The sequence below is a fragment of the Noviherbaspirillum agri genome, assembly GCF_054780595.1.
This window is the reverse complement of sequence record NZ_BAAGWA010000004.1, coordinates 114,519-172,189: the sequence shown is the minus strand read 5'-3', so window position 1 is coordinate 172,189 and position 57,671 is coordinate 114,519. Positions and strand designations below refer to the sequence as shown.

The following is a 57,671-nucleotide window of genomic DNA, read 5'->3' as shown; positions in this document are numbered from 1 at the left end:
GCGCGAAGCAGATGCAGAACTCGTCAACACCTCGGAAGCGCAACTGGCGGGCGTGATCGGCGCCGCATCGGCACGCGTGATGATTGCTTCCGTAATCGAGAAGGAACCGCTGCGCGACAGCCTTACCGGGCTGCCGAACCGTGCCGCCATGCTGGATCAGCTGGAAGAGTCGCTGGACCACGCGCGCCTGAAGAATGATTACAGTTTCGCCTTGCTGCTGCTGACGCTTGACCGCTTCCGCGTGATCACCGACAGCCTCGGCCGCCATGTGGGCGACCAGTTGCTGCTGGCTGTTTCGCAGCGGCTCTCGGATAGCCTCAGGCTCGGTGAAACCGTCGCACATCTCGGCGGCGACGAATTTGCAATCCTGCTCAACGATGTCCGGGACGCGAGCGAAGCAAAGCGCTTTGCCGATCAGTTGCAGTCAGCGCTGATCACCGCGTACAAGCTGGAAAGCTACGAGGTGTATACGACGGCCAGCATCGGCATCGTGCTGAGCAAGCCCTCTTACACGGAGCCTGCCGACATTCTGCGCGATGCCGAAACCGCGAACCATCGTGCCATCCTGCGCGGCGGCGCGTGTAGCGAAATATTTGAATCAAACCTGCGCGAGCGCGCGGTCGCCCTGCTCGACATGGAAACGCGCCTGCGGCAGGCTGTGGTGAAGGGCCAGGCCTTCGAAGTGCACTACCAGCCGATCATCGATCTCGGCAGCGGCCGCCTGTCCGGATTCGAAGCCCTGATCCGGATGCGCCGCAGCGATGGCACATTGATGCCCCCGAGCGAATTCATCCCTCTCACGGAAGAAACCGGCCTGATCGTCGATATTGGCCGCTGGGTGCTTACCGAGGCATGCCGCCAGATGCGCACCTGGCAAATCATGTTTCCGGACCGCCCGCCAATGCAGATGAGCGTGAACCTGGCCGGGCGTCAGTTCGTGCAACCGGACCTGATGCAGCAAATCGAGCAGGTCCTCGCGCAGACCGGATTGTCAACCGAAAGCCTGAAGCTGGAGGTGACGGAAACCGTGATCATGGAACACGCGGAAGAGGCCGCAGCCATACTGGTCAAGCTTCGCGGCAAGGGGATCAAGCTGCTGCTCGATGACTTCGGCACCGGCTACTCGTCGCTTTCATACCTGCATCGCTTCCCGGTGAATACGCTCAAGATCGATTCCTCCTTCGTCCGAAGGATGGGCTCCGGGAGCAAGGATGCCGACATCATCCAAACCATTGTGACTCTCGCGCATACCCTCGGCATGGATACCATTGCCGAAGGCGTCGAAACCCAAAGCCAACTGGAGCAATTGCGCAGCCTGAAGGTGGAGTATGCACAGGGCTTTCACCTGTCCAGGCCCTTGGACGCGCGTGCGGCAGAAGCACTGATTGCCAGCTGGCCCCAGTGGTAAGGCGCGATCACAAACAAAAAACCAAAAAAAACGCCCCGGCAAGCGGGGCGTTTTAATCAACCTGAAAATCCGATTATTTTGCGGACATCAGTGCAACGGTGGTATCCAGCATACGGTTGGAGAAACCCCACTCGTTGTCATACCAGGACGAGACCTTCACCAGACGGCCGGAAACCTTGGTCAGGGTGGCGTCGAAGTTGCTCGATGCCGGGTTGTGGTTGAAGTCGACGGACACCAGCGGATCGGTGTTGTAGGTCAGGATGCCGTTCGAAGCAGCGGCAGCTTCCTTCATGATCGCGTTGACTTCATCCACCGTCGTGTCGCGTGCAGCGATGAACGACAGGTCGACGATCGACACGTTGATCGTCGGGACACGGATCGCGTAGCCGTCAAGCTTGCCGTTCAGTTCCGGCAGCACCAGGCCGACCGCTGCAGCAGCGCCGGTCTTGGTCGGGATCATCGACTGGGTTGCGGAACGTGCGCGGCGCAGGTCTTCATGCATCACGTCAGTCAGCACCTGGTCGTTGGTGTAAGCGTGCACGGTGGTCATCAGGCCGTTCAGCAGGCCGATCTTGTCGTGCAGCGGCTTGACCAGCGGTGCCAGGCAGTTGGTGGTGCAGGAGGCGTTGGAGATGACGGTGTCGGAAGCCTTCAGCACGTTCTGGTTTACGCCGAACACGACCGTTGCGTCCACATCCTTGCCGCCCGGAGCGGAAATGATGACCTTCTTTGCGCCACCCTTCAGGTGTGCCGATGCCTTTTCCTTCGAAGTGAAGAAGCCGGTGCACTCGAGCACGACGTCGACGTTCAGCTCGCCCCACGGAATCTGTGCCGGATCGCGCTGCGCGAACACCTTGATCTTGTCGCCGTTGACGATCATGAATTCGCCGTCGACTTCAACGGTGCCCGGGAACTTGCCATGCGCGGTGTCATAGCGGGTCAGGTGGGCGTTCGATTGCGCATTGCCGAGGTCGTTGATGGCAACGATCTGGATGTCATTCTTCTTGCCGCCTTCGTAGTGTGCGCGAAGGATGTTGCGGCCGATGCGGCCGTAGCCGTTGATGGCGACGCGAATAGTCATGGTTTTCTCCTGAACGTAGTAATTAAGCTAAAACCGATTTCACGGCAGCCACGACGTTCTCCGTCGTGAAGCCGAAATGCTTGAAGAGCACGCCTGCCGGCGCGGATTCGCCGAAGGTGTCGATGCCGACAACCTTGCCTTCGAGGCCGACGTACTTGTACCAGAAGTCGGTGACACCGGCTTCGATCGCCACGCGCGGCAGGCCTTTCGGCAGCACGCTCGCCTTGTAGGCTGCATCCTGGCGGTCGAACAGGTCGGTACACGGCATGGACACCACGCGCACCGCGATACCCTGCTTGGCCAATTCGTCAGCGGACTTGACTGCAAGTTCCACTTCCGAGCCGGTGGCGATCAGCACTGCCTTTGCATCGGCCGCCCCTCCAGCCGGATCACGTAGCACGTAGCCGCCGCGGTTGATGTGCAGGATCTGCTCGGCATTGCGCTCCATGAACGGCAGGTTCTGGCGCGAGAAGATCAGCGTGGTCGGGCCGTGGCGGCGTGCCACTGCGTGCTTCCATGCAATCGCGGATTCCACCGTGTCGCATGGACGCCAGTTGTCGAGGTTCGGAATCAGGCGCAGGCTCGACACATGCTCGACCGACTGGTGCGTCGGGCCATCTTCACCGAGGCCGATGGAGTCGTGCGTGAACACGAAGATCGAACGGATCTTCATCAGCGCAGCCATGCGCAGCGCATTGCGGCTGTAGTCCGAGAAGGTCAGGAAGGTACCGCCGAACGGGATGTAGCCGCCATGCAGGGCGATGCCGTTCATGACCGCCGCCATGCCGAATTCGCGCACACCGTAGTTGATGTGGTTGCCGGCCTGGTCGGCGCGCACGGCGACGCACTCTTTCCAGTTGGTCAGGTTGGAGCCAGTCAGGTCAGCCGAACCGCCGAGGAATTCTGGCAATACCGGTGCCAGCGCCTGGATCGCATTCTGGCTGGCCTTGCGGGTCGCGATGGTTTCTTTCTTTTCCACGCAGGCAGCGATGTAGGCATCGATTGCGTCGTTCAGCTTGCCCGGCAGTTCGCCCTTCATGCGACGCAGCAGTTCGCCAGCTTCCTGCGGATAGCGCTCGCCGTAGGCTTTCAGCAGGGAATCCCACTGTTGCTCACGCTCCTGGCCTTGCTTCTTCGCATCCCATGCGCCATAGACGTCAGCCGGGATCTCGAACGGTGCATGGTTCCAGCCGAGTGCTTCGCGGGTGGCAGCGATTTCCTTGTCGCCCAGCGCCGCGCCGTGTACATCATGCGTGCCGGCCTTATTCGGGCTGCCCTTGCCGATGACGGTCTTGCAGCAGATCAGGGTCGGCTTGTCGGATTTCTTCGCGGCAGCAATCGCGGCGTCAACCGCAGCGACATCGTGGCCGTCGACATTGCGGATCACATTCCAGTTATAGGCTTCGAAACGCTTCGGCGTGTCGTCAATGAACCAGCCTTCCACGTGGCCGTCGATGGAAATGCCGTTGTCGTCATACAGCGCGATCAGCTTGTTCAGGCGCAGTGCACCGGCCAGCGAGCACGCTTCATGCGAAATGCCTTCCATCAGGCAGCCGTCGCCGAGGAGAACGTAGGTGTGGTGGTCGACCACGTCAAAGCCCGGCTTGTTGAATTCAGCGGCGAGCAGACGCTCTGCCAACGCCATGCCGACGGCATTGGTCAGGCCTTGTCCGAGCGGACCGGTGGTGGTCTCGACGCCCGGGGTGATATGCACTTCCGGATGGCCGGCGGTCTTGGAATGCAACTGGCGGAAATTCTTGATCTCCTCCATCGGCAGGTCGTAGCCAGTCAGGTGCAGCAGCGCGTAGTGCAGCATCGAACCATGGCCGTTGGACACGATGAAACGGTCGCGATTGATCCAGTGCGGGTTCGCCGGATTGTGGCGATAGTGCTTCGACCACAGCGCGACGGCAATTTCTGCCATGCCCATCGGCATGCCGGGGTGGCCGGAATTTGCCTTTTGTACTGCGTCCATCGCCAAAGCGCGGATTGCGTTGGCCATCTTGTCGGTCGGAAGAGAGGAAGTCATGTCAAATCAAGAAATGTGGCGGGTCTCTGAGCGACCTCCCGACCGCTGTTGGCGGGAGAATCAAAGCCGGGTATTTTACCAGACGACGGCGTACGGATTTAAAATCGAGCCATTGACTCATGCCAAGGCGACGCCCTGTACCAAGTACGAACCCGCCTTCCGGAAAATCCGGACTCGACGACGGAAAGTACTTTGCGTTGCCTATGAAACAGCCTTGGCGTCCTTGCAACCAGAGACGCTTTCCATAAAACAAACAATCCAGCATGCCTCGCTTTTACTGCCCTTTGCCGCTGTCTGTCGGCGCCACGCTCACGGCACCCGAGAACATCTCGCACCATATCCATGTGCTGCGGCTCGGCGCCGGCGAAACAATCACCCTGTTTAACGGCGAGGGCGGCGAGTACACGGCCACCTTGTCGCATCCGGACAGGAAGCGAGCCTTGGTGGAAATCAAGGCATTTTCACCGCGCGAGGTGGAACTTCCCTATTCCGTGACGCTGGCGCAAGCTTTGCCTGAAGGCTCGAAAATGGACTGGATCATCGAAAAGGCGGTCGAACTTGGCGCTGCAGCGATCCAGCCCATCGCGGCCCAACGTTGCGTGACGCGGCTTGCACCGGATCGTGCCGCAAAGAAGATGGAGCATTGGCGAGGCATTGCTGCTTCCGCCGCGGAGCAAAGCGGACGCAACCGGCTCACCCATTTGTCAGACCCAACGCATCTTCGCGACTGGGTCGGCCGACAGAACCTGCATCGCCGCATACTGCTTTCCCCGCGCGCCAATCAATCCCTGTCGGACTGGGCGCGACACCATCCGCCACAGTGTGTCGCACTCCTGATCGGACCGGAAGGAGGCTTCACCAACGAGGAGGAAGACATCGCGATCCAGCACGGCCTGCTGCCGCTGTCCATGGGTTCGCGCGTGCTGCGAACCGAAACCGCGGGCCTCGCCGCACTCGCGGCGCTGAATGCGGTCTGGGGAGAGCTCTGACAGGCTGTAGAAAGGCGTAACGGGCGGGCCGGGAAGCACACGCGTACGAGTGGTACGCAGAGCACTGCGGGCCGCGGGATCGGCGCGCGCAGTCGTCGTCAACGGTCCGCCAAAGGCAATGCGCTTCCCCGTTTCGAGTGTACTTTCAATCAGGATCAAACCTCGGGTGGATTTCTGACCTTTCGGCATGTGTTTCTCCTATGGTGGCTGTTTTCCCACCCATTCTTTTCCTATCCATTCAGGAGACACACCATGGGACTTCTTGACAGGGCGCTGGATATGTTGGGCAGCAACAATCCTCTGCCAATGATGGATACAAGGACCAAACTGCTGCAGGCCGCCCTTTCCTTAATTGCCAATAATGGCCGTGCAGGAGGCCTTCCGGGCTTGGTCGACCGTTTCCAGCAAGCCGGCCTGGGAAACGTGATCGTCTCATGGATCGGCACTGGTACGAATGTTCCCATTACCGGCCCGCAGGTGCGCCAGGCGCTCGGCGACGAAGAGATCCGACATATTTCGGAGGAGACCGGCCTCCCGCAGGACGAAGCAGCCGACCAGCTAGGCAGCATGCTGCCGGATCTCGTGGACCGGCTCACACCCGCCGGGAACATTCCGCAGGGCGGCCTGGGCAACATGAGTGCGCTGCTCGATCATTTCATGGGCAGGCACTATTAAGACTTCAATGTCGTGAAGTTGTCGCAGCATCATGATTTCCGCGACAATGACCGACATGCGATGGCTTAAACAACTTCTCGGACGCGACAAACCGCAGATTCCGGCACCGCTCTGGGCCGACTGTGTCGCGCACCTGCCCTTCCTGCAACGGTTAAACCAGCAGGACCGGGGGCGACTGAAGGACCTCTGCGAGGAATTGCTGCTCAGGAAAACATTTACCGGCGCAGCAGGCTTCGAACTGACAGATGAGGTTGCCGTGTCAATCGCGGCACAAGCTTGCCTCCCGGTCCTGAACCTGACGCTGGACCTCTATGACGACATGGCCGGCATCATTGTTTATCCGTCGGCATTCGTGATCCCGCAAAGCGAAATGGACGAAGCCGGCGTCATGCATGAATGGCATGAACCGGCCTCCGGGGAAGCGGTCCATGCGGGCGGCGCAGTCGTCATTTCCTGGGAAGATGCACAGGAGTACGATGCTCCGGGCTACAACGTCGTCATCCATGAATTCGCGCACAAGATCGATATGGGCAATGGTTCGGCCAATGGCTGTCCGCCGTTCCTCGCCGCCTATCATCAGGGCATTGATCCCGCGGTGTGGCAAAGAACCTTCTCCGACGCCTACCACGAGTTCTTGCGCGCCGTCGATGAACTTGAGGCGCAGCTTCCCGAAGATTTCGACGAGCAAAACGAGGTGCATGCCGAGCTGTATGACAGGATGTTTGGCACGCTTCCGCTCGATCCATACGCGGCGCGGCATCCTGCCGAGTTCTTCGCGGTCGCTTCCGAGGCGTTTTTCGTCCTGCCGGAGCCGCTCACGGACGCTTTTCCGGAAATCTACCGCCTGCTGGCTCGGTATTACCGGCAAGATCCGCTGAAAGCCGACTGACGATGCCCGTCGGGCGCGCAGACCCCCTGCTTGCAAGAAGGAAAACAGTCCGAAAGCATTTATAATCATCCGTTTCGCATTACAACCCCATTCCAACTGCATGAAGGTATTTCGCGGACTTCCCAATGCCGCGTCGCGTGCGCCTTGTGCACTGACGGTCGGCAATTTCGACGGCGTACATCGCGGCCACCAGGCACTGCTGGCGCGCGTGCGCGAAGCTGCGACCCGCCTCGGAGTCGAAGCTGCCGTCATGACCTTCGAACCCCATCCGCGGGAGTTTTTTGCCCAGCTGTCCGGCGATCCGTCGCGAGCCCCGGCCCGCATTGCCAACCTGCGCGACAAACTGCAGGCCCTCTCGAACGCCGGCATCGACCGCGTCATCGTCGAGCACTTCAATGCGCATTTCGCGGCGATGTCGCCACAGGATTTCGTCGAGAAGGTGCTGGTGCAAGGCCTGCATGTGAAATGGCTGATGGTCGGCGAGGACTTCTGCTACGGGGCCAAGCGCGCCGGCAATGTCGCAATGCTGATCGAAGCCGGCAAGAAGTTGGGCTTCCATGTCGAGGCAATGCCGACGGTGACGAACGATGGCGAACGCGTCTCTTCCTCCGCCGTGCGAGCGGCACTGGCACGCAGCGATTTTCCGCTCGTCGCGCAATTGCTTGGCCACCCTTACGCGATTTCCGGTCATGTCATGCATGGCAAGAAGCTCGGCCGCACCATCGGCTTCCCAACGATGAACCTGCGCATTGCGCACAAGCACCCGGCGCTATCCGGCATTTTCGTGGTACAGGTGCACGGGCTTGCTGACCGGCCGCTTCCCGGCGTCGCCAGCCTCGGCGTGCGCCCGACCGTGGAGGACAGCGGCCGCGTACTGCTGGAGACGTACATCTTTGACTACAACGAGCAATGCTACGGCAAGGTCGTGCGCGTGGAATTCCTGAAGAAGCTGCGCGACGAGGAAAAGTACATCGACCTGCCGACGCTGACCGCAGCGATTGAGCGCGACGCGCAGCAGGCGCGCGCATTCTTCAAGGAGCGTGAAGCACTGACCGTCTCTGCCACTGACCGAATTTGAGGATCAAGCCGACCTTTACCCAGTTTGATCCACTGAATTTTTTCCGACTGAAACCACCATGTCCGACCAGAAAAACAAGTATCCCGTCAATCTGACCGAAACCGCTTTCCCGATGCGCGGCGACCTCGCCAAGCGCGAGCCGAAATGGGTGAAGGAATGGCAGGACAAGAAGATCTACGAGCGCATCCGCAAGGCATCGAAGGGCCGCCCGAAATTCATCCTGCATGACGGCCCGCCCTATGCGAACGGCGACATCCACATCGGCCACGCGGTCAACAAGATCCTGAAGGACATGATCGTCAAGGCGCGCAACATGGCGGGCTTCGACGCGCAGTATGTGCCGGGCTGGGACTGCCACGGCATGCCAATCGAAATCCAGATCGAAAAGCAGTACGGCAAGAACCTGCCGACCGCCGAGGTGCAGGCAAAGTCCCGCGCCTATGCGGCGGAACAGATCGAGCGCCAGAAGAAGGACTTCATCCGCTTGGGCGTGCTGGGCGAATGGGACAACCCGTACCTGACGATGAACTACCGCAACGAGGCGGACGAGCTGCGTGCGCTCGGCAAGATCCTTGAAAAAGGCTTCGTCTACCGCGGTCTGAAACCGGTCAACTGGTGCTTCGATTGCGGCTCCGCACTCGCGGAAGCGGAAGTCGAATACCAGGACAAGCGCGACCCGGCGATCGACGTCGGCTTTCCGATTTCGGATGAGGACCGCAGCAAGCTGGCCAAGGCATTTGGTGTCGAGTCGCTGCCCGACGATCCGATCTACGCGGTGATCTGGACCACGACGCCGTGGACGATTCCGTCCAACCAGGCGCTGAACATGCATCCGGAAGCCGAATACGGCATCGGACAGATCACGAAGGACGGCCAGCGTCGCCTGGTCCTGCTGGCGGTCGACCGCTTCGCGGATTTTGTGGAACGCATCAAGCCGGAAGAGCACGGCCTGCTGATGACCAACCGCCAGTTCACCGTTGCGGCCAATGCCGAGCACCATGTCGGCGTGGTGCGCGCAAAAGGCCTGAGCCTGGGCGGCATCCGCTTCAAGCATCCGCTGCATAAGACCGATCCGTTCTATAACCGTTTCTCGCCGGTCTACCTGGCGGAGTATGTGACGCTCGACACCGGTACCGGCATCGTGCACTCCGCACCGGCCTACGGCGTGGACGACTTCATCTCCTGCAAGACGCACGGTATGAAGGATGAGGAAATCCTGAACCCGGTGATGGGTGACGGCAAGTACGCGTCATGGCTGCCCTTCTTCGGCGGCATGACGATCTGGGAAGCCTCCAAGCCGATCTGCGCGAAGCTGGAAGAAGTCGGCGCGCTGTTCAAGCTCGTCATGTTCGACCACAGCTACATGCACTGCTGGCGCCACAAGACGCCGGTCGTGTATCGCGCGACATCGCAATGGTTTGCCGGCATGGACATCATGCCGAGGAGTGGCGGCGCCAACCTGCGCGAAATCGCGCTGGCCGGCATCGAGGCGACCGCGTTCTTCCCGAGCTGGGGCAAGGCGCGCCTGCATGGCATGATCGCCAACCGTCCCGACTGGACGCTTTCCCGCCAGCGCCAGTGGGGTGTGCCGATGGCCTTCTTCGTGCACAAGGAAACGGGCGAACTGCATCCGCGTACGCCGGAATTGCTGGAAGAAGTCGCCAAGCGCGTCGAGAAAAACGGCATCGAAGCCTGGCAGGCGCTTGATTCGAAGGAGTTGCTCGGCGCCGATGCTGACTTGTACATCAAGAACAAGGACACCCTGGACGTGTGGTTCGATTCGGGCACCACGCACCAGACCGTGCTGCGCGGCTCGCATGCCGAGCAGTCGCACTTCCCGGCAGACCTCTATCTTGAAGGTTCGGACCAGCATCGCGGCTGGTTCCATTCTTCGCTCCTGACCTCGGCGATGATCAATGGCTGCGCACCGTACAAGGCGCTGCTGACGCACGGCTTCGTGGTCGATGGCGAAGGCAAGAAGATGTCCAAATCCAAGGGTAACGTCGTGGCGCCGCAAAAGGTGTCGGACTCGCTCGGCGCGGAAATCCTGCGCCTGTGGGTCGCGTCCACCGACTATTCGGGCGAGCTGTCGATCTCCGACGAGATCCTGAAGCGCGTGGTTGAAGCCTATCGCCGCATCCGCAACACGCTGCGCTTCCTGCTGTCGAACACTTCCGACTTTGATCCGAAGGAGGATGCGCTGCCGGCGGACGAGCTGTTCGAAATCGACCGCTACGCGATTGCCCGTATGGCGGAACTGCAGGCAGAAATCCTGAAGCACTACGAGGTGTACGAGTTCCACCCGGTCGTTGCCAAGCTGCAGATGTACTGCTCGGAAGACCTCGGCGGCTTTTACCTCGACATCCTGAAGGACCGCCTGTACACCTGCGGCACGACGTCGAAGGCGCGCCGCTCGGCGCAGACCGCGATCTGGCACATCACCCACGCGCTGCTGCGCGTGATGGCGCCGATGCTGTCGTTCACTGCCGAAGAGGCGTGGGCCGTGTTCGCCGGCAAGGAGGCCTACGCTGAAAGCGATGAGACAATCTTCACGCAGGTGTATTACGCACTGCCCGAAGTTTCCGGCGCCGCCGACCTGCTGGCCAAGTTTGCAGCCCTACGCGAACTGCGGACCAACGTGACCAAGCAACTGGAAGAGGTGCGTGTCGCAGGCGGTATCGGCTCCTCGCTGCAGGCGGAAGTCGAGATCAAGGCCAGCGGTGACAAGTATGCGTTGCTCACCAGTCTCGGCGAAGACCTGAAGTTCGTGTTCATTACCTCGCAGGCGAAGGTGACGCAGGTCGCCAGTGAAGCCGACGAAGGCGTTACCGTCACGCCATCCTCTCACCAGAAATGCGACCGTTGCTGGCATTACCGGGCCGACGTCGGCGCGCATGCCGACCATCCGGGCATTTGCGGGCGCTGCGTGAGCAACCTGTTTGGCGAAGGTGAAGCGCGCAAGTTCGCCTGACCTCTGCCGGACCCCATCGTCCTTCCCGCGCAGGCGGGAAGGAGCATTAATTACCGTCACTATGGCCTCAAGACAAAAAAGTTTCAAAAGCCTCTCCGCCAATCCGCGCACGAGCTTGATGCCGTGGCTTGGCATTGCAACCATCATCGTTCTGATCGACCAGATCACCAAGGTCACCATCACCCGCCTCTTTACCTACGGCGAGTCGATGCCCATCACGTCATTCTTCAATCTGGTACTGGCTCACAACAAAGGTGCGGCATTCAGCTTTCTTGCGACACAGGGCGGCTGGCAGCGCTATTTCTTCACTGCCATTGCGGTTGCCGCGGTTATCTTCATCATTTACCTGCTGAAGAAGCATGCGGGACAGCGGCTGTTCTGCTGGGCGCTTGCCCTGATTCTCGGCGGCGCCATCGGCAACCTCATCGACCGCGTGCTGTACGGCTATGTGATCGACTTCCTGGATTTTTATGTCGGCCAATGGCATTGGCCGGCGTTCAATGTCGCCGATATGGCGATCGTCGGGGGTGCCGGCTTGTTCATCATCGATGAACTGCGGCGTGTCGGAAAATAATTACAACGACAAGAGTTAAGGGAGCGGTATGGCTTTGGATCTCGCTGGCAAGAAAATCCTTCTCGGCATGAGCGGTGGCATTGCCTGCTACAAGGTCGCGGAGTTTACGCGCGGCTTGACCAAGGCTGGCGCCAGCGTGCAGGTCGTCATGACCGGTGCGGCAACGCAGTTCATTACGCCAGTCACTATGCAGGCGCTGTCGGGCAATACTGTCTACACCGACCAGTGGGATCCGCGCATTGCCAACAACATGCCGCATATCGACCTGAGTCGTGATGTCGATGCGATCGTGATTGCGCCCTGCTCCGCCGATTTCATGTTCAAGCTGGCGCATGGCGCTTGCGACGATTTGCTGTCCACCTTGTGCATCGCGCGCCCGGTGACGCTACCGCTGATGATTGCACCGGCGATGAATGTGGAGATGTGGCAGAACCCGGCAACCCAGCGCAACGCCGCGCAGATCAAGGCCGACGGCATCGCCATCCTCGGCCCGGACGCCGGCGACCAGGCATGCGGCGAAACCGGCATGGGACGCATGCTGGAACCGGAGCAACTGCTGGAAGAAGTGATCGCGTCTTTCCAGCGCAAGGTCCTCGCAGGCAAGCGCGTGCTCGTGACGGCCGGCCCAACCTTCGAGCCGATCGATCCGGTGCGCGGCATTACCAATCTTTCGTCGGGCAAGATGGGTTACGCCATTGCCCGCGCCGCGCGCGAAACGGGTGCGGAAGTCATGCTGGTGTCGGGTCCGACCGACCTGGAGACGCCTTACGGTGTACACCGCATCAACGTACAGACCGCACAGCAAATGCATGATGTCGTCATGTCGCATGTGAGCGGCCAGGACGTCTTCATTGCCGTTGCAGCCGTCGCCGACTGGCGCGTGGTAAACGCGAGCGAACAGAAAATCAAGAAAACCGAGGCAGGCGACATTCCCCAGCTTCAGTTCGTGCAGAATCCGGACATCCTGGCGGAGGTAGCGGCGCTGCCGAACCGTCCCTATTGCGTCGGTTTTGCCGCTGAATCGGAAAACCTGCTGCGCCATGGCGAGGAAAAGCGCAAGAAGAAAAGCATTCCGCTCCTGGCCGGCAACATCGGCCACCAGACCTTCGGCAAGGACGAGAACGAGCTTGTGCTGTTTGACGAACAGGGTCACAAGCGACTTCCACGCGCCGACAAACAGCACCTGGCGCGGCAACTGATTGCCGAAATCGCAACCCGGATCTGAACCGAGCTGTATCTCGGGCTGTATCTCGGGCTGTATCTATTTGTAAGCCCCGTCCAGCCGGACGGGCGACTCACTTTATTCTTATCGCACATGAAAACCATTGACGTCAAAATCCTCGATCCACGCATGAAAGAACAGTTGCCGGCCTACGCGACCTCCGGCAGCGCTGGTCTGGACCTGCGCGCCTGCATCGATGCACCGCTCACCATCAAACCGGGCGAGACGCATCTGATTCCGACCGGCCTTGCGATCCATATTGCGGACCCGGGGTATGCGGCGATGATCCTGCCGCGCAGCGGCATGGGCCACAAGCATGGCATTGTTCTTGGGAACCTGGTCGGGCTGATCGACTCCGATTACCAGGGCCAGTTGATGGTGTCCACCTGGAACCGCGGACAGCAGGAATTCACTTTGAATCCGATGGAGCGCCTGGCACAGCTGGTGATCGTCCCGGTATTGCAGGTCGGTTTCAATATCGTTGAAGACTTCGACAGCAGCGAACGCGGTGCCGGCGGTTTCGGCAGCACGGGAAAACACTGATCGGAATGGAGAGATTGATGCCGCGCATTTTCGAACCTGTGCTGTTCAGCCAGATGCGGCGCGCAGTAGAGAAGGTTTCCTGCAAGCGGTGGCTCCCGCTCGCCGCAATCGTACTGTTGACCGCCTGCGCAACCACTGTCTCACCTCCTCCCGGTACGACCCCGAGTCCGCCCGGGACGCCGGCGACAGCAGCCCCGGTCAGCGCAGCCGAAGAACGCGGGCTGCGGGAACTCGTTGCTTATCAGGACCGCCTGTACCGCGTTGCCGCGCCGCTGTTGGTGAAGAATCCGGAACTGTGCAAAAACAATGCACGCAATCTCCTCGGTTTTACCGCGAAGAACAAGTTCTCCTATTCGGCGGAGTTCGTGAAAGCGGCGCATCTGTCCCTTGGCCTGAATGAGCGGCTGCAAGTGATGGGGGTGCTGACCGACAGCGGCGCAGCGCGCGCCGGCGTGAGCCGCGGAGACATCCTGCTCAAGGTGGAAGACAAGACTCTGCCCGACGGCGAAAATGCCGAACGCCAGGCGGCAGCCATTCTCGCGCCGCTGGTAACGGAGCGCTCCCGGGTCAGATTGAGCGTCTTGCGCGGCGATGCCACCGTTTCGCTCGATGTGCCGCTCACCTACGCGTGCGCATTTGGCATCGAGCTCGGCAATACGGATAACGTCACTGCCTACGCGGATGGCCATCGCGTGCTGATCACGCGAGGCATGCTGAACTTTGTCCGCTCCGATGAGGAGCTTGCCTATGTCATGGCCAAGGAAATGGCGCACAACGCGCTCGCCCATGCAGCCCGCCTGCGCATGAGCGCAACCATCGGCGGCATCATCGATAACCTGACGCGCATGCATCCGGACATGAGCACCATGGTCGGCCTCGCGGGCGTGAAGCCGATGCCGCAGAACCTAGATGCGATGGCTGACAAGCTGGCGCTCTACATGCTGGCGCGGGCAGGTTATGGCATCGACAATGCCGTCGCCTTCTGGAGGCGCCTTGCAAGCCAGTATCCGGCCACGGTATTGAACGGCTATGTCGCCATGCATCCGTCGACCGCCTATAGGACAGCGGCCATGGAAAAGACCGTCAAAGACATAAAGGCCAAGCAGGCCAAGAATCGCCCGCTGCTGCCATAAGCGTGTTCCCCGGGCGCAGCCGGCAGACCGGTAAGCGCGCCCCGCTTTCTGCCTCCACGCTGAGGGCTTCGCCGCCCTCAGCCCTTTCCTTTCTTTCCCCACCTTTCTGAACGCGCACTTGCCGCTAGCTTGCCGGTGTGCAGCCGATCGTCTGCGCAGGCATGTATCGCGTCAACACTTTCACGCTCCAAGAACGCAAATGATAACCATTCGTGTTTACAAAGATATATAAAAAATATATGATTCTCGGCAATACTCCACAACAATGAGGAACTGCAATGCCGCTACCCGCTTCCTTTCCCGTTTTTACCAAACGCGCCCTCGTCGCATTAACTTGCGCCGCATCGCTCAACGTCTTCGCCGCTGAGTATCCGATCGGGGCGCCGCAGCAGCGCTTCGGTATGGAAATTGCCGCTGTTTATCTTCAGCCGGTCGTGATGGAACCAGTTGGGATGATGAAAAAGGTGGAAGAGTCAGACATTCATATCGAAGCGGATATCCGTGCACTCGCCGCCAATCCGAATGGCTTCGAGGCAGGCGCATGGATCCCGTACCTGATCGTGAAGTACGAAGTGAACAAGATCGGCACGACGCAGACGGTCAGCGGCGAGTTCATGCCGATGGTGGCCAATGACGGACCGCATTACGGAGACAACATCAAGCTGTTCGGCCCTGGCAAATACCGCGTCAAATACACGATCCTGCCGCCCTCCGACAACCAGCATGCCCATTTCGGCCGCCATACCGACCGCTTGACGGGCGTACGCCCATGGTTCAAGCCCTTCGAAGTCGAATACGACTTCACCTATGCGGGCATTGGCAAGAAGGGCGGGTACTGATTCATGCATCCCGCCCTTCCCCTGAAGCCGCTGGCACTCGCCGCCGCCCTGTTCTGCGTGGGCAGTAATGCAATTGCGGCACCGTCGCAGGCGGAGCTGATCAAGATACTGGAGAAACTCAATCAGCGCGTCGAACGTCTGGAGCAGCGCAATGCCGAGCTGGAACGCGAACTGAGCGCAAGCAGCCCGCAACAGCGCCAGGCCGGAACGCCTGAAAGCGACGTCGAAAGACGCGTCCAGGCTCTGGAGAAACAGCAGGAAAACCTTGCCCGCAGCCTGGAAAGCGACAACATCAGTGAAAACGAGCCCGAGCTGGCGATGCGCCTGAAGGCCGTGGAATCCCAAGCGCAGAGTGTGCTGTCAGCTGCGCGCAAGATCAATGCGCTCGACGGCGTGAGTGCCGGATTGAGCCTGTCCACGGTTGCGCAGCGCAGCTCGGCCACCGGCAGCCAGCTCAGCTACCGCGGTGATGCGTATGTCAGCCTGCCGCTCAAACCGGTCGGCGACATCCAGCAAAAGGTCTTTGCCCAGTTGCGCCTTGGCCAAGGTGCAGGCCTGAACGACCAGCTTGCCTCCTACTCCGTTCCGAACGCGACTGCGTTCCAGCTCGGCAGCCTGCCGAATGACGACTCCGTCGCGGTGCTGGCGCAAGCCTGGTACCAGGCAGACATCCCGTTGCCGCTCGGCGGTTTTGCGCCACGCTCGAAGCAGATGCTCGAATTCAATTTCGGCAAGATGGATCCGTTCGTGTTCTTCGACCAGAATGCGGCGGCCGGCGACGAGACGCGGCAATTCATGAATGCGGTCTTTGTACACAATCCGCTGCTGGACGCCGGCGGCGACATCGGCGTCGATACCAACGGCTTTACGCCCGGCTTCCGCCTGTCGTACTACAACATGACCAGCAAACCGCAGAACTGGCGCGTTTCACTGGGTGTCTTCGGCGCCGGCGAACGGGGCTCGAACTATCAACGCAGCCTGGCACAACCGCTGGTCATGCTGCAGGCGGAAACCGAACAGCGCTTCCTCGGCGGCCTTCCCGGCAATTACCGAATCTACGCATGGCGCAATCCGCAAGCCGAACATTTTGATGACGGTATCGACGCGCCCGAGCGGCATACCGGCTGGGGAGTCTCGGCAGATCAGCGCATTGGCGACGGCGTAACCCTGTTCGGCCGTTACGGCCATCAGATGAAGGGAAATGTGCGTTTTGACCGCGCCCTGACATTGGGTGCGGAAATCAATGGTTCCTACTGGAGCCGTGGTGGCGATAGTGTCGGCCTGGCTGCCGGTCTGCTCAAGAGCAGCCGCGGATACCGCGATTTCGCTGCAGCCGGCAATGCGGAAAAGGTTGCGGAGCTGTACTACCGCTATCGCGTCAGCAGCCAGTTCGACCTGTCGCCGAGCTTGCAGTACATCGGTGATCCGGGCGGCGACAGCTCTGTCGATTCGGTGAAGATCCTCGGGCTGCGTGCGCAGCTCACGTATTGATCGAGGCACATCATGTCCATGGTCCTGCGTTTTCCGTTGCGCCGTTCTGCCGTAATTCTCGTGGCACTGGGCGTTCTTGCAGGGGAAGTTCCCCTGCATGCCGAGGAGCTTCCCTCCTTCACACTGGTGATGCGTGCTGGCCGCTTCATCCCTGAAACCATCGAAGTTCCGGCAAACACCAAGTTCCGCCTGAGACTGAAGAACGAAGGACCTGGCGCCGAAGAGTTCGAAAGCATTGAACTGCGAAAGGAGAAAGTGCTGGCGCCGGGCGCTTCGAGCTTCCTGATCTTTCAGCCGCTCAAGCCCGGCACGTACAAGTTCTTTGGCGAGTTTCATCCGGAAACGGCACAAGGCCGCTTCGTGGCGAAGTAAGGAGTCGGCATGCTGAATTCCTTCTTTATCGTCTGGCGCGAAAGCGTTGAAGCCATGCTGGTAGTCGGCGTCCTCTATGCATGGCTGAAGCATGATGAACGCAGTCCCGGAACGAGACCGTTATGGAGCGGAGTCGTCGCAGGTATTGCCCTGGCCCTCGCATTAGGCTGGGCCATCATGTCGGTGCAGGATGACCTGGCGGGTGAAGCACTGGAATGGTTCCAGATTTCGATGCTGTTCATAGCCGCCGGCCTGATCGTGCAAATGGTGCTCTGGATGCAGAAGCATGGCCGCAACATGAAGCACGGACTGCAGCGCGATGTCGCACGCGCTGCAGAGCGCTCGGGGGCATTCGGCGTTACGGTCATTGCCGCACTTGCCATTGCGCGCGAAGGTGCGGAAACGGTCATTTTTCTTTACGGCATGCAGCTCGAAGCACAGAGCACCGCCAGTGTGGCCTTGGGCGCTGCTGCCGGTATGCTGCTGGCGGCACTGACTGCCTGGGCCGTCAACCGGGGCTTGCGCTTCCTCGATTACCGCAGATTCTTCCAGGTCAGCGGTTTTTTGCTCCTGCTGTTTGCGGTCGCGTTGCTGGCTGCGGGGATAGACCGCCTGATTGGCATGGGAGTGCTGCCCGCAATCATCGATCCGGTATGGGATACATCAATGCTGATAGATGACGGCAGCTCCTCCGGTGCACTGCTATCTGCCTTCACCGGTTACCGTGCACGGCCATCACTCACGCTGGTTGCGGTCTATCTTGCATACTGGATTGCTGTAATCGCGATGCGCAGGAGGTTACGCCGACATGCATGAGATGCGCGCAACGGCCAGCTGCTCCACCGGCGCTCCAGCCAGGCGCGGTGTGCTTGCGCACCTGGGCACGGCGATGGCCCGCCATCGGCGGGTCATCCTCGGCATGCAGTGGATTGTCGTCCTGTTCTATCTGGTATTGCTGGTCGTTCCTGCCTTCATGCCAGTCCCACCTGAAGATGCGCACATCTACTCCAACTTGCGGCTGTTTGCGCAGTTCATGTTCTGGGGAATCTGGTGGCCGTTCGTGATGCTCTCCACCATGCTGCTCGGACGCGTCTGGTGCGGCGTCTTCTGTCCTGAGGGGGCGCTGACCGAGATGGTCAGCCGGCACGGCCTCGGCCTTGCGATACCGCGCTGGATACGCTGGAGCGGCTGGCCGTTCGTCGCCTTCGTCTGCACGACGGTGTACGGTCAGCTGGTCAGTGTCTACGAGTATCCCGAAGCAGCATTGCTGGTTCTTGGCGGCTCTACCGTCGCTGCCGTGGGAATCGGATTCTTTTATGGCAAAGGCAAGCGCGTATGGTGTCGCTATCTCTGCCCTGCCAACGGCGTGTTCGGCCTCCTCGCGAAAGTCGCTCCGCTGCATTTCCGCGTTGATGAAGAAGCCTGGAAACGTGATACATCACGCGCACCGATGGTCAACTGCGCGCCACTGATCGATATCCGCCACATGAAAAGCGCATCGGCATGCCATGCCTGCGGCCGATGCAGCGATTACCGCGGTGCCGTCCAGCTTGCGGCCCGCAATCCAGCCAGCGAAATCCTGAACACCAATAACAAGAGCACCAGCACGGAAGAAGCGTTGACGCTCGTCTTCGGCGTGATCGGCATAGCGACCGCCGCCTTCCAATGGTCGTCCAGTCCCTGGTTCGTGCGAATGAAAACCGCGGCAGCGACCTGGTTGATCGATCACGACTCTTTCTGGCTCTTGCAGGACAACGCGCCGTGGTGGCTGCTGACGCATTACCCGGCGGCCGGCGATGTCTTCACCTGGCTGGATGGCTTGTGCATCCTCGCATTCATCCTCGGCGGCGGTTTGGCGCTCGGCACTGCGGTATTTGCGCCGGTATGGGGCGCGGCTCGCCTGCTCAAGGCGCCACAGCTTTCCTGGCAACGGCTTTCCCTGGCACTGGTACCGCTTGCCGGAACCAGCGTATTCCTCGGCTTATCCATGCTGACGCTGGGGCACCTGAAGGCCGAAGGAATGGCGCTGAGCTGGGTTCCGCCAACGAGGATTTCCCTGCTGATCGCCGGGAGCAGCTTCTCGGCCTGGTTGGGCTGGCGGCTTATTGGACAAACCGGTAAGGCACGCCGCCTCCCGTCGTTTATGACCTACCTCTGGGCGCCTGCGATCATTGTCGTCACGTGGTGCAGCGTTTTCTTTGTCTGAATTGCCAATGAACTGATGGCTGCGGAGCGTATTACTGTTGCCGCCGGTTTTTGCTTGAATCAGTTTGCGCCTCACACCCCGCCAACGTAATTACATTGTTAGAACGCGGGAATTGCCGCCGAAGATCGTCGCAACGTGCGGCAAACATCATTTGTCAGACGCGCTTAATTCCACCTGCCACCGGCGCCGCCGACGCTGTAACGCCCGGCGCCCAGCAAGGCGACCGTCAGCGCCGACACCAGAAGCAGCCCCTGCAACTCCAGCGCCCAGCCGCCGTTCTTGGTCAGTGCGAAGAGCTCGCCGGCATGTACGAGCAGGATCGCCACCAGCATGTTGATTGCAACGACCAGTGCAGCCGGTCTCGTCCAGATTCCCAAAAGCATGAGCAGTGGCGCGACGACCTCACCGACATAGACCAGATAACCGAAGGCAGCGGGAAAGCCAGCCTTGGCCACCAGGCCAGTAATGAATCCGACGCCGCCAAAGATCTTTGCCACGCCGTGGAAAAGTATCAGGATCGCAAGCGTTGCGCGGAGCAAAAGTTTTGCAAAATCTTCTGAAACGCCGCCAGACTGATATTTGTATGCGTTGTACATGCCACCTCCATTTTTATTGTTGCCGACCCAATTGGGCCAGCGGTGTTTTTCATTGCCGCGTTATTTTAGATGCAACAACGAGGTGGATGGTTCTTCAAGTTCGCCACCGCACCTGGATTATTGCGAAGGTCCAACAGTTCCTGTGGCGACAGTTTGAATTAGCTTGTGTGGGAAGCGGGAGATTAGCCCACAAGCAGAGGCAGGACGATCAGTCCCCAAGTGAGCGCTGCGAGCACGCATGCAAGAAATACGGCGGCGCTGCCAAAGTCCTTGGCATTCTTCGACAACGGATGATGCTCGAACGAGATGCGGTCTACCACCGCTTCGATGGCGGAATTGATCAGTTCAACGATCAGTACAAAGATCAGTACCCCGATCAGTGCCAGTTTTTCCAGTGCCGAGAACGGGAGCATCAACGCAAGCACGACCGCCGGCAGAACCAGCATGAGCTCCTGCCGGAACGCATGTTCCGTCCGCCAGGCTGTCCTGAGTCCCTGCATGGAATAGAAAAAAGCGGCGTAAATTCGCTTTACGCCGCTTTTGCTTTTGAATTCACTGACTTGTGACTGGTGCTGATTCATCGTCGCTCTTTATACATCTCGCGGAACGTCTTGCCCGAGGGCGCAGGCATGTCGCGGTAGTCGGTCCAACCGCCGGCACCAGGCAATTTCGAAATCGTCTTCTTGCCGCCAGCCATCATGCGCAGGAAGCGTACACCGATTTTCGTTGCCAGTCGATACAAGGCTGGCCGCTTGGCAAAGAACGCCCACACCGTCAGGCCGATTCTTTCGGCCGCCGGGCGCAAATCCATGTCCACCTGCTTCTCGCGCAGCTTGCGCAGCAAATCAGGCAACGGAATCTTGACCGGACACACCACATGGCATTCGCCGCACAGGGTGGATGCCTGGGGCAAGTCGAGTGCATTTTCAATCCCCGCATACGAGGGCGTGAGCACGCTGCCCATCGGGCCAGGATATACCCAGCCATAGCTGTGGCCGCCGATCTTCTGGTACACGGGGCAATGGTTCATGCAGGCGCCGCAACGGATGCAACGCAGCATTTCCTGGAACTCCGAACCGATCAGGCCGGTACGCCCGCCGTCAACCAGCACGAAATACATGTGCTCGGGACCGTCAGCATCTCCTTCCCTTTTGGGGCCGGTCAGCAGCGATACATAGTTGGAGATCGACTGGCCGGTCGCTGAACGCGGCAGCAAGCGCATCACGGTGGCGAAATCCTCCAGTGTCGGCAGCACCTTTTCGATACCGGTCACCACCACATGGACCTTGGGCGGCAGGATGGTGCACATGCCCTCGTTGCCCTCGTTCGTGACAATGGCAACCGATCCCGTTTCGGCGATGATGAAATTGCCACCGGTGATGCCCATGTCCGCCGACAGGAACTGCGGCCGGAGCATCTCGCGCGCCTCGCGCGTCATCTGCGGAATATCCGTCAGGCGCGGCCGCTGGTGCACGCGCGCGAACAGGTCCGAAATCTCTTCCTTATCCTTGTGCACCACAGGCGCAATGATGTGCGACGGCGCCTCGTTGTTATTGATCTGCAGGATGTATTCGCCGAGATCGGTTTCGATCGGCTGCACGCCAGCGGCTTCGAGCGCGCGGTTGAGCGCCATTTCCTCCGACACCATCGACTTCGATTTCGTCGCTTTCTTCACGCCGTGCTTCTTGGCGATTTCGACCACCAGCCGCGACGCTTCTTCCGCGCTTTCCGCAAACAGAACGGTCGCGCCCTGGCTGGTCGCCTTCTTCTCGAAGGTTTCGAGCCAGACGTCGAGGTTCTCAATGGCGCGCATACGGCGCTCGATGGCCGCATCGCGCGTGCCCTCGAAGTCGTCAAGTTCCGTGATCGCGGAGGCGCGGCCGCTGACAAACTTCGTCGAGAGCTTTTTCAGGTTCTGCTGCAGGCGCTGGTCCGCCAGCTTCTGGCCGGCACGCGCCTTGAAGTGCATCGACTGGACTTGCATCAGATATCTCCCGCCAGTACTTGTGCGACATGCAGCACGCGCGTCTTGTCGTCGCCGGTGCGGCGCAGTCGCCCTTCGATGTTCAACATGCAGCCGAGGTCGCCAAGCACCACCGCATCAGCGCCGGAATCGTGGATGTTGGCGCATTTCTCATCGACGATGGCCGACGAAATGTCGCCGTACTTGAGCGAGAAGGATCCGCCGAAGCCGCAGCACTGGCGGCTGTCCTTCATTTCGGTGACCTCGACCCCGGCCTTGTCCAGCAGTTCGCGCGGTTGCTTCTGTACGCCAAGCTCGCGCAGGCCGCAGCAGGAATCGTGATACGTCACCTTGCCGACCGCAGCACCCTTGCCTTCGCCCGGCAGCTTGTCGAGCTTCGCCACGTTCTGCAGGAAGTCGGTCAGTTCATACACACGGGGCGCAAGCCGCTGCATGCGCGCGAGCCAAGCGGGGTGGTCCGAGAACAGGTCGACATAGTGGGTCTTTACATTGCCGCCGCATGAGCCAGACGGGATCACGACGTAATCAAAATCCTCGAATTCCTCGACAAATTTTTCAGCGAGTGCACGTGCGGCCTTGCGGTCACCGGAGCTGTATGCAGGCTGGCCGCAGCAGGTTTGCTGCTCCGGTACGATTACTTCACAGCCAGCTGCTTCCAGCAACTTCAGGGTGGAAAAACCGATTTCCGGCCTCATTGTGTCAATCAGGCAGGTTACTAATAATCCGACACGCATGGTGCTGTCTCCTCAATCCAGATGCTCGCCATTATGCGGTTCGCGCTCTGGAAAAATGCGTCGCCCTCGGATGAAATAATTTAGAGTCTTCGCCCAAATTTTTTCCGCACGCCTTTTTCATTTTTTCACAATGTGATATAACGTGCATATTGCAACGCACCAATCACCCCATGAAAACTGAACAACCCTCCTCGAACAGCCAGATTTCGATTCAGGTCATTGAGCGCATGATTTCCCTGTTGGACGCGCTCGCCCAGTATCCCGATCCCGTGAGTTTGAAGGAGTTGTCCACAGTCACCGGCCTGCATCCCTCGACGGCCCATCGGATCCTCAATGACATGGTGGCGAAACGCTTCGTGGACCGTGCCGATGCCGGCTCTTACCGACTTGGCATGCGACTGCTGGAGTTGGGCAATATCGTCAAGAGCCGCCTGAATGTCCGCGAAGCCGCACTCGATTTCATGCGTGCCCTGCATCGCAAAACGCAGCAAACGATCAACTTGTCTGTTAGACAAGGAGACGAGATCGTCTACATCGATCGCTCATTTTCGGAAAGATCCGGCATGCAGGTTGTGCGCGCTATCGGCGGACGTGCTCCGCTGCATCTGACCTCTACCGGCAAACTGTTCCTGTCGGTCGACGATCCAAAGCAGGTGCGCGCCTATGCGACGCGCACGGGACTCGCCGGACACAACAAGAATTCCATTACTGATCTCGCAAAGCTGGAGCGTGAACTCAGCCTCGTCCGCGCGCGCGGTTATGCGCGTGACAATGAAGAGCTGGAACTGGGAGTGCGGTGCATGGCCGCGGGAATCCACGACGATTCCGGCAAACTGATCGCAGGACTGTCGATCTCTGCGCCAGCAGACCGCTTGCAGGAGGAATGGGTCGACGATCTCGTTAGCACCGCCAACCAGATCTCGGCCGTGCTGGGCTATGTCCCGGAAAGTGCGGCTGCCTGACACTGTAGAGTTGCAGGAACAGGTACGCCCGATGGACAGTTAAACAGGGGCGTTTGCCCCTGTTCTTATTTGCACTCTTGTTCGCACCAGATCACTGGTGCAACCACACACGCATCAGCGACAGCAGCTTCGCCACGTCCACCGGCTTGGTAATGTAGTCGGAAGCGCCGGCTGCAAGGCACTTGTCACGGTCGCCCTTCATCGCCTTTGCGGTCAGCGTGATGATCGGCAGTGACTTGAACTTCGGAATTTGCCGAATCGCGCGCATCGTGTCGTAGCCGTCCATCTCCGGCATCATGATGTCCATCAGGACGATTTCGATGGTGGGATCTTTCTCCAGCACCTCGATCCCATCCTTGCCATTTTCGGCAAACAGCACCTTCATCTGCTGCCGTTCAAGCACCGAACTCAACGCAAAGATATTGCGCAGGTCGTCATCGACGATCAGGACTTTGCGGCCGGCCAGGCAACTATCCATTGCCTGCAGGTCCGCGAGCATGCGTCGCTGCAGCTCCGGCAGTCCGGTCGGTGACCGATGCAGGAACAAGGCGGTAGCGTCGAGCAGCCTTTCCGGCGAGCGGGCGTCCTTGAGCACGATCGTCTTTGCAATGCGCTTCAAGCGCGTCACTTCCTTCCGGCTCAGGTCGCGAGCGGTGTATACCACCACAGGCACGTCGCGCAGCATTGCGTCGTCGCCGATACGGTCGAGCAGCTCGAAGCCGCAGGTATCCGGCAGGCTCAGGTCGAGTACCACGCAATCGAAATGGTTTTCCTGGAGCGCATTCCATGCCTCGGTTCCGGTGCCGACGGCCACGATCTGCACGTCCGCCGCGCCGATCAGGTCCACGATCGCCGTACGCTGCGTCGGGTCATCGTCCACGACCAACAGGCTGCGCTTGCCACGCAACAGGAACTGCTGCATGCGCGCGAACTCTTCATGCAGGCGCTCCCGGTCCACCGGCTTGTGCAGGTACGAAATCGCCCCCTGACGCAGCGCGCGCTCCCGCTCCTTCACACTGGTCATCACATGTACCGGAATATGCCGCGTGGCCGGGTCGCGCTTGAGACGATCAAGCACGGTAAAACCGTCGATATCCGGCAGATCAATGTCAACCAGAATGGCCACCGGCAGGTAGTCACGCGCCAAGGTCAGGGCTGAGCTACCCTGATGCGTGACAATCCCTTTGAAGTTCTTCTCGCGCGCATATTCCAGCAGCACGTTTGCCAGTTCCGCATCGTCTTCCACGATCAGTACTGCGGGATCGCCGGGGGCCACGAGCTCCCGGTCGTCAGACGGAGATTCATACGGCGTAATACTGGATTCCACACGCAAGTGCGAGAGGCGTGCAGTCTCCACGACACGCGCATCCGGATAAGGCGCCTGCGCTGTCATGACGACACTTGGCGACGGAAGTGGTGGCGCTTCATCGCGAGCCAGTCCCGCCCGGTTATACGGCAGGTACAGCGTAAAGGTGCTGCCGACACCGACCGCACTTTCGACGCGGATTTCGCCACTCAACAGGCGCGCCAGTTCGCGGCTGATCGACAGGCCCAGCCCGGTGCCGCCGTACTTGCGCGCGGTGCTGCCGTCGGCCTGCTGGAACGCCTCGAAGATCAGTTGCAGCTTGTCGGCAGGAATGCCCACGCCGGTATCGGTCACCGAGAATGCCAGCACCGCATCGGCGCCGGCCAGGCTCGGATGATCCGGCGTCCAGCCGCTCTGGGCGATGCCGATCTTCATCGACACCGTGCCATGGTTGGTGAACTTGAACGCGTTCGACAGCAGGTTCTTCAGGATCTGCTGCAAGCGTGTGGTGTCGGTGCGCAATGACGGCGGCAGGCTGCGGTCGAGCTCGATCGAGAAGTCGATTCTCTTCGCCTCGGCCATGTGCCTGAACGTGCGCTCCACATAGGCGCGCAGCGTCTCGAAGCGGTATTCGCTCACTTCCAGCGTCACCGTGCCGGACTCGATCTTCGACAGGTCGAGAATGTCGTTAATCAAGGTCAACAGATCGCTGCCGGAACCGTAGATCGTTTTCGCAAATTCGACCTGCGTATCGGTCAGGTTGCCTTCCGGGTTGTCACTCAGTTGCTGTGCGAGGATCAACAAGCTGTTCAACGGCGTGCGCAATTCATGCGACATGTTTGCCAGGAACTCGGACTTGTACTTCGACGACAAGGTCAGCTGCGTCGCCTTTTCTTCCAGCGCGCGTTTCGCCTGTTCCACTTCGCGGTTCTTGCGTTCCACCTCGATGTTCTGGTCGGAAAGCAATCTTGCCTTGTCCGCCAGTTCCTGGTTGGTCTGCTGCAACTCCTGCGCGAGCGACTGCGACTGCGTCAGCAGGCTTTCGGTGCGGCTGTTCGCTTCGATCGTGTTCAGCACCACGCCGATCGATTCCATCAGCTGGTCGAGGAACGACAAATGCGTCTCTGTGAAGCGGTCCAGCGACGCGATCTCGATCACTGCCTTCACCTGCTGTTCGAACAGGATCGGCAGCACGACGATGTTGGTCGGCGGCGCGGCGCCCAGCCCGGACGACACCTTGATGTAGTCGCGCGGCACGTTGGTGAGCCAGATCCGCTGTTTTTCCAGTGCGCACTGGCCGACCAGCCCTTCGCCGGGCGCAAACGCGTTCGGCACCTTGTTGCTGGTGCGGTAACCATAGGACGCGATCATGCGCAGCCGCGCTTCCGGCTCTGCTGCATCCATCATGTAGAACACGCCATGGTGCGCCGACACCAAGGGTGCCAGTTCCGACAGGATCAGGGTGGTCACCGCCGACAGGTCGCGCTGCCCCTGCAGCAGGCGCGTGAAGCGCGCGAGGTTGGTCTTGAGCCAGTCCTGCTGCGCATTCTTTTGCGTGGTTTCCTTCAGGTTGCGGATCATCTCGTTGATGTTGTCCTTCAGGTCCGCCACCTCGCCGCGCGCTTCCACCTGGATCGAGCGTGACAGGTCGCCGCGCGTCACCGCCGTCGCCACTTCGGCAATCGCGCGCACCTGCGTGGTCAGGTTCGCCGCCAGCTGGTTCACGTTCTCGGTCAAATCCTTCCAGGTACCAGCCGCGCCTGGCACCGATGCCTGGCCGCCCAGTTTGCCTTCCACGCCCACTTCGCGCGCGACCGTGATCGCCTGTTCCGCGAACACCGCCAGCGTGTCGGTCATTTCGTTGATGGTGTTGGCCAGCGCCGCGATCTCGCCGCGCGCGGCCACCGTCAGCTTCTTCTTCAGGTCACCGTTCGCGACCGCGGTCACCACGCCGGCAATGCCGCGCACCTGCGCGGTCAGGTTCGCCGCCATGAAGTTCACGTTGTCGGTCAGGTCCTTCCAGGTGCCGGCGGCACCCTCGACCTGCGCCTGGCCGCCGAGCTTGCCTTCGGTGCCCACTTCGCGCGCCACGCGCGTCACCTCCGACGCAAACGACGACAGCTGGTCCACCATCACGTTGATCGTGTCCTTCAGCTCCAGAATCTCGCCCTTGACGTCCACGGTGATCTTCTTCGACAGGTCACCGCGCGCCACCGCCGTGGTGACCTCCGCGATGTTACGCACCTGCGCAGTAAGGTTCGACGCCATGAAGTTCACGTTGTCGGTGAGGTCCTTCCATGTACCACCCACGCCGGGCACGTTTGCCTGCCCGCCAAGGCGACCTTCGGTACCCACCTCGCGCGCGACGCGCGTCACCTCCGATGCAAACGAACGCAGCTGGTCCACCATGGTGTTGATCGTGTCTTTCAGCTGCAGGATCTCGCCGCGCACGTCCACCGTGATCTTCTTGGACAGGTCGCCGTTCGCCACCGCGGTGGTCACTTCCGCGATGTTGCGCACTTGGCCCGTGAGGTTCGATGCCATGAAGTTCACGTTGTCGGTCAGGTCTTTCCAGGTGCCGCCGACGCCCTTCACTTCGGCCTGTCCGCCGAGTTTACCTTCCGTACCTACCTCGCGCGCCACGCGCGTTACTTCGGAGGCAAAGGAGTTCAACTGGTCCACCATCACGTTGATGGTGTCCTTCAGTTCCAGGATCTCGCCCTTCACGTCCACCGTGATCTTCTTCGACAGGTCGCCGTTTGCCACCGCGGTTGTCACCTCCGCGATGTTGCGCACCTGCGCAGTCAGGTTCGACGCCATGAAGTTCACGTTGTCGGTCAAGTCTTTCCAGGTTCCGCCGACGCCCGGCACGTAAGCTTGACCACCGAGCTTGCCTTCGGTACCCACTTCGCGCGCCACGCGCGTCACTTCGGACGCGAAGGAGCGCAGCTGGTCCACCATCGTGTTAATCGTGTCCTTCAGCTGCAGGATCTCGCCGCGCACGTCCACCGTGATCTTCTTCGACAGGTCGCCGTTCGCTACGGCGGTGGTCACGTCCGCGATGTTGCGCACCTGTGAAGTCAGGTTGCCCGCCATCGAGTTCACCGAATCAGTCAGATCCTTCCAAGTGCCGGCAACGCCCGGCACGTACGCCTGGCCGCCGAGCTTGCCTTCGGTGCCCACTTCACGCGCCACGCGCGTCACTTCCGATGCAAACGAGGAGAGCTGGTCCACCATGGTGTTGGCCGTCGATGCAGCTCGGAGGAATTGCCCCTTCAGGGGGCGGCCATCCACGTCCAGCGCCATGGTCTGCGAAAGGTCGCCTTTGGCCACGGCACCGATCACGCGTGCCATTTCTGTCGTCGGCCGCACGAGATCGTCGATCAATGTATTGACCGACTTGACGATTGTCGCCCAGCCGCCGGTTACGCTGGTCACTGTCGCACGTTGCGTAAGGTGCCCTTCCCGCCCGACGACCTGACTGACTTCCGTGATCTCGCTCGTCAGCTGTTCGCTGGCCTCCATGATGTCATTCAGCGTGTCGGCGATCTTGCCGGCCAGCCCTGTCCAGTCAGATGGCAATCTGGAAGAGAAATCGCCTTTCTTCAAGGCCGTCAGCACGCCGAGCAGCAGCTTGGCGTCCAGCTCGTCCTCCATCCTTGTCCTGGTATCCATCGCGGTTATCCCTCCTGCTATCTTTTAAGTATTCTTTACAGCCTGTTTAAGAGCCTGCTGCGTGCCCACTGTCACCTTCCGACGGCCGTTGCACCTTACGTACGGTAGGCATTCGTTAAAGATTTGTTATTCAACTGATTGCGACAATCTGGAATGCTCGTTCTCGCGCGGGCGCGCAAGATCGGAAAAGCGGCTGTACTCCGTGCAGATTCGAATCGTTTTATCCGGTCGAGAAAAGGCGCGAAGCACGACTGCAGCAGCCGGGCTCTCCAGAGGTGCTTATATTTCCTTCAAGAAAAGGAACAGCGTATTGTGGTCTAAACGGTGATTCGGAACAATCCGAAAATATTGCCGCTCAGCAGCTCCAGACCTGACTATTGAGATTTATCAAACGATGGCGACATCAGCGATCGGGGATTAATTCAATTCCTGCTTAGCCCAGTTCGTTGACCTTGTCGGTGCGCAGCTCTTTTCGGCGCTTGGCGGGAGGCGGCCGCTTTAAAGACGGCTTCCCGGTGCCGGAGGCATTTTTCGTAATGACATTCACCGGTGAAGACGCTGCAGAAGCGGTTTCCCGGTCAATGTTGGCGGAAGCCGGTGTGAGGTTGAGGGGAATGGATACCGTCAGCGTAGTCCCTGTCTCAGGCGACGTCTCGATAGCCATTTCACCACCCAAGGTGCTGATACGCTCCTTGATCCCGACCAGCCCGAAGGAATTGGCCTTCCTGCGGCACCCCGGGAAGATGCCGATGCCGTTATCGGCAACCCGCATGAAAAGGCGGTCGCCCCTGTCGTAGAGTTCGATTTTTGCCTTCGTCGCGCGCGCATGCCTGAACACATTGTTCAGGGACTCCTGCAGGATACGGAACAGCGCCGTGGCACGGCCATCGTCCATCGCAAGTTCACGGTCCGGCATGTCGAGTTCGCAGGCGATGCTGGTTCGACGCTGAAACTCCTTCACCTGCCACTCGATTGCGGCATTCAGGCCAAGATCAAGAACTGTCGGACGCAGATTGTTAATGATGGCCCGCATTGCCTTCATCGTGCTGTCGATCTGGTCCAGCACCGCATGCACCTTCTTGTTCAGCTTGGGATGCGTGGCGCCGGTTCGTGCATGCAGCATGGCGATATCGATTCGCAAGGCGAGCAGGTTCTGGCCAAGTTCGTCGTGAATCTCGCGCGCGATCCGCTTGCGCTCGTCTTCCTTGATCCGTTCCTGGTAACTGGCCAGCTCACGCAGTTCTTCCTGCGACTGTCGCAGCGCTGCCTCTGCCTGTTCGCGCTCATAGATATGCGCAAGATCCTGCTTGCGCTGTTCCTGCAAATCGCTATTGAGCTGCTCCAGCTCCTGCTTCTGGTGCTGAAGCTGCAGGTTCTTCTTTGCCAGCTCGACGAACACTGCGACTTTCGTCTGCAGAATCTGCGGGATGATCGGGGTGAAAAGATAATCGACCGCCCCTCTCTGATAGCCTTTGAGGCGATGCATTTCGTCCGCGTAATGTGCGGTGACAAAAATAATCGGTACGGATGCGGAGCGGGGATGGGAATGGATCGCTTCTGCTGTTTCGAACCCATCCATCCCCGGCATGCTGACGTCCAGCAGAATGACGGCGAAGTCGTGCATCAACACCCGCCGCAACGCCTCCTCACCGGAGCGTGCCGTAATCACCTCATAGCCGTTTCGCTCTGGCAGCAGGCTGGCCAAGGCCAGCAGACTCGCTGCATCGTCGTTGACAAGGAGGACTTTAGGCGTAAACACGGCTTATAGAACGGGTTATGGAACTGGTTGTGGAACGCGCTTCAAACAGAAGCGGTCTTCAAGAACCCGCGCAGCGTACATCACACTACGACGAATCCGGTCTTCAAGGCCGCTTATCGAATAAGGTCAGCAAATACTTTCACTCCACACCTGCCACTGGCAATCGGTGCACGGCGATCATCCGAATGCTGCGTGTAGATATGCCATCTCGCAAGACCGCAGGCAAGCAGTAGGAAGTTCAATGTAACATAGAAACCCGACAACGGCGAAGCGAGAACGCCTCGCTACACAGATACGATGAGGAATACAACGGTTACTGCAGCAACTTGTGCAAAGGGCAATTAATCAGATAACCGATACAATCGCGCGAAGCGGCTAACCCTGGTGCGAAGCGGTTCGCGTCAACGCCTGCGGCCCGGAGATTTCAAGCCACTTGCGAATACGGCCTGCATCGGCAAGACGGGAATACTTGCCTTTGGAATCAAGAAACACCATGACAACCGAACGGCCATCGATGCGCGCCTGCATGACCAAACAGCGCCCTGCCTCATTAATATATCCAGTCTTCTGCAGCCCGATATCCCAGTTGGGATTCTTCACGAGCCTGTTGGAATTCATGTAGTTCAGCTTGTAGCGACCCGTGCTTACCGCATAGCCGGGATCCGTCGAAAACTCCCGGATGATCGGATGCTGATATGCAGCCACGACAAGCTTGGCCAAGTCGCGTGCGCTTGCGACGTTACGACTGGACAGCCCTGTGGAATCGACGAAATGCGTATCGCCCATGCCGAGCATTTTCGCTTTCGCATTCATTGCGGCGACAAAGGCGGGCAAGCCGCCGGGAAAGTGTCTGCCAAGCGCCGATGCTGCGCGGTTCTCCGAGCTCATCAGTGCGATATGCAGCATATCGCCGCGCGTCATCTGCGCACCGACGCGCAAGCGCGAGCTGCTGTTCCGCTCGCGGTCGATATCGTCTGCGGTCACCTCAAGCACTTCATCCATGTTCTGGCGCGCTTCTATCACGACCAGCGCCGTCATCAGCTTCGTCAGCGATGCGATCGGCAAGGCGACATTGGAATTCTTGTCGAACAAAACTTGTGCTGTGTTCTGGTCAATGACGAACGCGGCATTCGACTTCAATTCAAGTGGATCGCGCTTCAAATGCAGTCCGGCGAGATCTCCGGCTGTGGCTGGTGCCGGCACCACGGGCGTGGAAGGCGAAAATGCGACACGCTCGTAGGAGGACTGGCGCTTGCCGCGCACAGCGACTTTCTTCGCAGCGTTGCTGCGAGATGCGGTGGAGGTTTTCGATCTGGACTTGGCCGTACGCGTCGACGCTTCGACTTTGCGCTTTGCTGCCGACTTCTTGACGTGTTGCTTCTTGGTGGATGCCTTGACGGGAGTGGCTGCCTGCACCGGTGCCGCCGGAATGCCGGTAGACAGTACACACAGCGAAACGATGATCCTCAGCGCGGACTTTAACATCTGCACTCCCCCCTTATTCTTGCAGGCCGTCATTATATCTTGCAGTCTAGCAAAATAGTGAAATTCAGCAAGCGAATTAAGCAGTTAGCGCAGGCAATTAAACGATTTTCTTATCAATAATTGAGGGGCCGCAAACGTCTATCCTTCGTGCAACGAAGGATAGACGGCAGGATGCTCTTTGGATACGCGCTTGTCAGATCACGTCCGCAATTGCACGGCCGAGATCAACTGTGCCTGCGGTTCCGCCCATGTCGGCCGTGAGTGGCGCATGTTTGGGTCCTGCTTCAAGTACTTTTTCAATGGCACGCAGGACCGCTGCACCAGCCTCGGCATAACCAAGGTGCTCAAGCATCATTGCGCCGCACCAGATCTGCCCGATCGGATTGGCAATGCCCTTGCCCGCGATATCGGGGGCCGAGCCGTGCACCGGCTCAAACAAGGAGGGGTACAGACGTTCCGGGTTGATATTGGCAGAAGGAGCAATGGCAATGGTGCCGGTACATGCCGGCCCGAGATCGGACAGGATATCGCCGAACAGGTTGGATGCGACGACGACATCAAATCGATCCGGATTGCGCACGAAATGCGCCGTCAGGATATCGATGTGGTACTTGTCCCACCTCACATCAGGATAGGACAGTGCCATGTTCTCGACGCGCTCGTCCCAGTAAGGCATCGTGATCGAAATCCCGTTCGACTTGGTCGCGGAAGTCAGGTGTTTTTTCGGACGGCGTTGCGCCAACTCGAAGGCGAACTTCAGGATACGGTCGACTCCCCTGCGTGAAAACACGCTTTCCTGGAAGACGACCTCGTGGTCCGTTCCTTCATACATCTTGCCGCCGACGGAAGAATATTCGCCTTCCGTATTTTCACGCACGACGTAGAAGTCGATATCCCCCGGCTTGCGGTTTGCGAGTGGCGACGGCACGCCTGGCATCAAGCGGCAAGGACGCAGGTTGACGTACTGGTCAAACTCGCGCCGGAACTTCAACAGCGAGCCCCACAGGGAAATGTGGTCGGGAACGGTATCCGGCCAACCGACCGCACCGAAGAAGATCGCATCATGTCCGCCGATCTGGTCCTTCCAATCATCCGGCATCATTTGCCCGTGCTTGGCATAGTAGTCACATGATGCGAAATCGAAATGATCCCATTTCAGGTCGATGCCAAATTTGCGTGCTGCTGCGTCGAGCACGCGCAATCCTTCCGGCACGACTTCCTTGCCGATTCCGTCGCCGGCAATCACGGCGATCTTATGCGTAGTCATGGTAAATCCTTGATGTAATTTGGAACCGGCGCGCCACGGCACGCCGGATTGAAGAAGGGAATTAGCGCAAAGCGCCGAATTTCGGCTTAGTCGAGAAACTTCGTAAATGCAGAGATCGGCTCACGCTCGGTGACAAGCGTGTTTTCGACTTTGCCAGGATCGGCAAAGCCGAGCGACATGCCGCATACCACCATCTCGTTTTCAGGAAGTTGCAACACTGCGCTGATGATCTTGTGGTACTGTGTAAATGCAGCCTGCGGACAGGTATCGAGACCACGTCCGCGTGCGGCGATCATGATGTTCTGCAGGAACATGCCATAGTCCAGCCATGACCCTTGCTGCATGATGCGGTCGATCGTGAAGATCATGCCCACCGGCGCATCGAAGAATCGATAGTTGCGTCCGTGCTGCGCATGCATGCCAGCCTTGTTGTCACGTGTCAGACCGAGCAAGGCATACAGATCCCAGCCAACCTTGCGGCGCCGATCAATATAGGGCGACACCCATTCGACCGGGTAGTAATGGTACTCCTCGGCGTGCTGTCTTCCGAGCTCGGGATCGTTATGGGCCCGCAGCACTTCCGCCGACAGCCTTTCCTTTGTTGCGCCGGTCAGCACATAGACTTTCCATGGCTGGGTATTCGTGCCGGAAGGCGCACGCGACGCAACCTCCAGAATCGCCTCGATGTCCTCGCGTGCTACCGGGTCCGGCAGAAAGGCGCGAATCGAACGGCGCGAGTTGATCGCCGCGTCGACAATTTTCTGTTCTTGTGTCTCGATCATGATTATTTGATTTCTATAGTTTGCAAAACAGCACGCATGTTTTCAGGGATGGCGCTCGGCCTGCGCGATTCGCGGTCGACATAGACGTGCACGAAATGCCCTTGGGCGGAGGCACTCTCTTCATCTTCGCGAAAGATCCCGACTTCATAACGAACGCTCGAATTCCCGAGTTTCGCCACGCGCAGACCCGCCGTGACCTTCTCAGGAAAAGCAACCGAAGCAAAATAATTGCATTGCGTCTCGATTACCAACCCGATCACCGGGCTGTGTTCGATGTCGAGAACGTCATTGGCAATCAAAAATTCGTTCACCACCGTATCGAACCAGCTGTAATAGACCACGTTGTTCACGTGTCCATATACGTCGTTATCCATCCATCGCGTGGTGATGGTGTGGAAATGTCTGTAATCACTCCGTTTGTTTGCTTGCGCTCGCATGAATCACTTTCTCACTACAAGTGCTACACCAATAACGGCCAGCATCATGCCGGCCATGCCGATGATGCTGAACGCCTCCCCAAACATGACCCACGCCATGACCGCAGTCGTCGGCGGCGTCAGATAAAGCAGACTGGCAACCTGCGTTGCGGCGCTCTTGCGAATCAGCGCAAATAGCAGGAAGATCGCGCCGATCGACAGTGCCAGCACCGCCCAAAGCAATGCACCGATGAAATTCGCCGTCCATTGCACATTCGTGACAGCTGGCGTCAGACCCTCGAACAACACTGCAAACGGCAAGACCACGACAAATGACGCTGCAAACTGGATGATCGTCCCCGTCCGCAAGTCGAACGCCGGGCAGTATCGCTTCTGGTACAACGTGCCGATGGTGATGGACAACAGTGCAAAGATACACAGCGCAACGCTCTGCCATGATAAGCCGCTCAGGGAAATCTTGTTTGCCACCACAAGGCCAACACCACACAATCCGAACACCAATCCAATCCACTGCTGTCTGCGCACCGACTCGCCGATCAGCGGCGCGGCAAAGGCCGTCAGGATAGGTTGGAGCCCGACGATCAGCGCGGCCAAGCCTGCGGGCATGCCGATTTTGATCGCACACCACACGCCACTCAGGTAGCCGGCCTGAACCAGGATGCCCGCGACAGAGATATGCCGTATGTATCCCGTCGGCCATGGCGCACGCATGATGAAGACGAGCGGCAGCAAGACCACGATTACGCCAACGAAGCGGAGCAACAGGAAAGTAAGCGGATCGGCATAAGGCAAGCCGAATTTCGCGACAATGAAGCCGGTGCTCCACAGGAGAACGAAGAAGAACGGCATGGCAGAGATCCACAAGCTTTGTGGCTTGCCACTGATGGTGGAGACAAGAGGCTTCATGCGATTGAGCGAAGTGGCGCGCGACGCGCATAGCTGGAGGCAATCGCGATAGTCTGCACATGGGCGGCGACGGTGTCTTGTATATTCTTGCCGTATCCGCCCGCCATGGTGACTGCAACCGGAAGCCCTCTTGCCTGCGCGTGCTCGAGCACCATGCGGTCTCGCGCGGCGAGGCCCGCTGTCGTCAACTTCAATCGCCCAAGGCGATCCCCTTCATGCGGATCTGCGCCAGCCAGGTAAATAATCAGTTCGGGAGAGAATCTGCCGAACATTTCGGCAAGCACGCCCTTCAACGCGTCAAGGTATGCATCATCCCCTGTCCCATCGGCGAGCGGCACATCCAGGTCGCTGCACTCCTTGGTAAAGGGATAATTATTTGTCGCATGCAGTGACAAGGTGAAGACTGAATCGTCGCGCGCGAGAATTGATGCCGTACCGTTACCCTGATGGACGTCCAGATCCACGATGGCGACGCGCCGAGCACGGCGCTCCGCCTGCATCAAACGCGCGGCGATTGCCGAATCATTGAACACACAGAAGCCCTCGCCCCTGTCTGCATACGCATGATGGGTTCCGCCGGCGAGACTGACTGCGACACCGTCTTCAAGTGCTGCGCGACATGCGGAAATCGTCGCGCCGGCAGAGCGCCGCGAACGCTCGACCATCTGCGCGGACCAGGGAAAACCGATGGACTTCTGCTCTTTTGGAGAAAGCGTTCCGGCCGACACGCGCTCGATGTATTCCGGATGATGTGCGAGGGCGAGGACACCGTCTGTTGTAGAGGGCGCCTCGCAAAGCTCAATGCCAGGAACTGTCCTGACAACCTCCTCCCGCACGAGCCTGTATTTCTGCATCGGGAAGCGATGGCCTTGCGGAAGCGGCAAAACAAAATGATCGCTATAGAAGGCTTTCAAAGGACTCTTGACGATTGACGTTTACGTAAAAGGAAACCGATCGAGTGTAGCACGTCGGATTTTTTCACTCTGAAAACCGACCAATATGAATTGCCATTAAGAAAATATTTGACCTATGTACAGATTTTTGATGCTCCGCAACAAAAATTGTTGACACAACATAATTCCTCCTTAAAATACGCCTCTGTTGCGTTGCACAAAAGTCGCCGGCTTTACGCATCATTTCGACCATCCCTCGCCACAGGAGACGAGCATGTTTACGATTCCAGAACAATTTTCTGCAGCATCCAAGGCCAATATCGAATCTCAGCTCGCGCTGATGACTGCCTTGTCGAACAAGGCATTCGAGAGCGTCGAGAAAATGATCGACCTCAACCTCAACGTTGCCAAGGCATCGCTGGAAGAGTCCACCTCCGCCGCAAAGCAGCTCCTCGCCGCGAAAGATGCACAGGAATGGGTGACGCTGGCTGCAGCCCACGTTCAGCCAAACGCAGAGAAAGCCATCACCTACGGCCGCCATCTCGCAACGATCGCATCGGGCGTACAAGCCGAATTCAGCAAGGCTGCTGAGGCGCAACTCGCAGAAACCAGCCGCAAAGTGCTCGAACTGGTCGAAGAAGTGTCAAAGAACGCTCCGGCAGGATCGGAAAACGCGGTTGCCCTGATGAAGTCGGCAATCGGCAATGCCAACGCCGGCTACGAGCAACTGAGCAAGACCACCAAGCAGGCAGTTGAGGCTCTGGAAGCGAATCTGAACACCGCTGTTAGCCAATTCGCACAGCCGGCAGCCAAGACCAGCGCCCGCGCCGCCAAGAAGTAATCAATACGCGTCAACGTACGCGAAGCGGGTACGTGGGCGCAGGTGCCTCCTCCGGCAACCGCACAAAATGCCGCTTCGGCTTTTTTGATACAGCACAAATTGCAATGCCCCGGTTTCCGGGGCATTTTTTTGTTTACTTCGAATCGAGCCACGCACGCGTTGAACAATCGTCACGCAGGTATCGCTGCACTACCTGCTTCCCTTTGCGATCGCACGCGCCAGGACGATGACCGGGACAAAGGCAATCATCACGATCGTCAATGCCGGCAAGGCAGCTTCACCCAGCCGCTCGTCGGCAGCGAGTTGATGCGTGATCACCGCAAGCGTATCGAAGTTGAACGGCCTTACTGTCAGTGTCGCGGGAAGTTCCTTTACGACATCGACGAATACCAGCAAGCCGGCTGTCACCACACTGCGCCAAAGCAGCGGTGCATGCACGCGCCATAACATCGCACCGAGTCCCAAACCAAGAACCCGCGCACTGGCGTCCATGCTCGGCGTAATCTTGATAAGCCCAGACTGCACGCTCTGGTAGGAAACTGCAAGAAAACGGACAAGATACGCATAAATCAGCGCAATGACGCTGCCGGTCAACGCCAGCCGCAGGCCATGATCTGCGCCCCAGGCATCCAGCCGGGACAAGGGAATGAGGATGCCGACGGCGATCACGGCGCCCGGCACGGCATACCCCATGCTGACAATGCGATTGCATGCCGCCTGCAGCCGGCTCCTGGTCACGCGCGCAGCATAGGCAAGCAGTACGCAGATGGCGACGGCGATCAGTGCCGTAACGCCGGCAAGGACAACACTGTTGCGGAACCAGTCGAAGTACCGCGCGCCTAACGCCACTGCATCCTCGCCCACCATCAGGCGCAGGAGTATCACGATCGGGATCACGAAACCCAGCAGAACAGGCACGAGGCAGAAAAGGGAAGCGCCCCATGCATGCAAGCCCTGCAGCTGTGCCGGTTGCTGCAGCTTGCTGCGACTGCCAACCGCGTAATAGCGCGCGCGCCCCCGGCTTTTCTGCTCGAGCAGCATCAGAATCATGACGGTGACCAGAAGGACCGCCGCAATCTGGGCCGCGGCGGTTCGGTCTGAAAAGGTGTACCAGGACTTATAAATTCCGGTCGTCAGCGTCGGTACGCCGAAGTAGGCAACTGCACCATAGTCGGCGAGCGTCTCCATCAATGCGAGGGCGATTCCCGCCACGGCGGCCGGACGCGCCAACGGCAGGCTCACCTTGAAGAAGGCGCGCCAAGGCTCCAATCCGAGCGTGCGCGCTGCGTCCCACATGCGCGGGCTGCGTTCGAGGAAGGCATTCCGTGCCAGCAAATAGACATACGGATAAAGCACCATGGCAAAGAGAATGCCGGCGCCGCCGACCGAGCGAATCTGCGGAAACCAGTAATCTCCCGCCTGCCAGCCGAAGGCTGCGCGCAGGGCCGTTTGCACGGGGCCGGAGAACTGCAGGAAATCGGTATATGCATACGCAACCACGTACGCCGGCATGGCAAGCGGCAGGACTAGCGCCCACTCGAAGAATCGCTTTCCGGGAAACTGGAACACTGCGACCAGCCATGCGCAGCCAACGCCCCCCGCCCCCGCAAGAACGGCCACGATAACGGCTATATAGAGGCTGTTGAAAATATATTCCGGCAGGACGGTCGCCCACAGGTGGGCAAAGGTGCCGGCTGTCTCCCCGCCGCCGCTTGTCCCGGCAACGAGATTGGAAAGCACGCCAAGGATAGGGACGCCAACCAGTACTGCAACGACAAGCGAAGCAAGCAACAGAGGATGAGCACCGCCAGTCGATACGCGGCGCAACTCGCGGACGAATTTATGCATGAAATCCCGCTAATCCATGTACGGTTTCTTTAAATGAGAATTATAATCAATATCGAATTACGCCAATGCAATTATTCGCCCTATGAACGCCCCACTTCCCCCTCATGGCCACCTTGCTGTTGCATCCATCCGTGTCGGGTATCCTCATGGTCGGGTTATCCACGAGATCGTACATGGCTTGTCGTTCTCGCTGGCGCGCGGCGAGATCGGCTGCCTGCTCGGTCCATCCGGTTGCGGCAAAACGACCGTACTGCGCGCAATTGCAGGATTTGAATCTATTCAGGGCGGGCGGATTACCTTGGGTGGACGCGAGCTAAGCCGCCCCGGTTTCACCGCTGCGCCGGAGACGCGCCAGGTCGGCGTGGTATTTCAAGACTACGCGTTGTTTCCGCATTTATCCGTATGGGACAACATCGGGTTTGGCTTACGCAAGCTGACGGCAACAGAACGCAAGGCCCGCGTCGACAAGCTTCTGTCACTGGTCGGCCTGACTTCGCACGCAAGGCAGTATCCCCATGAGCTGTCTGGCGGCCAGCAGCAACGCGTTGCCCTCGCACGCGCCCTTGCCCCCCGCCCCGATTTGCTGCTTCTCGATGAGCCGTTTTCCAACCTGGATGTCGACCTGCGCGAGCGCCTTGCGCTGGAGGTGCGCGATATCCTCAAGGAGCTGGGTACGACTGCCGTGCTGGTGACGCACGACCAGCATGAAGCTTTTGCGATTGCGGATCACATCGGCGTCATGCAGAACGGCGAGATCGTGCAATGGGACAGCGCCTACAACCTGTACCATCGGCCGACCAACCGCTTCGTCGCCGACTTCATCGGCCAAGGTGTATTCACGCCAGGCACCATTGACTTGGCGACACAGCAGGTCCAGATCGAGCTTGGCACGCTACCGCTATGGCAAGGCGTGGATGTGTGTGCCACCGGACAGAAAGACGTCAGCACTGTCGATGTGCTGTTGCGCGCCGATGATGTCATCCACGACGACACCAGCACGCTGCAGGCGGAAGTCGTGCGCAAGGCATTTCGCGGCGCGGAATTTCTCTACACGCTGAAGCTGCCGAGCGGGCAAAAACTGCTTGCCCTCGTACCATCGCACCACGACCATGCGATTGGCGAGAAAATCGGCATTCGGCTCGGGGCCGATCACGTCGTAACCTTCCCCGCAAATCATTAAGTAGCGATCAGGCCGGCCGGTATTCGGCGTTAAAGCCGTTTAATCCTGCAAGCATCTTGTCGAATGCCACAGCAACCTGCTCGGGATCGCCCTTGACGCCCAGCTCGATGTGACGGCGCGTCGTGGCATCTCCCACGCATGGAAGGCTGAATACCTTCACCAAGGGAAACTCGGCCTCGATCTGTTCCATCAACGGTGTCAGGGTCGATTCCATCATGCCGAACACCAGCACCGCCTTCTCCAGTCGCGGCGCCTTGCGGAACAGGTGCGAATAATACGTATCCAGCGCCCACTCGATCATCGGCCATGCCATGACCGGGAAACCAGGCAGGAAATAATGCGCGCCTTGCTCCCCATGTGCCACGGAAAAGCCGGGGATCTTGTTATACGGATTCGGGATGATTGATGCGCCCTGCGGGAACTCTCCCATCTTCAGGCGCTGCATATACTCCTGCCCTTCAAACATCATCTGGCGCCCCTCGTCGCGCGCCATGTCGGCAATTCTCTCATCGATCTTTGCCTTCGCTTCCGGATGCAGGACAAGCGGCACGCCCATGGCGGCGGCTGCGCACTGTCGCGTATGGTCATCGGGTGTTGCACCGATGCCCCCGCATGAAAACACGATGTCGTTGCTCGCCAGCGTTCGTTTAAGCACACCGGTAATGCGCTCGGGGTCGTCGCCGATATACTCTGCCCAGGAAAGCTGCAGTCCACGCGCAGTCAGCAGCTCAACGACTTTAGGGAAGTGTTTGTCCGCCCGCTTTCCGGAGAGGATTTCGTCGCCAATAATGATGAGTCCGATAGCCATGGGATGAGTGCGATGAGGAAAAGCGCATTATGCCTTAGCCCACGTCGAGCATCGGTGGCCTCAATTGATGTCTTTCAGCGCAGGCGCGAGACGCCTTGCTCCCCGGTATTGCGCCAGTGCTTCCATACAGTAATGCTGGAACCACAGGCCGGAGAAAACAAACACCAGCACATACAGCCAGATTGCGCCCGCTGCCAGCACTGGAAAAAACACGACCGACAACGCACCGCCCAGCCAAAGCAGCGTCGGCGCTGCCCCCATGGCGCCGGCAATGGCACCGATTGCCAGCAACGGCCAGCGATGCAAGCGGACGATCTCCCTGAACTCCTCCCGGCTTGCGTGGTCGGCCAGTGCGTCATACGACATCACCTGATAAGTCAGCCATCCCCAGAGCAGCGGCTGCACGGCAAACGACAGCGGCGGGATCAATGACAAGGGCAGCGTCAGCAGCCAAAGCACGACGAAAACAATGAAGGAATAAGTCGCAACCCAAAGACTGCCTGCCAGGCTGCCTCCCTTCTTGAGTTCCAGTTCGGGATAATGGCGTCGCCCGACATGGCGCACGATGGCCGGCATTGCCATGATTCCGACGAACACCAGCGCCGTGAGGATCATCAGCGGCAGCAGCACCCACATCGCAATCAGTGGCACAAGCACCGTCTTGAGCGCTCCCATGCCGAACCAGCCAAGGATCTCGCCTGCGGTTCTGAAGCCGTCGTTCGCTGCAAAGTACGCATGCAGCCAATCCACCGTCGGCTGCAGTCCCGCCCAAAGCAGCACTCCCCAGAGTGCGACAGAAACGACGAACGGCAGTATCGTCAGCAACAGCATCTTGAAATGCAATTGCGAGAGCACAGCGCGTCCAAATGCAATCAACACCTGCTTCATCAAGCAGCATTCCCTTCTATAAAAGCGACAATTCTTTTTGTTGCCGAATTAAATCGTCTGCCCCTCACGCCATAGCGGCAAGACAATATCATGAGTTTCGAAGCGATCATGCCCGATAAACAGCCGGCTCGGGGGCGGATGGCGGCCGCATCAACTGCTACAATCGCCCATCGTTCATCCAACAACAAAGGAAAAACATGTCCACCATCATGACGGCCTCCGGCCTGCAATATGAAGATATTACCGTCGGCTCCGGCGACGAAGCCAAAGCCGGCCAGCATGTGACGGTGCACTACACCGGCTGGCTGCAGAATCCCGACGGCAGCGCCGGCCGCAAGTTCGATTCGAGCAAGGACCGCAATGATCCGTTCGACTTCCCGCTCGGCGCCGGTCACGTAATCAAGGGCTGGGACGAAGGCGTGCAAGGAATGAAAGTCGGCGGCGTTCGCAAGCTGATCATTCCCTCATCCCTCGGTTACGGTGCACGCGGTGCCGGCGGCGTCATTCCGCCAAATGCCACCCTGATTTTCGAGGTGGAGCTTCTGGGCGTTTAATCGCCCTTTCCTCTCAGCGAGCCTGAAGCTGGCGTTCGAACGGTCCGACAGGTTCTGTTCGGGCGCCTTGCCTGGCTGAGAATGTCGCGGCGCGCAGCCGGACATAGGGCATTTGCGCAATGTATACGTACCGGCCAAGGCGCGGCCGGCAGCCGGGTTCTGGGTTCATGGATTTGAAGAAATTACTTCTTGGTTGCGCCTGCGTGGCGGCATTGTTTTCCGTCAGCGGGTGTGTTGCCGTCACAGTCGCATCGACTGCTGTCACTGTCGCCAGCACCGCTGTCAGTGTCGGGTTGACTGCCGGCTCCGTTGCGGTCGGCGCCGCGACAACCGTCGCCAAGGGTGCGGTCATCGTTGGAGATGCCGTCATCGGTGATGACGACGACGCTGACGATTGAAGCGGCTCGCATAGCGGCAAGCCGCCAAAGCAGACATCAGACAGACATCAGACAGACATCAGGCTGACATCAAGGCCAGCAGTACCAGCTTCTCGAACTCGGGGGCAAAACGGTTGATGATTTCCTGCGGATCGGATGCAATCGCGCTGTCGGTCACCAAGCCAAACTGGACGCCTCCGTTATAGCTCAATATCGAAACGCCTACGCCGATATCGCCTGACTGAGGCACCCAGAACATGATCTGGTCAAGCTGGCTGCCTGCCAGATACAGGGGTGACTGCGGCCCCGGCACATTGCTCATGACGGCAGTTGCCTTCTTCGTAAAGAAATTCTGGACTTCGTTCTGCAACTGTTTCGGCGTCGCCCCCAATACGCCAAGCAAAGTCATCGCCACAATTGCCTGGTACCCGCCCTTGAGCTCATCCATCCGGCGCTTCACTTCGGTGAGTCGCCTGATCGGGTCTTCGATGCCGATGGGCAAAACAAGCGGCACAAGCCCGAACGCATTCCCGAGTTTTTTCTCTTCCCCCGCTTTGCGCAGGTTAACCGGCACCATCACACGCAGCTCGCTGGCGGATGGCACCACGTCGCCCTTGGTACGCAGATAGGCACCAATAGCGCCGGCAACACTCGCCATCAGCACATCGTTCACGGAACTGCCGAGCGCCTTGCCGATGACCTTGACTTCATCGAGCGGCAGCGGCTCGCTCCATGCAACATGCTTGGCACCATTGGGCTTGCCTTTGAGGCGCGTTCGGGAATCCTCCTGCATTGCCAGCAGCTTGATCGCGTCCAGCGTAAACCTGCCCGCCATGTCACCCATGCGCGATACCCGTGCCACAAGCCTGTTGGAATCCGCGACCATCCACAGGTACTTGGTCCAGATGTTTGTGGAAAGATTAATTGCGGTGATCGTGCTCTTGGTGACCGGCTGCATCAGCTGCAACCAGGGATTGTCCTCATCAAAGGTAATCGGCACGCGTGGAGCATCGCCCTCCGACGCGATTCCCTCGTCCCCGGTCTCGGTGCGGTCGAACATGGAGAGCAGCACGCCGACCAGCGCAATGCCATCGGCAATGCAGTGATGGATGCGAACGATCAGCGCCTGCCGGATCTTGCCGTCCTCGCCGATGCAATTGTCCACGAGATGCATCTGCCACAGCGGCTTCGAGAAGTCGAGCGGGGTTGCCGACAGCTCGCTCACCATGTTCTCCAGTTCGGTCTTGTTGCAGACGGTTGCAGGGTTCAGGCTGACATGGCGCACGTGCTGGTCAAGGTCCACATCCCGTTCCTGCCACCAAGCACCTGTAATGTCCTGCACGACAGCGCTTCGAAAACGGGGATAGGTAAGCAACCGCGTCTGCAATGCACGCCTGAATCGCCGCGTGTCCAGCGGCCTGTCGAACAGCAGCACGGCGACGATCATCATCAGATTCCCGTCTGAATCCATTCGCAACCACGCTGTGTCCACCGTGGACATTTTTTCCCGGCGAGACGCCGGCATAGCCTCAGACAACATTGAGTCCCCCCTCTAGAGCTTTTCTTTTATGGCCGCATTTTTGTATGTTATTTTCGTCGGCTCCCAGCGCCTTTAGATTGCGCAACAGTTGACACTATCACAGCAACCTTTTTTCCTCTACAGGAGTATGCGATGAGCCTGCAAGCCCAGTTCGACCAAGCAGTAGCCGATTCCAAGAACCTGCCGGAACGTCCGGACAACATGACCCTGCTGAAGATTTATGCCCTGTTCAAGCAGGCGAGCACGGGGGATGTGGAAGGCGGCCGCCCCGGCTTTACCGATATGGTCGGCCGTGCCAAGTACGATGCATGGGGTGCGCTCAAGGGCACGTCAAAGGAAGAGGCGATGCAGCAGTACATCGACCTGATCAACGGCCTGAAAGGCTGAAGCCATCATTGGATGGCGAGACACGCGGCGCGGCAGGCATCATGTCGGACCTGCACGCACCGGAGAAAGCGGCATGAAGGCGGCAATGCCATCCAGCCGCAACACCTGCATCATGCCTTGCTACTAAAGACCTTCTTCATCTTGGCTGCGACCTTCTCCTCGATGGTCGGCGCAAAAGCCTTCAGCAAGAACCCAAGGCTGATATCGAGCTGAGCGTGCGCTTCGGCAACCACCAGTTGGCCGGACACCCCGGAGCGATTGAACACCAGCACATCGCCCTGCCATTCCGATGTCATGTCATATTCTTCCGCCATCTGGTCGGCGACCTTCTGTGCTGCGGCTTTTGCCTTTTTGTGCGGAAGCTTATGTGTCTGTGTGATGCTGATATCGGCCATGTTCCTTATTTCCTGGATTGAATGTCGGGATTAAGGATATTCGGCGGCATCTCGCCCGTCAACGCAGCGATCAGGTTGTCTGCGGCGCAATTGGCCATCGCCCGACGCGTCGCCTCGGACGCACTACCGATATGGGGCGTCAGAACGACGTTCGACAACGCAAGGAATGCCGGATCGAATGCCGGCTCATTCTCAAATACATCCAGGCCCGCGGCGCCAATGCGCCCGGCACGCAATGCCGTCACGAGTGCAGCATCATCGACGATGCCCCCGCGCGCGATATTGACCAGCACGGCACGCGTCTTCATCATCGCCAGTTCTGCCGCACCAATGGTGTGGTGCGACTCTGCCGAGTAAGGCAGCGCGAGCACAATGTGGTCCGCAGAACGAAGCAATTCTTCCTTGGTGACATACTGTGCATGGTTCGCCGCGGATTCTTTCTCTGCCGGCAGGCGCGAGCGGTTATGGTAGATCACCCGCATGTTGAATCCCGCCGAGCGCCGGGCAATGGCCTGGCCGATGCGGCCCATTCCGAGAATGCCGAGTGTCGAACCATGGATATCGGCACCAAGGAAACTGTCGTACCGCCATTTCTGCCATTTTCCGGCGCGCAGCCAATGCTCCGATTCGGTCACACGTCGCGCTGCCGCAAGCATGAGTGCCCAGGCAAAATCGGCGGTCGTCTCGTTCAGCACTTCCGGCGTGTTCGTAACCATGATGCCGGCATTTGTCGCTGCATCAAGATCGATATTGTTGTAGCCGACTGCCATGTTGCAGATGGCCTTGAGATTCGGACAGGCCGAAATCATCCCTGCGCTTATGCGTTCACTGGGCGTGGTGAAGACGCCGTCCTTGTCCTGCATTCGCAGCATCAGTTCGTCGAAAGAAAAGATCCGGTCATCCTGATTTGCTTCCACGTCGAAATACTGTTCCAGACGTTCAATTACGTCTGGAAACACTGCTCGCGTCATCAGTATCCGAGGCTTCATGTTTTTGGTCGGTTCAAAGGTCACACAAAGAAGATCAGGGTCATCAACACGAACAACGGCACCAGCACCGCACAGGACCATGCCATGTAGCCAAAGAAGGACGGCATCTTGATCCCGCGCTCCTCGGCAATCGCCTTCACCATCAGGTTGGGCGCATTGCCGATGTAGCTGTTGGCGCCCATGAAGACGGCACCACAGGAAATTGCAGCGAGTGTGGCGGCCAGCTTGGTCATCAGCACCGCAGGATCACCGCCGGCTGTATTGAAGAATACAAGATACGTCGGCGCGTTATCGAGGAAGGATGACAGGATGCCTGAAGCCCAGAAATACATCGCATTGATCGGCTGTCCGCTGGTGTCGGTCACTGCGCGCACGATGGCCGCAAAGGCGCCGGCTTCCCCGGCGCGCAGCATCGCAATGACGGGAATGATCGTGATGAAAATACCGGCGAACAGTTTCGCAACCTCCTGTATCGGCCCCCAGGAGAATTCATTGCCTTGACGCGCGGACTTCGGCGTAATCGCCAATGAGACAAAGATCACGCCAATCAGCAGTCCGTCCCGCACAAGACTTTGCAATTCGACATCGACGCCAAATACCGATAGCACCATACCCGGTTTCCAGATACCGCTCATCAACACAAGGCCGACAATCGCAGCAAGCAGGAAGAAGTTTGCCTTGCCTTCAAAGCGGATTGCCGAATCAGGCGTCGGATCCAGCGAGGGTGCACGCTCCTCTTCCTTGTTCTGGTAATAGTGGCGATCCAGGACATAGAAAATGACGAGCAGCGCGACACACAGGAACAGGGCCTCGAAAAAAATATTCTTCATGGTCCAGAAGAAGTCGACGCCCTTCAGGAAGCCAAGAAACAGCGGCGGATCGCCTAGCGGAGTCAGCGATCCGCCCGCGTTGGCCACGAGGAAGATAAAGAAGACAACGATATGCACTGCATGCTTGCGATTATCGTTGGCACGGATCAGCGGACGGATCATCAGCATCGAGGCCCCGGTGGTCCCCATGATGCTCGCAAGGACTGTCCCGAGCGCCAGCAGGCCGGTGTTCAGCGCCGGAGTGCCGTGCAGGTTGCCGCGCACGCAAATACCGCCGGCGACGACGAACAAGGCGGTAATGAGGATGATGAACGGGATGTACTCGGCAGCAAACGCGTGCAGCGCTCCACCGGCGGCAGTACCGAACCCGAAGAACATGGCGCACGGCAGCAGGAAGGCCAGCGCCCATGCAAGCGAGATCTTGCCGAAATGGTGATGCCAGAACAGCGGCGCCAGTAACGGCAAGAGCGCAATCGACAGCAGCAGGCCCGCAAACGGCACGCCCCACCATACGGACAGGCCGCTGCCGTCCAGCTCAGCCGCCTGACACAATGCCGGCAGCAGCCCTCCCAGACCTACGAGAAGTTTCGTGCGCAATTGCAGTCTCCACTTTTTTGAATGGTGGCCATTTTATATGGGATCACGGCCTTTACCGAGCACCTGGACCATGCCGGCCTGGTGCAGATCCAGGGCGCGTGCCCCTCGGGTCGCCTGCCCGCTTCTTTAGCGGCGGACGGGATCGATGCTCAATTGTCGCGAACCAGGATCACATGCACCCTGTACGGCCCATGCGCCCCGAGCACAATGGTCTGCTCGATATCGCCAGTGCGCGACGGCCCGGAAATAAAATTGATCGCACGCGGCATCTCCCCATGCTCGGCGCGTGCAAGAGCAAAGGCATCTTCCATTGCGCCGACAATGCGCGAGGCCGGCACGATTGCGATATGCGTCTCGGGAAGCAGGCTGGCCGACGAATAGGTCTGCGGGCCCGACAGCAGCATTAGGCTGCCTGTTTCCGCCACAGCGCAGAACGCGCCGGTGATGCCGACGAGGTCTTCGTTGCGCGGAGGACGGAACTCGACATGCATTCCCGCTGCATCCCATTGCATGTGGTCGAGCGTCTTCCATGCGATCGCATTCTTCGCAACACCGATATCATCGAGATAACGCACCACTGCTACCGGCACATCAGCAAACGCGCCGACTTCGTCGACGGTATCCGACATGCGCAATGCCTGCTCCCTGAACCTGGCGACAAGATCGTTGCCAATGGATGGTCGCGGCCCTTGGGAATGGCGGTCGATGTACTCTCGAACGGCCTCCCGTTCGGCGGTCGTCGGCTCCTCGGGTCGGTTCTGCGCCTTGCGGATGCGGCTGAGAATGGCTTGACGCGCTGAGGAAGTGTCCATGGTGCCCCCTTGTTTACAGGCCTCAAAGTCTAACCGAATCACCTTGCCGCAACGCCCGATTCCCGCTTGATTTAATTTCAAACGGCAGCCGCAAATTATTCATCTTCGGCGCCCTGGGCCTGCTCACAATACGCTGCTCGGCAGATTCGCCATGCGCGCACGGGATTTCGCCCCTCCAAGGCAGTGGAAATTGCTGATGCATTAACAGCAAGAAGAGCGGGAGTATCGGGGGAATCGTACCTGATCAGTTTCGTAATAACCGGCTCCAACCCAATCCCGCCATCCGCATTTGCTTATTTATAAACTATCTAAGTTTGGTTTGTTAGAAACAATCGATTACCTTAAAATACAAGGCTTTGCAGCGGGTTGCTGGTTCAGGTTGCGGTCATTGCTCCTCCCTCCAACTCGGCTTCAAATAGCTCTCTCAGTGTCAGAAAAATTTTCAATAGGACTGTTATGACCCACGTTGTGACCGAATCCTGCATCCGCTGCCGTTATACCGACTGCGTAGATGTATGCCCGGTGGATTGTTTCCGGGAAGGCCCAAACTTTCTTGCGATCGACCCCGATGAATGCATCGACTGCGCTGTTTGCGTCGCAGAATGCCCGGTCAATGCAATCTATGCAGAGGAAGATGTTCCTGCCGACCAGCAAAAATTCATCAAGCTGAACGTCGAGCTCGCACGCAATTGGCCTTCGATCACCAAGACGAAGGACCCGCTGCCGGAAGCTGACGAGTGGAAGGACGTCAAGGAAAAGCTGCAGTATCTGGAGAAGTAATTCTTTTCCGGCGCATAGGCACACAATCAGATAAAGCAGCACCGAAGGGAGACGAGAGCCAGTGCGGTGAACGACTGGCCACGGTCCCGATGGGTCGGCAGTCTTGGAATCCCTGAAAACCCTGAAACGCAGGCGGTATCCAAGAGTCGCGTGGAGCCGAACGGGGACGTAAATGTCCCCCTTCAATCTCCACACCGTGACACCGCGACGGGCTCGGACAAGGGCCGGTCGACACAGATGCTGTCATTGTCGGCATCGGGCCTGCGGGCAGTGCGTGATGCGATACTCCGGCAGACCGATACCGAGAAATTCGAAGCCAACGGCACAGACAGATCCAACGCCCCAAGCTCAGTTTGGGGCGTTTTTTCTTTCTGGCGGTTGCCTGCATCTTCCGGCTCTTTTAGCCCTATTCAGCTTCATGCGGCAAGGCGCCTACGCGCACTGCGACGCACGCTCACTGCCCTGCGAATTTCGTGACCGTTGCCGCCGTGATCAGGCCGGAATATGCAACACGCTCGCCGTTTGCCTTGAACCAGTAACTGCGCGGCTTCTCGCCGTGCCATTTCGGATCAATCGCATACCGCAACTGCTCGGGCGGCGCCGCACCGAATGCCCATGCATTCGCAGTCAGTCCGACCGAAGCCAGCCGCTTCTTCATAAGCGCCAGCGCCTCAGGATCCTCCACCGAATCAGTTGACAGGGTTACGATGTTGAGCCCTTTGCGCTTGCGCCTTTCCTGCGCGAGGTTCTTCATGCTGGCTGTGCAAAACTCGCAATCCAGCGACCAGACCAGGAGCACAAAAGGCTGGCCCTTCTGGCTGGCGACGATTCCTGCCATGCCGTCCGGCTCAAAGGATCGGATCGCCCCATCAGCCGCCGCGATGCTGGAGCACAGCATCAAAACAAGCCAAAGCACTGCACCGGTAACATGCTTCATTTCTGCCTCCGTTCGACTACGACAGTCTGCAGCCCTTCATTTCGAGTGCGCCAAACCAGCACAATTCCGGCAGGCGCACTTACCAGGCGCGGCTGGTCGGAAGCGCCCTCTGTCGTCGCCAGCACCTGTTCCTGCCATGACTTGCCGCCATCGCCGGACACTCTCGCCTGGATCGCGGTCAGCTTGCCGTCAAACTGTTTCCAGGCCAGAACAACATCCTGCTCGCGCACTGCGACGTCGGCATGGCTTGCTTGTGCAGTGCCAAGCAGTTCCGGCTTGGCCAACTTGCCCGAGGCGTCCGTCGCGGCGTAGTACACGCCGCCTTCCCCGTCTTTCATGCTGAACCATGCCTGGTGCCGCACCCCGTCTGCAGCATAGGCGAGCGCCGGGCCGTGGTGGGGGCAGGCATCGATACGCCAATCCTCGAAGCTCGCGCGGTGCAACGTGCCGCTCCTGCCGTCCGGGTCCAACTCGATCAAGGCATGATCACGCACATTGGGTTCGAACACATGGCGCCACATGGCGACCGGCTTCCCCGATGGGTTGAGTGCAAGCGCAATCCGGCAGCACTCGCAAGAGTGATCGGCCGCTTTGTAGTCTCCCCTGAAACTGGCACCGCCATCCTCGGACACAGCGTAATAAATTGCCGCACCTGTGTACTTCTGTTTGCGCGCCGTGGCGGCATGCAAGTCCCGCTTGTCGATCCACGCCACATAGATCCGCCCGTCCCTGTCCACGATCAGTGAGTCGAAGCGATGCGTGATCACGTCCCGGTTTGCGTGCACGGTAACGGGTTGTGAAAACGACTTTCCACCGTCAATCGAGCGCATGAAGCGAATCTCGCCCGAATAGGGCCTGGCAAGCGGCCTGGTGTACGTAATGTAGATTTCGCCCCTGGTGCCGAAGGCGATCTTCGGACGGTTCTCCCCATCCGCGGATATGGCCTCCGGCTCGTTCTGGATGCGCCGCGGAGCCGACCACGTCCTTCCCAGATCCGGTGATACCTGCAATACCACGTACTGCGCGTCGCCGGCGATTTCCTTGCTGACCACCCAGAGATTGCCTTGTGCATCCGCTGCGGCAGAAGTGCCAAGTTCGGAGCGGGCCGGTTTCGGGCTCTTTTGCTGCGCGTGCGCATGCGTGTCCTGTGCTGCGGTACTGAAGACGAACAGGCCCAGCATGACAAGGCAGAGCGCAACGGTACGGTGTAAGAATTTCATTCTCGTCTCCTCAGTAATTCAGGCGCGCTTCAGCATAGATGGTGCGTCCCGGATAAGGATGCGGCCCGACGTAGTAGCGCTTGTCCGTCACGTTATTGACACCGAACGCAAGCTTGCCGTGCTTGCCCACCTTATAGCCAAGCCGCACCTCCGCCACGGTGAAGGAGGAAATGCCGCCGGCGGTATCGTCATTGACGTCCATGTTCTCCAGCGTTCCGTACTGCCGCCCCTCATGACGCACACCGAGTGATCCCATCCATGGCCCGGTACGGTAGCTGCCCAGCAGGGACGCGCGCACACGCGGAACGCGCGGCCAGTCCTTGCCTTCGGATGCGGGGGTGACGGGATTCTCCAGCGTCCTGGAGCGCGCATAGGAAATGCTTGCCTGCAGGTCGAAACCGCTGATCAGGAAATCCACCTCCTGATATGCCGCTTCGATTCCGCGCGTGCGCACATGCTTCACGTTCTGTACCGTGGTGACGGTACTGGAGCCGACAATCTGCTGCTGATGCAGGATCGCATTTTCGATATCGTCCTCGAAGAGCGAGATGCGAAGACTGCCTTTGCCGTTCTCGCGCAGGAAGGAAAGCTCCTTTGCATCATTTACTTCCGGCTTCATGTTCGGATCGTTGTAGACAATGGCATTCGCTGACCGAGCCCCCTGGAACAGTTCCGATACGGTCGGAAAGCGAATGCCACGTGCCGCAGAAGCGCGCACCATCCATTCCGCATTCAGGTTATGCGCGAGCGAAAGCTTGGGACTGACGCCGGACTCACGGCGGTCGGCGTAGTTCACCTGGGGGCTACTCGTCGCACGCACGTCGAACTGTGATCCGTCGTAGGCGCGGAAACGCTCCACACGCACACCCGCCGTCGCTGTCCATTCCGGCAGGAGGTGCCATGCGTCCTGCGCGTAGAGTGCCTTCACTTCGGTCTTGCCGAAATAATTGCTGCTGTCCTCGGTGCCAAGCGAAGACAATGTAAGGCTGTCGGGGTCGTGCCAGTTTGCAAGACTGAAGGTCCGGTTCCTCAATGTGTAGTTGTTCTGAAAATAGCCAAAGGTCAGAGCGTGCTTCTCGCCTGCCTCCGGTATGTACGTCGTCTGCAGCTCGATGGTATTCCAGCGGGTTCCGTCTCCAACGGTATCCGTGCCGGCTTGCACTCCATGCGCGACCGGGTCGGATGCACCGGCCTCACGTGCACTGTTCGTCGCCATCCGGTAGGTAGACAGTTGTGCCGAATAATTCCAGCCGGTGCTGTGCCGGGTCCGCAGGCGGGCACCAACCTGCTCGTGCTCTTCCAGCCCCTTCTGCGGCGCCATGTTGGGCGCGTCATATCGCACGCCGTTGATGTTGACCCCTTGCCTCCTCCCGGACGAATATGCAACGGTACCAAGCCCGCGCCAGATCTCCTGGCCGGTCACGGCATCGCGCAACAGTGACTCGTTATAGATCCGATAGTCATTGCGCCAGTGCGCATACAGCATGTCGCCCTGCAACGTGGAGGTGAAGTCATAGGCCAGCTTGATCTTGGCCTGCTCCTGGACGCCTTTCTGCATGCCGGTTACACCCGCAACCACGCGCGGCCTGCCCTTCTCGTCGGCCTCCGACACTGCACCGGTTGCAACCGGCAAGCCTGCCACGTCAGCGCCATCGGCAGTCGCCACCGCGATGCCCATCGGCTGCGATTCGTAGGCCATCCGGTTCAAGCCGACCGCAAGCGCCAACGGCCCCCAGCGGTTGGCGACATAGGCACTCTCCTGGTCGCTATGGAAGTCGCGCTTGAAGCCATAGGCATCGAAGCTCTGTCGATGGACTTCGGCACCGCCGGAAGCTTCAAGAACTTTCGGCATGCGGGTCGTGATGGCAACCGTCGTACCGATCGAATTGCCGGGATAAATCGCAGAGAATGGCCCGTACAGCACGTCGACGCGCGCCACTTCTTCGGGTGCGACGATACTCCAGCGCGGGGCGTCGAAGCGCCCGAGGAAATTGGAAATCAGGTAGCCATCGACGTAAGCCAGTCCACGTGTCGGTTGCGTGGTCCCGAAGGAGCGTCCGCCAAGATTCGCATTGCGGTCGCCAATGAAGCGTTTTCGCACCGTGGTGTTCGGCGCGTAGTTCAGTGCATCCTCGGTATTGGTGTAGCTCTGTGTTTCGAGCGACTCCCGCGTCGTGGCGAAGGTGGAAGCCGGCAGGTTAGGGTCGAGCGGAGACCGTGCTGCGGTCACGACAACCGGCTCCATCGTTTTATCTTGCGCAGAGGAATACGCGGCAAAGGAGGATGACAAGGCCATCACCAGCAAAGAGCGGCACGGCAATCGGTTTAAGTTGTAAGTCTGCATGGTATGTCGGGCATGACTGCCCGTTGACGAATCGTGGACGCATGTGCGCTGACGCCATTGCAGCCCCCCCTGTCGCACGGTACGGATTGCCGTGCGGGCGAGGTACTGGTCACGACAGAGGTCCCGAACCCTGAGCGAATCGGGATCTCTGCCTGGCTGTCAGCAAACGAAAGTAACTGGCTCGCAGATCAGTGCAGCAGCGAACCGGAAGGTGTCACGCAAGGCGGGGCGGACCACGAAGATGCAGGCTGGCTGGTGCCAGAGCGAGGATGGGATCTTGAGTGCGGGAACGAAGCCTGAAGATGACGGGAACGACGTGCTCTCCGGCAATCGAGTGCGTTGCCAGAATCCCGAAATCGAAAACGGTGCAGACCGTACAGTGTTTGCGTTCGTGTTTTCCGTCCGATGAGTCGGGCAGCTGCTGTTCGACAGTCTTAATGCCGAAAGCGGTGCAGATCTCGGAGCGGATTGTTCCTTGCGATGTACTGGCATGGATGAAGGAGGGCAACAAACCCTGTACGAGCAGCGCCAACAGCGCTACCCATGCTGTACGTTTTAGCCCATCACCAGATCGAACCCACATTGCGTAATTTTTACAAAGCCAGGACGCGCGCCAGTCTCGTATGGCGTGCAAAGTGGCAAGATTATTACTGATTAGTGAGGCCGCCGTACCAATAAATAGCAATTCCCCTCTGCGACCCAAGGATTTATAGCCCTGGCACGCTTTATGCCACCCTTTCTATATGGCATAGAGCGCAGAACGAGTTATGTTTTTTGAAGTGGCGGATTCGCCACACTGCGCGTAGCGATTCATCCGGTGCTATTTGCCGGATCGCGCCTGCTGGACAGAAAAAGGGAATGCGGTATCAAGCTATTGTGCGTTTAGCCGCCAGTGCATATATGGGTGAAGAATTTCTTCGAAAAAGTTGAATGGCTTAGGCGCAATTAATCCAGTCACTTGTGCTATGTTTCTAAGGACCAATTTTCTTCACAGCAAGTTTCACGCTGTGATGAGGCGTCATCTCCGGGAGAGAAAAACATTTTTCCCGGGAAATTCCGCAAAATTGCATTTGATGCATTGCAGCAATATGGGTTTCTCTGCAGAATCTAGCGTCACCGGTACCACTTGAAAGAGGCCATTATGCTTTACCAATTTCACGAGCTGAACCGTACCTTCCTGAACCCGCTTATCCAATGGGCGGAAGCTTCTGCCAAGCTGTTCACGAACCCGGTCTCCCCGCTAGCACATACACCTTTCGCGCAACGCATCGCGGCTGGTTACGAATTGATGTACCGACTCGGCAAAGACTACGAAAAGCCCGAGTTCGGAATTAAAACCGTTCCCGTCAATGGCAAGTCCGTTGGCGTACTCGAAGAAGTTGCAGTTCAGAAACCGTTCTGCCGCCTGATTCATTTCAAAAAAGACCTGAGCGAAAAGCAGTTCGCCGGTCTCAACCAGCCGACCGTACTGCTGGTCGCGCCGCTGTCGGGCCACCATTCGACGCTGTTGCGCGATACCGTGCGCGCCCTGCTGTCCAATCATGACGTTTACATCACCGACTGGACCGATGCACGCATGGTGCCGATGACGGAAGGCCCGTTCCACCTGCATGATTACATTTACTACGTGCAGGAGTTCATTCGCCGCCTCGGCCCGGACCTGCATGTGATCTCGGTCTGCCAGCCGACGGTGCCTGTTTTGGCAGCCATCTCGCTGATGGCATCGGACAATGATCCGATGCTGCCAAAATCGATGACGATGATGGGCGGTCCGATCGACCCGCGCAAATCGCCCACCGAGGTGAACAACCTCGCCACCAAGCGCCCGTTCTCCTGGTTCGAGAACCGCGTGATCTACAGCGTTCCGCCGAACTACCCCGGCTTTGGCCGCAAGGTCTATCCGGGCTTCCTGCAGCACGCCGGCTTCATTGCAATGAATCCGGGCCGCCACGCGCAGAGCCACTGGGACTTCTACATGCACCTGCGCGCCGGCGACAACGAGTCGGCCGAAGAGCATCGCAAGTTCTATGACGAGTACAACGCCGTGCTCGACATGCCGGCCGAGTACTACCTGGAGACGATCAAGACGGTATTCCAGGAATTCCGCCTGCCGCTGGGCACCTGGGAAGTCGAAGGCAAGCTGGTCCGTCCGCAGGACATCAAGACTGTCGCGCTGTTCACCATCGAAGGCGAACTGGACGACATCTCCGGCGCCGGCCAGACGGAAGCGGCACATGAGCTGTGCTCCAGCATTCCAAAGTCGAAGAAGCAGCACCTGACCGCGCCGAAGTGCGGCCATTACGGCATCTTCTCCGGTCGCCGCTGGCGCGAGAACATCTGCCCGCAGATCGGCGAATTCATCAAGAAGCATTCCTGATCGTCGCAACGATCCCGCCTCAGACGCGAAAGCCGTTCCCCTTCCGGGCGAACGGCTTTTTTATTTGAAGCACGGACCGATTCCCCGGATAATTCCGCTTTTGCATCGAAAAACCCGCCGTGTCCTCCCCCGCTCCCACATCGCTGGCCACACCGGCCACACTGGCCGACCAGATCGAAGACCTGTTGCCGCAGACGCAATGCACGAAATGCGGCTATCCGGCATGCCGCCCCTATGCGGAAGCCATTGCCGATGGCAGCGCCAATTACAACCAATGCCCGCCTGGGGGTGCGGAGGGCGTTGCGCGCATTGCGAGCCTGCTGGGCAAACCCGTCATTCCTCTCAACTCCGTCAATGGTGTCGAGCGCCCACGAGCAGTGGCAGTCATTGATGAAACGCTGTGCATCGGCTGCACGCTGTGCATCCAGGCCTGCCCGGTCGACGCGATCGTTGGCGCCGCCAAGCAGATGCACACCGTCCTGCCGGACCTGTGCACCGGCTGCGACCTGTGCGTGGCGCCCTGCCCGGTCGATTGCATTGCGATGGTCGATGTCACACCCGGCAAGACCGGTTGGAATGCCTGGTCGCAGGAGCAGGCGGATGCTACGCGCGCTCGCCACAATTTCCGAGTATTTCGCCTACGGCGCGAAAAGGAAGAGAACGACGCGCGCCTGGCGGCAAAGGCTGCAGCAAAACTGAAAGCAGTGGAATCGGAGCCAACGCTCTCGGCGGAAGAAAAAGCAGCGCAGGCGCGCAAAAAGGCGATCATCCAGGCCGCGATGGAGCGCGCGCGCCTGCAGAAGGAGCAGATGGCTGCGAAGGCCGCCGGCACAACCGGCATGCGCGATGTTTCGCGCTCGGTTCAACGCCAGATCGACGACATCAACAGCAAGCTCGCCGATCAGGAAAAGGGGCGCGAATGAATGCGGAAAAACGCCTGGAAATTTTCCGTCGCTTCCGCGAGACCAATCCGCATCCGACAACGGAACTGGAATACACGACGCCTTTCGAACTGCTGATTGCGGTCATCCTGTCGGCGCAGGCGACCGACGTATCCGTCAACAAGGCCACGCGCAGGCTCTATCCCGTTGCCAATACGCCGGCCGCAATCCGCGCGCTCGGCACCGAAGGGCTGGAGGAATACATCCGCACCATCGGCCTGTACCGCACCAAGGCGAAGAACGTCATCGAAACGTGCCGCATCCTGCTCGAGCAGCACGGCGGCGAAGTACCGCGCACGCGCGAAGCGCTGCAGGCACTGCCCGGCGTCGGTCGCAAGACGGCCAATGTAGTGCTGAACACCGCATTCGGCGAACCGACGATGGCCGTGGACACGCATATCTTCCGCGTGTCCAACCGCACCAATATTGCGCCGGGCAAGAATGTAGATGAAGTGGAGAGCAAGCTGCTGAAGGTCGTGCCAAAGGAGTTCTTGCACGACGCGCATCACTGGCTCATTCTGCACGGCCGCTATACCTGCATCGCACGCAAGCCGCAATGTTGGAACTGCATCATCGCCGACCTGTGCGAATACAAGGACAAGACGCCCCTGCCGGACAAGGGCGTCTGATGTGTCAAGGGCCGCTCAGGCGATCCTGCACGCTTCATCAAACGTCAGACGCGGACCGCGCGGATAGACCTTGCTGCTGTCGCCGTAGCCGATGCTGCAGACGAAGTTCAC

Annotated in this window: 52 protein-coding genes (2 of these 52 cut by a window edge); 25 read left to right on the top strand and 27 right to left on the bottom strand. The window is 59.0% G+C overall.

Annotated elements, in window-relative coordinates:
* Window positions 1-1,408: the 3' end of an EAL domain-containing protein gene (locus ACYVIA_RS09035; RefSeq protein WP_460840005.1), read on the top strand. Its footprint begins 1,796 nt before the window's first position; the window shows 1,408 of its 3,204 coding nt (coding positions 1,797-3,204); its start codon lies beyond the left edge, outside the window; it ends in the stop codon at window positions 1,406-1,408.
* A gap of 73 nt (window positions 1,409-1,481) precedes the next feature.
* Here the strand turns inward: ACYVIA_RS09035 and gap are convergent, their stop codons facing one another.
* On the bottom strand, window positions 1,482-2,489 hold the full coding sequence (gene gap, locus ACYVIA_RS09030) for a type I glyceraldehyde-3-phosphate dehydrogenase (protein ID WP_460840003.1): 1,008 nt from the start codon (window positions 2,487-2,489) through the stop codon (window positions 1,482-1,484).
* 22 nt (window positions 2,490-2,511) lie between these two features.
* A complete protein-coding gene (tkt, locus tag ACYVIA_RS09025) occupies window positions 2,512-4,518 on the bottom strand; it encodes a transketolase (protein ID WP_460840000.1) in 2,007 nt (668 codons plus the stop codon).
* A 263-nt stretch (window positions 4,519-4,781) separates the two neighbouring features.
* On the opposite strand from tkt, the gene ACYVIA_RS09020 reads away from it, so the two are divergent.
* The 14 genes from ACYVIA_RS09020 (at window position 4,782) to ACYVIA_RS08955 (ending at window position 19,500) form a co-directional block, all read left to right on the top strand.
* Window positions 4,782-5,507 carry a 16S rRNA (uracil(1498)-N(3))-methyltransferase gene (locus ACYVIA_RS09020; RefSeq protein WP_460839998.1) on the top strand — a complete coding sequence of 242 codons (726 nt, stop codon included), beginning with the start codon at window positions 4,782-4,784 and terminating at the stop codon, window positions 5,505-5,507.
* Window positions 5,508-5,759: 252 nt separating this feature from the next.
* A complete protein-coding gene (locus ACYVIA_RS09015) occupies window positions 5,760-6,182 on the top strand; it encodes a YidB family protein (RefSeq protein WP_460839996.1) in 423 nt (140 codons plus the stop codon).
* A 31-nt stretch (window positions 6,183-6,213) separates the two neighbouring features.
* Complete coding sequence (locus ACYVIA_RS09010) at window positions 6,214-7,071, top strand: M90 family metallopeptidase (RefSeq protein ID WP_460839994.1); 858 nt, start codon at window positions 6,214-6,216, stop codon at window positions 7,069-7,071.
* Window positions 7,072-7,171: 100 nt separating this feature from the next.
* Entirely contained in the window at window positions 7,172-8,149 is a 978-nt protein-coding gene (locus tag ACYVIA_RS09005) for a bifunctional riboflavin kinase/FAD synthetase (protein ID WP_460839992.1), read from the top strand.
* Window positions 8,150-8,207: 58 nt separating this feature from the next.
* Complete coding sequence (gene ileS / locus ACYVIA_RS09000; RefSeq protein WP_460839989.1) at window positions 8,208-11,120, top strand: isoleucine--tRNA ligase; 2,913 nt, start codon at window positions 8,208-8,210, stop codon at window positions 11,118-11,120.
* Between the two features lie 61 nt (window positions 11,121-11,181).
* A complete protein-coding gene (gene lspA / locus ACYVIA_RS08995) occupies window positions 11,182-11,694 on the top strand; it encodes a signal peptidase II (RefSeq protein WP_460839987.1) in 513 nt (170 codons plus the stop codon).
* Window positions 11,695-11,728: 34 nt separating this feature from the next.
* Window positions 11,729-12,919, top strand: a complete 1,191-nt coding sequence (gene coaBC, locus ACYVIA_RS08990; protein ID WP_460840528.1) for a bifunctional phosphopantothenoylcysteine decarboxylase/phosphopantothenate--cysteine ligase CoaBC — start codon at window positions 11,729-11,731, stop codon at window positions 12,917-12,919.
* A gap of 90 nt (window positions 12,920-13,009) precedes the next feature.
* Complete coding sequence (gene dut, locus ACYVIA_RS08985; protein ID WP_460839985.1) at window positions 13,010-13,459, top strand: dUTP diphosphatase; 450 nt, start codon at window positions 13,010-13,012, stop codon at window positions 13,457-13,459.
* 17 nt (window positions 13,460-13,476) lie between these two features.
* Window positions 13,477-14,592: a M48 family metallopeptidase gene (locus ACYVIA_RS08980; RefSeq protein WP_460839984.1), complete on the top strand. Its 1,116-nt coding sequence runs from the start codon at window positions 13,477-13,479 to the stop codon at window positions 14,590-14,592.
* A gap of 278 nt (window positions 14,593-14,870) precedes the next feature.
* Entirely contained in the window at window positions 14,871-15,431 is a 561-nt protein-coding gene (locus ACYVIA_RS08975) for an iron transporter (RefSeq protein ID WP_460839982.1), read from the top strand.
* A 3-nt stretch (window positions 15,432-15,434) separates the two neighbouring features.
* Window positions 15,435-16,922: a carbohydrate porin gene (locus ACYVIA_RS08970; RefSeq protein WP_460839980.1), complete on the top strand. Its 1,488-nt coding sequence runs from the start codon at window positions 15,435-15,437 to the stop codon at window positions 16,920-16,922.
* Window positions 16,923-16,934: 12 nt separating this feature from the next.
* Window positions 16,935-17,294: a cupredoxin domain-containing protein gene (locus tag ACYVIA_RS08965; protein WP_460839978.1), complete on the top strand. Its 360-nt coding sequence runs from the start codon at window positions 16,935-16,937 to the stop codon at window positions 17,292-17,294.
* Between the two features lie 9 nt (window positions 17,295-17,303).
* Window positions 17,304-18,110 carry an FTR1 family iron permease gene (locus ACYVIA_RS08960; RefSeq protein WP_460839976.1) on the top strand — a complete coding sequence of 269 codons (807 nt, stop codon included), beginning with the start codon at window positions 17,304-17,306 and terminating at the stop codon, window positions 18,108-18,110.
* A 1-nt stretch (window position 18,111) separates the two neighbouring features.
* Complete coding sequence (locus ACYVIA_RS08955; protein WP_460840526.1) at window positions 18,112-19,500, top strand: 4Fe-4S binding protein; 1,389 nt, start codon at window positions 18,112-18,114, stop codon at window positions 19,498-19,500.
* 164 nt (window positions 19,501-19,664) lie between these two features.
* Here the strand turns inward: ACYVIA_RS08955 and ACYVIA_RS08950 are convergent, their stop codons facing one another.
* The 4 genes from ACYVIA_RS08950 to ACYVIA_RS08935 all read right to left on the bottom strand — a co-directional run bounded on the left by ACYVIA_RS08950 (window position 19,665) and on the right by ACYVIA_RS08935 (window position 22,814).
* On the bottom strand, window positions 19,665-20,096 hold the full coding sequence (locus ACYVIA_RS08950; protein WP_460839974.1) for a DoxX family protein: 432 nt from the start codon (window positions 20,094-20,096) through the stop codon (window positions 19,665-19,667).
* Between the two features lie 182 nt (window positions 20,097-20,278).
* Complete coding sequence (locus tag ACYVIA_RS08945; protein WP_460839972.1) at window positions 20,279-20,677, bottom strand: diacylglycerol kinase; 399 nt, start codon at window positions 20,675-20,677, stop codon at window positions 20,279-20,281.
* Entirely contained in the window at window positions 20,674-22,080 is a 1,407-nt protein-coding gene (locus ACYVIA_RS08940; RefSeq protein ID WP_460839970.1) for a LutB/LldF family L-lactate oxidation iron-sulfur protein, read from the bottom strand. The genes ACYVIA_RS08945 and ACYVIA_RS08940 overlap by 4 nt, the downstream gene beginning before the upstream one ends.
* A complete protein-coding gene (locus ACYVIA_RS08935; protein ID WP_460839968.1) occupies window positions 22,080-22,814 on the bottom strand; it encodes a (Fe-S)-binding protein in 735 nt (244 codons plus the stop codon). The genes ACYVIA_RS08940 and ACYVIA_RS08935 overlap by 1 nt, the downstream gene beginning before the upstream one ends.
* Window positions 22,815-22,984: 170 nt before the next feature.
* Between ACYVIA_RS08935 and ACYVIA_RS08930 the strand changes: the two genes are divergently transcribed.
* Window positions 22,985-23,776, top strand: a complete 792-nt coding sequence (locus ACYVIA_RS08930) for an IclR family transcriptional regulator (RefSeq protein ID WP_460839966.1) — start codon at window positions 22,985-22,987, stop codon at window positions 23,774-23,776.
* 91 nt (window positions 23,777-23,867) lie between these two features.
* Here ACYVIA_RS08930 and ACYVIA_RS08925 read toward each other — a convergent pair whose 3' ends face one another.
* The 8 genes from ACYVIA_RS08925 to ACYVIA_RS08890 all read right to left on the bottom strand — a co-directional run bounded on the left by ACYVIA_RS08925 (window position 23,868) and on the right by ACYVIA_RS08890 (window position 36,307).
* The gene (locus ACYVIA_RS08925; protein ID WP_460839964.1) at window positions 23,868-28,757 is read right to left on the bottom strand and encodes a HAMP domain-containing protein; all 4,890 of its coding nucleotides are present in this window, start codon (window positions 28,755-28,757) and stop codon (window positions 23,868-23,870) included.
* Between the two features lie 433 nt (window positions 28,758-29,190).
* A complete protein-coding gene (locus tag ACYVIA_RS08920) occupies window positions 29,191-30,516 on the bottom strand; it encodes an ATP-binding response regulator (RefSeq protein ID WP_460839962.1) in 1,326 nt (441 codons plus the stop codon).
* A gap of 375 nt (window positions 30,517-30,891) precedes the next feature.
* A complete protein-coding gene (gene pbpG, locus ACYVIA_RS08915; protein ID WP_460839960.1) occupies window positions 30,892-32,001 on the bottom strand; it encodes a D-alanyl-D-alanine endopeptidase in 1,110 nt (369 codons plus the stop codon).
* A gap of 193 nt (window positions 32,002-32,194) precedes the next feature.
* A complete protein-coding gene (locus tag ACYVIA_RS08910) occupies window positions 32,195-33,268 on the bottom strand; it encodes a tartrate dehydrogenase (protein WP_460839957.1) in 1,074 nt (357 codons plus the stop codon).
* An 86-nt stretch (window positions 33,269-33,354) separates the two neighbouring features.
* On the bottom strand, window positions 33,355-34,050 hold the full coding sequence (locus ACYVIA_RS08905; RefSeq protein WP_460839956.1) for a nitroreductase: 696 nt from the start codon (window positions 34,048-34,050) through the stop codon (window positions 33,355-33,357).
* Window positions 34,051-34,052: 2 nt separating this feature from the next.
* Window positions 34,053-34,487, bottom strand: coding sequence for an acyl-CoA thioesterase (locus tag ACYVIA_RS08900; RefSeq protein WP_460839954.1), 435 nt, complete (start codon window positions 34,485-34,487; stop codon window positions 34,053-34,055).
* Window positions 34,488-34,490: 3 nt separating this feature from the next.
* Entirely contained in the window at window positions 34,491-35,393 is a 903-nt protein-coding gene (locus ACYVIA_RS08895; protein WP_460839952.1) for a DMT family transporter, read from the bottom strand.
* Window positions 35,390-36,307, bottom strand: a complete 918-nt coding sequence (locus tag ACYVIA_RS08890) for a histone deacetylase family protein (protein ID WP_460839950.1) — start codon at window positions 36,305-36,307, stop codon at window positions 35,390-35,392. Before ACYVIA_RS08890 ends, ACYVIA_RS08895 begins: the two co-directional genes overlap by 4 nt.
* A 253-nt stretch (window positions 36,308-36,560) precedes the next feature.
* On the opposite strand from ACYVIA_RS08890, the gene phaP reads away from it, so the two are divergent.
* Complete coding sequence (phaP, locus tag ACYVIA_RS08885) at window positions 36,561-37,127, top strand: TIGR01841 family phasin (protein ID WP_460839948.1); 567 nt, start codon at window positions 36,561-36,563, stop codon at window positions 37,125-37,127.
* Between the two features lie 189 nt (window positions 37,128-37,316).
* Here the strand turns inward: phaP and ACYVIA_RS08880 are convergent, their stop codons facing one another.
* A complete protein-coding gene (locus ACYVIA_RS08880; RefSeq protein WP_460839945.1) occupies window positions 37,317-38,975 on the bottom strand; it encodes an ABC transporter permease in 1,659 nt (552 codons plus the stop codon).
* 82 nt (window positions 38,976-39,057) lie between these two features.
* Between ACYVIA_RS08880 and ACYVIA_RS08875 the strand changes: the two genes are divergently transcribed.
* Window positions 39,058-40,155: an ABC transporter ATP-binding protein gene (locus ACYVIA_RS08875; RefSeq protein ID WP_460839942.1), complete on the top strand. Its 1,098-nt coding sequence runs from the start codon at window positions 39,058-39,060 to the stop codon at window positions 40,153-40,155.
* 7 nt (window positions 40,156-40,162) lie between these two features.
* On the opposite strand, the gene ACYVIA_RS08870 is transcribed toward ACYVIA_RS08875, so the two are convergent.
* Both ACYVIA_RS08870 and ACYVIA_RS08865 read right to left on the bottom strand, forming a co-directional pair.
* Window positions 40,163-40,963 carry a competence/damage-inducible protein A gene (locus tag ACYVIA_RS08870; RefSeq protein WP_460839941.1) on the bottom strand — a complete coding sequence of 267 codons (801 nt, stop codon included), beginning with the start codon at window positions 40,961-40,963 and terminating at the stop codon, window positions 40,163-40,165.
* 60 nt (window positions 40,964-41,023) lie between these two features.
* Window positions 41,024-41,851 carry an EI24 domain-containing protein gene (locus ACYVIA_RS08865; RefSeq protein WP_460839940.1) on the bottom strand — a complete coding sequence of 276 codons (828 nt, stop codon included), beginning with the start codon at window positions 41,849-41,851 and terminating at the stop codon, window positions 41,024-41,026.
* 197 nt (window positions 41,852-42,048) lie between these two features.
* Between ACYVIA_RS08865 and ACYVIA_RS08860 the strand changes: the two genes are divergently transcribed.
* Window positions 42,049-42,405: an FKBP-type peptidyl-prolyl cis-trans isomerase gene (locus tag ACYVIA_RS08860; RefSeq protein ID WP_460839937.1), complete on the top strand. Its 357-nt coding sequence runs from the start codon at window positions 42,049-42,051 to the stop codon at window positions 42,403-42,405.
* A 173-nt stretch (window positions 42,406-42,578) separates the two neighbouring features.
* The gene (locus ACYVIA_RS08855; RefSeq protein WP_460839936.1) at window positions 42,579-42,803 is read left to right on the top strand and encodes a hypothetical protein; all 225 of its coding nucleotides are present in this window, start codon (window positions 42,579-42,581) and stop codon (window positions 42,801-42,803) included.
* A gap of 58 nt (window positions 42,804-42,861) precedes the next feature.
* Here ACYVIA_RS08855 and ACYVIA_RS08850 read toward each other — a convergent pair whose 3' ends face one another.
* Window positions 42,862-44,283: a wax ester/triacylglycerol synthase family O-acyltransferase gene (locus ACYVIA_RS08850; protein WP_460839934.1), complete on the bottom strand. Its 1,422-nt coding sequence runs from the start codon at window positions 44,281-44,283 to the stop codon at window positions 42,862-42,864.
* Window positions 44,284-44,454: 171 nt separating this feature from the next.
* Between ACYVIA_RS08850 and ACYVIA_RS08845 the strand changes: the two genes are divergently transcribed.
* Window positions 44,455-44,709, top strand: coding sequence for an acyl-CoA-binding protein (locus ACYVIA_RS08845; RefSeq protein ID WP_460839933.1), 255 nt, complete (start codon window positions 44,455-44,457; stop codon window positions 44,707-44,709).
* Between the two features lie 110 nt (window positions 44,710-44,819).
* On the opposite strand, the gene ACYVIA_RS08840 is transcribed toward ACYVIA_RS08845, so the two are convergent.
* From ACYVIA_RS08840 to ACYVIA_RS08825, 4 genes are all read right to left on the bottom strand, one after another.
* Window positions 44,820-45,104 carry a polyhydroxyalkanoic acid system family protein gene (locus ACYVIA_RS08840; RefSeq protein WP_460839931.1) on the bottom strand — a complete coding sequence of 95 codons (285 nt, stop codon included), beginning with the start codon at window positions 45,102-45,104 and terminating at the stop codon, window positions 44,820-44,822.
* 5 nt (window positions 45,105-45,109) lie between these two features.
* The gene (locus ACYVIA_RS08835) at window positions 45,110-46,093 is read right to left on the bottom strand and encodes a 2-hydroxyacid dehydrogenase (protein WP_460839929.1); all 984 of its coding nucleotides are present in this window, start codon (window positions 46,091-46,093) and stop codon (window positions 45,110-45,112) included.
* A gap of 20 nt (window positions 46,094-46,113) precedes the next feature.
* Entirely contained in the window at window positions 46,114-47,520 is a 1,407-nt protein-coding gene (locus tag ACYVIA_RS08830) for a sodium:proton antiporter (protein WP_460839927.1), read from the bottom strand.
* 149 nt (window positions 47,521-47,669) lie between these two features.
* Window positions 47,670-48,332, bottom strand: a complete 663-nt coding sequence (locus tag ACYVIA_RS08825; protein ID WP_460839926.1) for a LutC/YkgG family protein — start codon at window positions 48,330-48,332, stop codon at window positions 47,670-47,672.
* Window positions 48,333-48,788: 456 nt separating this feature from the next.
* Between ACYVIA_RS08825 and fdxA the strand changes: the two genes are divergently transcribed.
* A complete protein-coding gene (gene fdxA, locus ACYVIA_RS08820; protein ID WP_460839925.1) occupies window positions 48,789-49,112 on the top strand; it encodes a ferredoxin FdxA in 324 nt (107 codons plus the stop codon).
* Between the two features lie 454 nt (window positions 49,113-49,566).
* On the opposite strand, the gene ACYVIA_RS08815 is transcribed toward fdxA, so the two are convergent.
* The 4 genes from ACYVIA_RS08815 to ACYVIA_RS08800 all read right to left on the bottom strand — a co-directional run bounded on the left by ACYVIA_RS08815 (window position 49,567) and on the right by ACYVIA_RS08800 (window position 54,196).
* Window positions 49,567-50,049: a peroxiredoxin family protein gene (locus ACYVIA_RS08815; protein ID WP_460839923.1), complete on the bottom strand. Its 483-nt coding sequence runs from the start codon at window positions 50,047-50,049 to the stop codon at window positions 49,567-49,569.
* Entirely contained in the window at window positions 50,046-51,269 is a 1,224-nt protein-coding gene (locus ACYVIA_RS08810) for a sialidase family protein (RefSeq protein WP_460839921.1), read from the bottom strand. The genes ACYVIA_RS08815 and ACYVIA_RS08810 overlap by 4 nt, the downstream gene beginning before the upstream one ends.
* 10 nt (window positions 51,270-51,279) lie before the next feature.
* Window positions 51,280-53,613: a TonB-dependent receptor gene (locus tag ACYVIA_RS08805; protein WP_460839918.1), complete on the bottom strand. Its 2,334-nt coding sequence runs from the start codon at window positions 53,611-53,613 to the stop codon at window positions 51,280-51,282.
* Window positions 53,614-53,827: 214 nt separating this feature from the next.
* On the bottom strand, window positions 53,828-54,196 hold the full coding sequence (locus ACYVIA_RS08800; protein ID WP_460840524.1) for a DUF2946 family protein: 369 nt from the start codon (window positions 54,194-54,196) through the stop codon (window positions 53,828-53,830).
* Window positions 54,197-54,754: 558 nt separating this feature from the next.
* Between ACYVIA_RS08800 and ACYVIA_RS08795 the strand changes: the two genes are divergently transcribed.
* From ACYVIA_RS08795 to nth, 3 genes are all read left to right on the top strand, one after another.
* Window positions 54,755-55,990: a polyhydroxyalkanoate depolymerase gene (locus ACYVIA_RS08795; protein ID WP_460839916.1), complete on the top strand. Its 1,236-nt coding sequence runs from the start codon at window positions 54,755-54,757 to the stop codon at window positions 55,988-55,990.
* A 119-nt stretch (window positions 55,991-56,109) separates the two neighbouring features.
* A complete protein-coding gene (gene rsxB / locus ACYVIA_RS08790) occupies window positions 56,110-56,913 on the top strand; it encodes an electron transport complex subunit RsxB (RefSeq protein ID WP_460839914.1) in 804 nt (267 codons plus the stop codon).
* Window positions 56,910-57,560, top strand: coding sequence for an endonuclease III (gene nth, locus ACYVIA_RS08785; protein WP_460839912.1), 651 nt, complete (start codon window positions 56,910-56,912; stop codon window positions 57,558-57,560). The genes rsxB and nth overlap by 4 nt, the downstream gene beginning before the upstream one ends.
* A 15-nt stretch (window positions 57,561-57,575) precedes the next feature.
* On the opposite strand, the gene ACYVIA_RS08780 is transcribed toward nth, so the two are convergent.
* Window positions 57,576-57,671, bottom strand: the 3' end of a protein-coding gene (locus ACYVIA_RS08780) for a malonic semialdehyde reductase (RefSeq protein WP_460840523.1). Its footprint extends 486 nt past the window's final position; only the last 96 of its 582 coding nucleotides appear in the window; its start codon lies beyond the right edge, outside the window; it ends in the stop codon at window positions 57,576-57,578.

Coding starts and splice junctions, on each gene's coding strand:
- gap (WP_460840003.1), bottom strand. CDS start 2,489: ATGACTATTCGCGTCGCCATCAACGGCTACGGCCGCATCGGCCGCAAC.
- tkt (WP_460840000.1), bottom strand. CDS start 4,518: ATGACTTCCTCTCTTCCGACCGACAAGATGGCCAACGCAATCCGCGCT.
- ACYVIA_RS09020 (WP_460839998.1), top strand. CDS start 4,782: ATGCCTCGCTTTTACTGCCCTTTGCCGCTGTCTGTCGGCGCCACGCTC.
- ACYVIA_RS09015 (WP_460839996.1), top strand. CDS start 5,760: ATGGGACTTCTTGACAGGGCGCTGGATATGTTGGGCAGCAACAATCCT.
- ACYVIA_RS09010 (WP_460839994.1), top strand. CDS start 6,214: ATGATTTCCGCGACAATGACCGACATGCGATGGCTTAAACAACTTCTC.
- ACYVIA_RS09005 (WP_460839992.1), top strand. CDS start 7,172: ATGAAGGTATTTCGCGGACTTCCCAATGCCGCGTCGCGTGCGCCTTGT.
- ileS (WP_460839989.1), top strand. CDS start 8,208: ATGTCCGACCAGAAAAACAAGTATCCCGTCAATCTGACCGAAACCGCT.
- lspA (WP_460839987.1), top strand. CDS start 11,182: ATGGCCTCAAGACAAAAAAGTTTCAAAAGCCTCTCCGCCAATCCGCGC.
- dut (WP_460839985.1), top strand. CDS start 13,010: ATGAAAACCATTGACGTCAAAATCCTCGATCCACGCATGAAAGAACAG.
- ACYVIA_RS08980 (WP_460839984.1), top strand. CDS start 13,477: ATGCCGCGCATTTTCGAACCTGTGCTGTTCAGCCAGATGCGGCGCGCA.
- ACYVIA_RS08975 (WP_460839982.1), top strand. CDS start 14,871: ATGCCGCTACCCGCTTCCTTTCCCGTTTTTACCAAACGCGCCCTCGTC.
- ACYVIA_RS08970 (WP_460839980.1), top strand. CDS start 15,435: ATGCATCCCGCCCTTCCCCTGAAGCCGCTGGCACTCGCCGCCGCCCTG.
- ACYVIA_RS08965 (WP_460839978.1), top strand. CDS start 16,935: ATGTCCATGGTCCTGCGTTTTCCGTTGCGCCGTTCTGCCGTAATTCTC.
- ACYVIA_RS08960 (WP_460839976.1), top strand. CDS start 17,304: ATGCTGAATTCCTTCTTTATCGTCTGGCGCGAAAGCGTTGAAGCCATG.
- ACYVIA_RS08955 (WP_460840526.1), top strand. CDS start 18,112: ATGCGCGCAACGGCCAGCTGCTCCACCGGCGCTCCAGCCAGGCGCGGT.
- ACYVIA_RS08950 (WP_460839974.1), bottom strand. CDS start 20,096: ATGTACAACGCATACAAATATCAGTCTGGCGGCGTTTCAGAAGATTTT.
- ACYVIA_RS08945 (WP_460839972.1), bottom strand. CDS start 20,677: ATGAATCAGCACCAGTCACAAGTCAGTGAATTCAAAAGCAAAAGCGGC.
- ACYVIA_RS08940 (WP_460839970.1), bottom strand. CDS start 22,080: ATGCAAGTCCAGTCGATGCACTTCAAGGCGCGTGCCGGCCAGAAGCTG.
- ACYVIA_RS08935 (WP_460839968.1), bottom strand. CDS start 22,814: ATGCGTGTCGGATTATTAGTAACCTGCCTGATTGACACAATGAGGCCG.
- ACYVIA_RS08930 (WP_460839966.1), top strand. CDS start 22,985: ATGAAAACTGAACAACCCTCCTCGAACAGCCAGATTTCGATTCAGGTC.
- ACYVIA_RS08925 (WP_460839964.1), bottom strand. CDS start 28,757: ATGGATACCAGGACAAGGATGGAGGACGAGCTGGACGCCAAGCTGCTG.
- pbpG (WP_460839960.1), bottom strand. CDS start 32,001: ATGTTAAAGTCCGCGCTGAGGATCATCGTTTCGCTGTGTGTACTGTCT.
- ACYVIA_RS08910 (WP_460839957.1), bottom strand. CDS start 33,268: ATGACTACGCATAAGATCGCCGTGATTGCCGGCGACGGAATCGGCAAG.
- ACYVIA_RS08905 (WP_460839956.1), bottom strand. CDS start 34,050: ATGATCGAGACACAAGAACAGAAAATTGTCGACGCGGCGATCAACTCG.
- ACYVIA_RS08900 (WP_460839954.1), bottom strand. CDS start 34,487: ATGCGAGCGCAAGCAAACAAACGGAGTGATTACAGACATTTCCACACC.
- ACYVIA_RS08895 (WP_460839952.1), bottom strand. CDS start 35,393: ATGAAGCCTCTTGTCTCCACCATCAGTGGCAAGCCACAAAGCTTGTGG.
- phaP (WP_460839948.1), top strand. CDS start 36,561: ATGTTTACGATTCCAGAACAATTTTCTGCAGCATCCAAGGCCAATATC.
- ACYVIA_RS08880 (WP_460839945.1), bottom strand. CDS start 38,975: ATGCATAAATTCGTCCGCGAGTTGCGCCGCGTATCGACTGGCGGTGCT.
- ACYVIA_RS08875 (WP_460839942.1), top strand. CDS start 39,058: ATGAACGCCCCACTTCCCCCTCATGGCCACCTTGCTGTTGCATCCATC.
- ACYVIA_RS08870 (WP_460839941.1), bottom strand. CDS start 40,963: ATGGCTATCGGACTCATCATTATTGGCGACGAAATCCTCTCCGGAAAG.
- ACYVIA_RS08865 (WP_460839940.1), bottom strand. CDS start 41,851: ATGAAGCAGGTGTTGATTGCATTTGGACGCGCTGTGCTCTCGCAATTG.
- ACYVIA_RS08860 (WP_460839937.1), top strand. CDS start 42,049: ATGTCCACCATCATGACGGCCTCCGGCCTGCAATATGAAGATATTACC.
- ACYVIA_RS08850 (WP_460839934.1), bottom strand. CDS start 44,283: ATGTCCACGGTGGACACAGCGTGGTTGCGAATGGATTCAGACGGGAAT.
- ACYVIA_RS08845 (WP_460839933.1), top strand. CDS start 44,455: ATGAGCCTGCAAGCCCAGTTCGACCAAGCAGTAGCCGATTCCAAGAAC.
- ACYVIA_RS08840 (WP_460839931.1), bottom strand. CDS start 45,104: ATGGCCGATATCAGCATCACACAGACACATAAGCTTCCGCACAAAAAG.
- ACYVIA_RS08835 (WP_460839929.1), bottom strand. CDS start 46,093: ATGAAGCCTCGGATACTGATGACGCGAGCAGTGTTTCCAGACGTAATT.
- ACYVIA_RS08825 (WP_460839926.1), bottom strand. CDS start 48,332: ATGGACACTTCCTCAGCGCGTCAAGCCATTCTCAGCCGCATCCGCAAG.
- fdxA (WP_460839925.1), top strand. CDS start 48,789: ATGACCCACGTTGTGACCGAATCCTGCATCCGCTGCCGTTATACCGAC.
- ACYVIA_RS08815 (WP_460839923.1), bottom strand. CDS start 50,049: ATGAAGCATGTTACCGGTGCAGTGCTTTGGCTTGTTTTGATGCTGTGC.
- ACYVIA_RS08810 (WP_460839921.1), bottom strand. CDS start 51,269: ATGAAATTCTTACACCGTACCGTTGCGCTCTGCCTTGTCATGCTGGGC.
- ACYVIA_RS08805 (WP_460839918.1), bottom strand. CDS start 53,613: ATGCAGACTTACAACTTAAACCGATTGCCGTGCCGCTCTTTGCTGGTG.
- ACYVIA_RS08800 (WP_460840524.1), bottom strand. CDS start 54,196: ATGTGGGTTCGATCTGGTGATGGGCTAAAACGTACAGCATGGGTAGCG.
- ACYVIA_RS08795 (WP_460839916.1), top strand. CDS start 54,755: ATGCTTTACCAATTTCACGAGCTGAACCGTACCTTCCTGAACCCGCTT.
- nth (WP_460839912.1), top strand. CDS start 56,910: ATGAATGCGGAAAAACGCCTGGAAATTTTCCGTCGCTTCCGCGAGACC.